Consider the following 57671-nt stretch of genomic DNA (forward strand, 5'->3'; position numbering starts at 1 on the left):
ACCACTGCTTCGTCGGATCCATTGCTTCGGCCGTTCACCCTCAAGCACCTCGTGCTCAGGAACCGCGTGATGAGCACGAGCCACGCAAGCCGCCTGACGCGCGATGAATTCCCGCAAGAGGTGTATCAGCGGTATCACGAGGAGAAGGCGAAAGGGGGGATCGCGCTGACGATGTTCGGCGGCTCGTCGAACGTCAGCCTCGACAGTCCCAACACGTTCCAGCAAATCAACGTATCGACGGATGCGGTCGTGCCGCATCTGCGCCGTTTTTCCGACCGTATTCACGCGCACGGCGCGGCGCTGATGTGCCAGATCACGCACCTCGGGCGGCGCGGCGATGCCTATACGGAGCCGTGGCTGCCGATGATCGCGCCGTCTGCCGTGCGCGAAACATTGCATCGGGCGATTCCACAGGCTATCCACGATGCCGACATCGAGCGCGTGATCCGCGATTTCGGCCTTGCGGCGAAGCGTTGCCGTGATGGTGGACTCGACGGCATCGAAACGCATGCGGGCGGGCATCTCATCGGTCAGTTCATGGACCCGACCGTGAACCTGCGCACCGACAAATACGGCGGCTCGACGGCCAATCGCGTGCGCTTCGCGATCGAGATTCACGAAGAGATACGCAAGCAGGCCGGCGACGAGTTCATCGTGGGCTTTCGCTTCTCGCTCGAAGATGGATGCAGCTTCGAGGAAGGCCTGGCGATGTCGCGCATTCTGCAGGACACCGGCCTCTTCGATTTCTTCAATGTCACGTTCGGCCGCATGGACACGAAGATGGCGCTTGCGGTCAATTCGATGCCCGCCATGTTCATGCCGTCCGCGCCGTGGCTGCCGAAAGCCGCTGCATTCAAGCGCGCGGTCGATCTGCCCGTGTTTCATGCGGCGAAGATCGCCGATCTCGCCACCGCGCGTTACGCAATCCGCGAAGGCCTGCTCGACATGGTCGGCATGACGCGCGCGCATATCGCCGAGCCGCATCTCGTGAAGCTCGTCGAAGCGGGCAAGGAAGACGAGGCGCGGCCGTGCGTCGGCGCATCGTTCTGCCGCAATTTCCGCGCGACGTGCATCCATAACCCGGCGACATCGCGCGAAACGTACCTCACGCACGACATACCGGAAGCCGCGCAGAAGAAGCGCGTGCTGATCGTCGGCGCGGGACCGGCGGGCCTCGAAGCGGCACGCGTTTGCGCGACGCGCGGCCATGACGTCACCGTGCTCGAGGCGAACTCGACGGCGGGCGGGCAGATGCTGCTCGCGGCGACCGGAAGCTGGCGGCGCGATCTCATCGGCATCGTCGATTGGCGCGTGTCCGCGCTCGAACGGCTGAATGTCGATGTGCGTTACAACCACTACGCCGAAGTGAGCGACGTGCTCGATCATGGCGCGGACGTCGTCATCATCGCGACGGGCGGCTTGCCGGATCTCGATGCGCTGCCGGGCGCGCGGTACTGCAAGACCGTGTTCGATGCGCTCACGGAAACGCCGCCGCGCCAAGGCAGCGCGATCGTCTACGACGGCACCGGCCGCCACAACGCCTATCTGTGCGCGGAACGTTATGTGGATGCGGGCCTCGACGTATCGCTTGCGCTCATCGACAGCACGCCCGCGCAGGAAACCGGCGGACGCGGCGACGATCAGGTCTGGATGCGCAACATCGCGCGCTGGGACGTGCCCGTGCGGACGAACATCGAACTGATCGAAGTGAACGCGCTCGCGAACGGCAAGCGCCGCGCCGTGTTCCGTCATCTTCTGACGGATGATCTCGTCGAAGTGGAAGCGGATCATGTAGTCGTCGAGCGCGGCATGCTCGCGGTGGACGATCTTTACGAAGCGGCGCGCATGTATTCGGCCAACGACGGCTATACCGATCTCGAAGCGTTCGCAACGGGTAAGCCGCAACCCGCGACGCCCGCGGAAGAAGGGCGATTCCGGCTATACCGCATCGGCGACGCGAGCGCGTCGCGCGACATCCACACGGCCATATACGACGCATACAGGCTTTGCCTTGCGCTCTAGAAGGCAAGTCAGAAAGCAGAGGCCCTGAATGAACATACCGACCGTTGCTATCAGGCGACTGCGAGCAGATGAATGGCGACTGCTTAGAGATCTGCGCCTGCAAGCACTCAGAAGCGACCCGGCTTCATTCTGGGAAACGGAAACCGAGGCGCGAGCCTACGACGATTCGTATTGGAGCGCATTCGCCGAGCGGCTCGCGACCCCTGATGGTTCTCGTTTTTTTATGCTCGAGGTGGATGGCACCATCATCGGCACGGTCTTCGGCACCAGGAAAGGCGAGCACGAGTACCGCGTCGGCGGGCTTTGGATCGCACCGCCTTCGAGACGCAAAGGATATGGCTCGCTTCTGGTTCAGCGCGTCGTGAATTGGGCGAACGATGACCCTTCGGCAGCTATTCGACTCTGGTGCCATGTCGGGCCGCAGACCGCGTTCTATAGCAAGAACGGCTTCCACTCATTAGGCACGTTAAGACAGCATGAGTCGGATGGACGACAGATTGTCGAGATGCAGTGGTCTTGCGCGCAGGCAGGTTAGTGCGTTTCAGATGACGCGCCCGCTTGCTGGATGGAATGGACACCGCACTGCCTTCCGGCAAGACGCCGTTCACCAACCCGAAAAGCGAGGCCAAGTCGAGATTTCCCCGTCGGGGCCGAGTGCCACATACTCGGGATATTGCGCGCCGGTTGCACACGCATGATTGGGAAGGATGCGCAGCCTCGTGCCGATGGGAAATTTCTTCGCGATGTCCGCGTCCGGCGAATCGTCGCGCGCAATCACGCCGTGTTCCTGATTTGCGGTGACCATCCGGTAGTCACCGAGTTCGTTGCCGTCCTCTGCACAAACGAGCCCATAACCGAAGTCGCGTTTTTGCCGTTGTGTGCCCCGATCCCGGCTCATTGCCATCCAGCCGGCATCGACGATCGCCCATCCTTTATCCGGTTGATGGCCGATAACGGTAGTAAGGACGCTCAAAGCGATCTCGTTCGTCGCGTTCACACCGACGTTATGCATCACCAGGTCGAAGAAAACGTAGACGCCTGCGCGAACCTCCGTGACACCTTCGAGGTGTTCCGCAGCAAGAGCGGTGGGCGTGGACCCGATGCTCACGACGTCACAGGCGATGCCCGCGGCACGCAGACGTTCCGCGGCGCGAACAGTGCCCGCACGCTCCTGTTCGGCGATGCGCATCAGTGCGTCCGGTGTGTCGTATTCGTAGCTGGACCCCGCGTGCGCAATGACGCCGCCGAGTCGCATACCGCCGTCGACCAGAGCCCTGGCGACCGGTAGCAAAGCGGGGTCTTCCGGAGCAATACCGGAGCGGTGACCGTCGACATCGATCTCGATCCAGATTTCGAAGGCCTCGCCATGCGCGCGTCCGAAGGCAACGATTTCTTCGACGCCCGCGAGGCTGTCGGCAAGGAGCTTCAGATCGCATCCAGCGCGTCGAAGAGCGAGCGCCTGCGACAACTTGCCCGGTGCGATACCAACCGCGTAGACGATGTCGCGCACGCCCGCGGCAAAGAACTGCTCTGCCTCCTTCAGGGTCGAGACGGTAATGCCGCGTGCTCCCGCGGCGATCTGCGCTTGCACGACGGGCTTGCACTTACTGGTCTTCACGTGCGGCCGGAACGCAACGCCAAGCGCATTGAGGCGTTCTTGCATTCGCGTGATGTTGCGGTTCATGCGCGCGACGTCGATCAGAGCGGCCGGTGTGTTCAACGACTGCAGGTTCAAAGCGGGACCCCTCACTAAGTTACCGGCGCGAATCGTCGAGTGTCGAACGCAACGCAGCCCGGATTGAACCCGCACTATAGAAGTCGAACCTGTGCCCGTGTTTAACGGAAGATAAACGGACAGTTAAACGGGACTGAATCTCTGCGGGTGCCTCCACGGTGCCGGATCGAATGCGCGCTTCGCAGCTTCAAGGAAGATTCGTTGACGGTTCGTGATGGCATGCCGGGATGGCAAGAGCGCCATGATCGGCGCGGGCTCCAGTCGCCACTCGGGGAGAAGCCGCACCAGCTTGCCTGCCGCAATGAGTCCCGCGGCGCTCCACTCAGAACGCTCGATGATGCCCAAGCCGTCCGCGGCCCAGTCGCTTATAACGGTGCCGTCGTTCGAGGATAGCGACCCGGACAGCCTCACAGTGATGCCTTTGACGCCGGGTCTGCGGGCTTTTCCGTCCGGCATGAACCGTAGGCGGGTGACATCTTCGTCGTTCTCGCGCAGCGTCAGGCACTCGTAGCGCTGAAGATCGGTCGGATGATCGAGTCGGTCCATCCGTCGCGCGAATTCAGGGCTTGCGCATAGAAAGCGCTCGTTTGGCGCCAGGAAATGGCCGACCCAGGACGACGATTTGGCTGTACCGATCGACAACACGACGTCAGCGCCCGACGCGGCTGAGAGAGGGCTCTCGGCCAGAACGAGCGACACCCCAAGGTTCGGATGCTGGAGATGCAGTTCTCGAACCAAGGGCGCTATGTGTGCCCGGCCAAAGCCGAACGGCGCGACGATACGCAAGTGGCCGCTTACGCTGCCTGACTGCTCCGCGACTCGAGTCGCAATTGATTCGATCCTCTCGAGTATCTCGATCGATTCTTGCAGGAGCTTCACGCCCTCGTCGGTAAGTGTCACGCCACGCGCTTCACGAACGGCAAGTTGCAGCCCGAGTCGCTCTTCCAGTCGCTGCAGACGAACCGAGACGGCTGGAGGCGTCAGGTTCAGCACGCGTGCTGCGGCGGCGAGCGAGCGCGACCCGCCCAGCGCGCGAAACAACCGCATGTCCTCGAGTTCGATCATTAAAGGGCCCTTAAGCACATGTTCAGTCGTTATTAAACACGCCAGAATTCCTGGCCCTTATCGTATTGCGATCCAGACAAGGTTGCCGTTACGCGGTCTCAGACGAGGCACGTCGATGATGCGGGCAAACGACGACTCACTCGTTAAATTCGATTTAACGAACAATTAGTCTAGCGTTAATTGTCGTTTATTTTGTTCGAAAGATAATGAATACACGCGACACCGCCTTCGAGGTCCGCACTCCGGGCCGCCTCGCGGTGCATGCGACAACACAAGGAAAAGGTAGGACCATGGACTCGAAAGCACATACCGATTTCGGCGTTTCCAAGGCAGTCTATAGGCCGATGACCTCGGCAGACATTGCGACCGCGCACGAAATGTCGCTTGCGGTTTCATGGCCGCACCGTCCGGAGGACTGGGAACTCGCGCTGATCACGGGCACCGGATTCGTAGCGGAATTGAATGGCAGCGTCATCGGAACGGCGATCTGCTGGAAGCACGGACCGGAGCGAGCGTCGCTGGGCCTCGTGATTGTGTCGGACGCGTATCAAGGGCGCGGAATTGGCCGCAAGCTCATGCAGATGATGCTCGAGGAACTCGGTTCGCGCGTCACGTTTCTACACGCGACGCCGGCCGGCCAGCCTCTGTACGAGACGCTCGGCTTCGACGTCTGCGGGATGCTCAACCAGCACCAGGGACGAGTGACGACGACTATCGCCGTCAAGCTGCCTGTTGGCCTTGAATTGCGCGAAGCGCAAACGGAAGACTTTGACCGGCTGAATGCCATGGCGACGCGTGCTACGGGTCTCGAGCGTGAAGGCATGCTTCGAGAACTGTTTCGGGTAGCACACGCCGTTGTGCTCGAACGTGACGGCGCCATCATGGGCTTCTCCGTGTTCCGTCGCTTCGGTCGTGGTTACGTGGTCGGCCCGGTCATCGCGTCGGAATCGGTGGACGATATCTACGCCAAGGCTTTGATCGGATTCTGGCTCGAGGGTCGCGAGAACGAATATATCCGTGTCGATGTGCCCGATGGCTCGAGCCTCGACGACTGGCTCAACGCGCAGGGGCTGCCTTGCGTGGACTCGACCGTCAAGATGGTGCGCAACGCTTCGGCCAACACGCATCGTGATTCTCCCGATCCCGACCTGAGATGGTACGGCCTGATCAGCCAGGCCATGTTCTGATCGAGTGCCGGCATTTCTCAAACAATCGGCGTCGAAGCAAGGGCGGTCGCTAGGCGACGTGCAGGCCACGTCTCTCCGAGTACTGAGGGTCTGGTGCTTCTCAAGACTGTGGGCGGCCGGAAGCTGTCGAGATCGGTGGTGAGTGAACGATTGCCTTGTTCACTTCTGGGCTTTTACGAACGCGCTTACAGATGTCTCACTCGCGGACCATTTTGAGTCGCTCGGTATTCGAGGGTCTCGCGGCTGTCATCGTGCACTTCGGGTCGGTCAGCGTTAAGCTCATCTTAATGCCGCCTTAATTGACCATTCAACAACGCTGGCGGCCCCTGTCCAATAATCTGCATGTCGGTTTCACCTTCTTGCTTCTCGGGAGTTCATCGTTCATGCGTGTACCGTTGACCAGCCTACTCGGCACCGACCCGTTGCCTGCCAGCGCCGATGTGGTTGTCATTGGTGCAGGCATTGTCGGAACGTTTACGGCTTGGTTCCTGGCGAAGCGTGGGGTGAAGGTCGCCGTTGTCGAGAAAGGACTTGTCGGATGTGAGCAGTCGAGCCGCAATTGGGGCTGGGTGCGCCAGCAAAATCGCGACGCGCGTGAGTTGCCAATCGCAACAGAAAGTCTTCGACTGTGGGAGCAGTTCGAGGCGGAATCGGGAGAGACCACCGGATTCAGGCGCAGCGGGCTACTGTACTTCAGCAACGATGAAGCCGAGATCGCTCGTTGGGCACGCTGGTGCGACTTTGCCCGTACTGCTGGCGTGAAGACCGAAGTATTCGGTAGCAGTGAAGCCAAGAAGCGCGGCGGGGCGACCGGGCGGCAGTGGAAGGGCGGCGTTTTCGCTCCTACGGACGGTACCGCTGATCCCGGCCTTGCCGCCACCGCCGTCGCACGCGCGGTTCGCAAGCTGGGCGGCACCGTCCACCAGAACTGCGCGGCACGCGGCATCGAAACAATGGGCGGCCGAGTAAGCGGCGTGGTGACGGAGCGAGGCACTATCCGCACGCCGGTTGCAGTTCTGTCGGGTGGCGCCTGGGCATCGACATTCTGTCGGCAACTCGGGATTCGCTTCCCGCAGGCGACAATCCGTGCATCTGTCGCAGCGGTCTCTCTTCCTAGCGGGACCTTGCCCGACGCCCTGCATACGAAGGACGTCACGATCACGCGCCGCGGCGAAAATCTCTACACACTCGCAATCAGCGGACTCGGACGGTTCGATCCTACCTGGCAAAAGGCGCGGTTCGCCCGCGACTTTCTACCTATGTTTTCGAGCCGTTGGCGCAGCCTGAGCCTTGGAACCTTGGAGGGGATGCGCTCAGGCCATGAAAGCATGGCACGTTGGGCGCTGGACCAGCCCACTCCGATGGAACGCATGCGGGTGCTCGACCCGACTCCAGACGAACAAACGATAGCGGAAACCCGTCGGCGGGCAGCCGCGCTATGCCCGGCGATCGCGACCGCCCAGTCGGCCGGCTCCTGGGCGGGTTATATCGACATGACGCCCGACGGCGTGCCCGTGATCGGCGAATCCGCGAAGCTTCCTGGCTTTTTGATGGCGGCGGGGTTGAGCGGTCATGGCTTCGGCATCGGCCCTGGCGTCGGTCATCTCGCGGCAGATCTCGTTACAGGCGCGACGCCGATTGTCGATCCACTGCCGTATACGCATGGGCGCTTCGAGCAATCCGTTTGGGGAAAGGTGGCCGACTTCTGAGAGCGATGGCACGTGGCGGCTTGGCTTGTCTTGCTCGAACAACCGCATTCGCTGCATCCCGCCTGGATGCTGCCATTGACACGAGGATTTCGTATGAATTCAATTCGCCCGAAATACATCACGTTCGACTGCCACGGCACACTCATTCACTTCGAGATGAACGAAGCGGCGCGCGCCTTGTATAGCTCCATGCTGACGACTGAGCAAATGACACGGTTCTGCCAGCTTTTCGCTGCGTATCGGCTAGACGAAGCAATGGGAGACTGGAAGCCTTTCGCACAGGTTGTCCATAATGCGCTCGAGCGCGCCACCAAGGTATTCAAGCTGCCATTCCGTGCGGAAGACGCGCTGGCGATCTACGAGAGCATTCCGACGTGGGCTCCGCATCCTGATGTGCCGGGCGGCCTTGCAAAGGTAGCAAAGGAGATTCCACTGGTCATCCTGACCAATTCCATGAACGCGCAGATTCAGCATAACGTTGCGAAGCTCGGAGCGCCGTTTCACGCCGTACTGACTGCAGAGCAAGCGGGTGCGTACAAGCCACGCCTGCGAGCGTTCGAATACATGTTCGACACGCTCGGCTGCGGACCGGATGATATTTTGCATGTCTCATCGTCGTTCCGATACGACCTCATGTCCGCACACGATATGGGCGTCAAGAACAAGGTCTTCGTGAATCGGGGACATGAGCCGGCCAATCCGTTCTATGAGAATACCGAGATTCGCGATATTAGCGGTCTGGCTAGCGTAGTCGGTCTGTAGAGCGCGTGCTTGCTACGGGAAATCGCAGTGGCATCGCCCATTAGGGAAAAGGAAGTCCCGATGCAATTGACATCTTACTGGCTGGATACCTCGGAGCCCTTCGTTAGCCGCTCGACCGGACTGCCGTTGGATTCATGCGACGTGGTGGTGGTCGGCGGTGGCATCACGGGTACGACGGCAGCACTCGAACTTGCGAAGAGGGGAGCGAGTGTCGTTGTCTGCGAGGCCGGGACGGTAGGACAGGCCGCATCGGGTCGCAACGGCGGTATGTGCAACAACGGATTCGCACAGGATTACGGAACAATGGCGAGTCTGATCGGCGTCGAGCGCGCGAACGAGATTTACCGTGCCTTCGATGCGGGCGTCGACACCGTTGAGCGGCTGGTGCGCGAGGAGTCGATCGACTGTGATTTCGCACGGAGCGGTAAGCTGAAGCTCGCGGCCAAGCCCGCACATTTCGACAAGCTCGCGCGCAGTCACGCGCTACTGGCCTCGAACGTCGATCCCGATACACGGCTTCTCACGCGTGCGCAATTGCGCGACGAGATCGGTTCCGACCGGTATCACGGCGGCCTGATATTCGGTAAAAGCGCCGGCATGCACGTCGGCCGTTACGTGCGCGGTTTGGCGCGGGCGGCGGAAGCGCGCGGCGCCCATATTCTCGAACACAATCCCGTTTTAGAACTCAGACGCCAGCCGCGTGGGGGCTATCGAATCAGGACGCCGCGTGGCGAGATTCGTGCGAAGCAGGTGCTTCTTGCGAGCGGTGTGACGCAGGTCGGGCCGTTTGGATGGGTCCGCCGTCGCATCGTGCCGGTCGGCGCTTTCCTGATCGTCACTGAGAAATTGCCCGTCGATTTGCTCGATCGGTTACTGCCGCGAAGACGAATGGCAACGGACACGAAGAACTTCGTCAACTTCTTCCGCACGACGCCGGATGATCGCTTGCTCTTTGGTGGACGGGCTCAGTTTGCGGTATCGACTCCGCGTGCCGACGAGCAAAGCGGCAAGATCTTGCAACAGCAACTCACTAGCGTCTTTCCGGAACTCGCCAATACGCGAATCGACTACTGTTGGGGAGGCATGGTCGACATGACGAAGAATCGTCTGCCCCGCGCAGGAGAGCGTGACGGCGTTTATTACTCGATGGGATACAGCGGCCACGGCACGCAGATGTCGACCTTGATGGGTACGCGCATGGCGGACATCATGGACGGCCGCGGAGACCTCAACCCGTGGAAAGACCTTAGTTGGCCGGCAATTCCCGGCCACTTCGGCAAACCATGGTTCCTGCCGATTGTCGGCGCCTGGTATCGGTATAAGGACGCAACGCAATGACAACTCCGCTCGAGCATCTTTCTCACTCCGGACATCTCAGGCAGATTTTCGTTGACGGCGCATGGACCGATCCCCACGGCACGACGAGCGTGCCACTGATTTGCCCGTCCACCGGCGAGACGCTCGCGGAGTTGCCGCTCGGCGATGCAAACGACGTCGAGCGTGCTGTGCAAGCGGCGCGCGGAGCTTTCGCGCATTGGTCCATCACGACGCCGCAACAGCGGGCGCACTATCTGGACCGGATCCACACACTGATGCTGGAGCGCGCCGAGATGTTCGCGCAGTCCTTGACGACCGAAATGGGCGCGCCGATCTCCTATGCGCGCGGTTCGCATGTGCCTCTTGCGGCAGAGCATCTGCGCGTCGCCCGCGATAATCTGGCGGATTATCCCTTCCGCGTTCGGCGCGGCTCGACGGCGATCGTTCGCGAACCCATCGGAGTCTGTGCGCTAATCACCCCGTGGAACTGGCCCATCTACCAGATCACGGCGAAAGTGGGCCCTGCGCTCGCAGCAGGATGCACCATCGTTTTGAAGCCAAGCGAGTTGTCGCCTTTGAGCGCGCTGCTGTTCGCCGAAGTGATCGAAGAGGCAGGGCTGCCCGCGGGCGTATTCAATCTCGTCAACGGCACTGGCCCGGAAGTTGGCGAGCGGATGGCCGCGCATCCGCAGGTGGACATGGTGTCCATTACGGGGTCCACGCGTGCGGGAATTCTGGTCGCGCAGGCGGCCGCGCCGACTGTCAAGCGCGTCGCCCAGGAACTTGGCGGAAAATCGCCCAACATCCTGTTGCCGGACGCGGACTTGTCGCGAGCAGTGACGTTGGGAGTGAGTGCCGCGTTCCGCAACATGGGTCAATCGTGCAGCGCGCCGACGCGAATGATCGTGCCGCGTGACCTTCTTCCGGACGTCGAAACGCTTGCGGTCGCGGTAGTCGATGCGATGGTGGTCGGCGACCCTTTCGATGAAGCGACGACGCACGGGCCGCTTGCGAACGGCGTGCAGTTCGAACGAGTGCAGACAATGATCGAGGCTGGCGTCGACGAACGCGCCAAGTTGCTCGTCGGTGGTCCCGGTAGGCCGGTCGAGGATAGTCGAGGCTGGTTCACGCGGCCGACTGTATTCTCGGACGTGCATTCCGATATGACGATTGCGCGTGAGGAGATTTTCGGACCCGTGTTGGCAATTCTTCCTTACCGCGATGTCGACGAGGCCGTTGAGATAGCCAATGACACCGTGTACGGACTGGGCGCGCACGTACAAGGCAGAGACCTCGATAGGGCGCGTGCCGTAGCCGCGCGGATTCGATCGGGCCAGGTGCATCTGAATTACCCGGCCTGGGACCCGCAGGCGCCTTTCGGCGGCTACAAACAATCCGGCAACGGACGCGAGTACGGCGTAGAGGGGATGGAGGAGTATCTGGAGGTCAAATCCATCCTCGGTTATTACGCGTAGCGATACGTGCTCGGCTCATCGAGGGCGGGCGCCATACCGATATCGACTCACCACAGGCTGTTCGCAGGATCGAAAAAATGAATACCGCTGCCGAACTTGATACCTCGCTTCCTTTCTATCATGCGCAACGCGAGCAATGGACCGGGCTGCGGCGTGATCTACATGCCAACCCCGAGTTGCGGTTCGAGGAAACGCGTACGGCCGATGTGGTCGCACGCGAACTGGAATCGCTCGGCTATGCACCTGTACGCGGACTTGGAGGGACCGGCGTGGTTGCGAGCCTGCCCGGATCGGACCCGTCACGGGGCATCGTCCTGCGGGCGGACCTGGACGCGCTTCCGATTCACGAAGCGAACTCGTTTGCGCATGCGTCATGCAGGGCCGGTGTGATGCACGCCTGCGGCCACGACGGGCATACGGTGATGCTGCTCGGTGCCGCCGAGATACTCAAGGCGTTGCCGACACTGCCAGGCTCGGTGCATTTCGTGTTTCAACCTGGCGAGGAAGGCGGCGCGGGAGCGCGCAAGATGATCGACGACGGATTGTTCGAGCGTTTCCCGACCGAGGCGGTGTTCGGCATGCACAATTGGCCGGGGCTTCCCGCAGGCGAATTCGGGCTGCGCACTGGGCCGATCATGGCGTCGGGCTCGCGCTTCCGGATCGTCGTGACGGGCCGAGGCGCGCATGCGGCGCAGCCCCAGCTCGGACTCGATCCGATCCCGCTTGCATGTTCGATCGTCCTTCAATGCCAGACCATTGCCGCGCGCCATAAAGATCCGGTGGATCCCGGCGTGATCTCGGTATGCATGGTGCATGCCGGCGATACGGACAATGTGATTCCCGAATCGGCCGAACTGCGTGGCACGATCCGCACGCTGTCGTCGGCATTGCAGCAGCAGTTGCAACGCGACATCCGGACAATGTGCGAGGGCCTCGCCGCGGCTTACGGCGCGCGCGTCCAGGTGGAGTACTTTCAGTACTATCCGGCGACTGTCAACACGCCGGCAGAAACCGCACTTTGCGAGACGGTGATGCGCGAAACGTTCGGCGACGAGCGGGTTCACGCCAACGTGCCGCCGAACATGACGTCGGAGGACTTCGGCTTCATGCTCGAAGAGCGGCCGGGCGCATACGTGCTCATCGGCAACGCGAAGCCTGGCGGCACCTCGACCAGTTTGCATCAGCCAACATACGATTTCAACGACGATATCTTGCCGGTCGGGGTACGTTACTGGGTCGAGCTTGCGCAGAGCTATTTCAAGCGCTGACTGTCTCTCGCTATCGGCGCGTTACCGCGAATCGCTGGCGAATCAATGCCGGAGCAACGCTCATCGGTCAGATCCTTTTGGGAACGCCGGGATTCGCGTACCGGTGACATTGAAACGGGCTTAGCCGAAGGTTAAATGGCTCATAAACACGCCCGTTCTGCGTTTCTATAGTGGCGCCTAGCTCGATCGATTCGCCGCACAGCGGGCAGATCTTTCGGTTCCGCAACGAGTGGAACATGTACAGGGAACGTCCGTGAAAGTCACCCGTATTCGCAACGGTGCCCATTTTTCCGGACTCGAGCATCGGGGCACCATTGCTTTGCTCACCGGCGCAAGGAGCCGGGCGAGCGAGTCGTTACGAGAACCTCCGGTTCGCTGGCCTCGCTGAACTGCGGTCTGAACGTCGATCAAGCGCTCTCGCGGTCGACTATCCTGAAGCCCGTATCGACTCTCAGCGCAGGCAAGGGCGCCGCTTTCGCGTCCAGCCTCGCCACAAGCGCTTGCGCGGCAAGCCTGCCAATCGAAGCACCGTCGATTCGCACGGTCGACAGCGAGGGGTGGACGTGAGCCGCCGTGCTGAGATCGCCGAAACCCATGACGGCTACATCGCGGGGAATCGCGATGCCACGCTTTGCAGCCTCGGCGAGGATTCCCTGTGCGAGCGTATCCGTGCTGCACACGATGACTTCGGGTAAGGCGTTCTCGAGCAGGCGCACGAACCCTTCGCGTCCGGTTTGCAGGGTGGCGGGGGCGGGCAGCACCACCATCGGGACGTCGCCGACGCCGTGGCGCTTCAGTTCGTCGATGATGCTCGCGCTCCGCCGCAAGCCTCTGGGATCATCGGCCGACAGAATCGCGAACCGCCGAAAGTCCTTCAGCAGAAGATGACGCGCGACGGCAATGCCGACCGCTTCGTGCGAAAAGCCGATCAGCATGTCGATCGGATCATCAGTGAGATCCCATATCTCGACGATCGGCACCCTGGTTCTGCGCAGTCGCTCGCGGGTGCGCGGCGAATGGTCGGTGCCGGTCAGGACGATCGCGTCTGGCCGCCGTCCGAGCAGTGTTTCGACAAGCTGCTCTTCGCGCTCCGGCAGGTAGTCGGTCAGCCCGAGCAAGGTCTGATAGCCCGCTGCGGCAAGCGTCGACATCATGGTCTGCACCATGTCCGTGAAGATCGAGGTTGCAATTGTCGGCAGCAGAAGGGCAATCAAATGACTCCGGCTCGTTGCCAAGGCCCCGGCAAGCAAGTTCGGCACGTAGCCGGTGGCGCGTACGGCGTCCATGACGCGCTGCCGCGTCTCTTCGCGCACGAGTTCCGGGCGTTTGAGGGTGCGCGACACCGTCATTGCCGTCACGCCCGCCAGACGGGCGACGTCTTCCAACGTCACGCTGTCATTCGTTCGAGGTATCTGGCCGGCGGCCGCTGTGACGCTGTCTTCCATAGCAACTCCGTGATTACGGTGATTGTATAGACGCTGACGACACCGCCGAATCTAAACGCAAGAGGTACGACGTCTGATCGGATGACGACGGGGAAAACCCGCATTTCCTCGATGTTGGCGCTAACATATCCTAATAGCCAGTGAGACATCACACAACCTTCCGGAGACGATGATGGACCGACGAGCGCAACGGGCAGCTCCTGCAATCGCCCGAGAGGAGATCGAAGACAGGGCGACGGACTCCGGTGCCGCAGGCAGCTACGCCGGGCGCAGCAAAGCGCGGTTCCTGATCGTGCTCATGTTGTTCGTCGTCACGACGCTCAATTACGCGGACCGCGCGACCATATCGATTACCGGCTCGGCCATCCAGAAGGCGTTGCATATCTCACCGGTCGAGATGGGGTATATCTTTTCGTCTTTCGCGTGGGCGTATGTCATCGCTCAGCTTCCCAGCGGCTGGCTGCTCGATCGCTTCGGATCGAAGCGCGTCTACGCATTCAGCATCTTCTTCTGGTCGTTGCTCACCGCAGTCCAGGGATTCGTGGCGGCGTTGCCCGTCGGCGTGGCGTTCGCGACGCTCTTTCTGATGCGCTTTCTCGTCGGCGCAGCCGAGGCGCCCGCATTTCCCGGCAACGCGCGTCTGACCGCCACCTGGTTCCCGACTGCGGAGCGCGGCACCGCATCCGCGATCTTCAATTCGGCCCAGTACTTCGCGACGGTCCTGTTCTCGCCGATCATGGGCTGGATCACGCACACATATGGCTGGCCGTATGTCTTTTACGCGATGGGCGCGCTCGGGTTGCTGATCGCCGGGCTGTGGTTGAGGACCATCTATGCGCCGCGCCAGCATCCGCTCGCGAACGAAGCGGAGGTCCGCTACATCGCCGATAACGGAGCGATGGTCGATCTCGAAGACCGGCAACTCGCGCAAGAACGCCGTGCCGCGCAAACGCACACGGCTAATCCACGCACGCACGGTCGCCACGCACTCGCGCAATTGCTCAAAAGCCGCATGATGCTCGGCGTGTTCATCGCCCAGTACTGCATCACGACGCTCACCTATTTCTTCCTGACGTGGTTCCCCATTTATCTCGTGCAGGAACGGCACATGTCGATCCTGAAGGCGGGCTTCGTTGCTTCGATTCCGGCCATCGCGGGCTTTCTCGGCGGCGTGCTCGGCGGCGTGGTGTCGGACCGCCTGATGAAGCGCGGCTTCTCGACGAGCACCGCGCGCAAGGTGCCGATCGTCGTCGGCTTGCTGCTCTCGACGTGCATGATCGCGTGCAATTACGTCGATAACCAGTGGCTCATCATCGGCATCATGGCGGCGGCGTTTTTCGGCAAGGGCATCGGCGCGCTCGGCTGGGCCGTCGTCTCCGACACCGCGCCGAAGCAGGCAAGCGGCCTGTGCGCGGCGCTCTTCAACACCTTCGGCAACACGGCGGGCATCACGACGCCCATCGTCATCGGCTATCTCGTTCAGGGAACCGGCTCGTTCGCGGCGGCGCTCGTCTTCGTGAGCGCGAATGCGGTGATCGCGATCGTCTGCTACCTGTTCGTCGTCGGGAAGATCGAGCGCTTTCAGCTGGCCGAATGAACGGTCGCCGCACCGCAGGCAGGAATCGATTCACAACGACACGGAGATGGCTTTGAGCACACTCGACGGATTGCAGAAACGGCGCGGCTTCATCAAGGCGGCGGCAGCAGGCGGACTCGCGACCGCGGCCGGTCTGGCGGGCGCGCAGACGCTGGGCGGCTCGCGCAGTGCGAACATGGTGGAGTTCAAGCCGTCGACGCGTTATCCCGACGTATCGGTCGAAATCCTCGATCCGGGTTTCGCCAAATACCGTCTCTACAGCAGTTCCGTCGAACAGCTCGGTTCCGGCATGCGCTGGGCGGAAGGTCCGGTGTACTTTCCGGCGGCGCGTTACCTGGTGGTCAGTGACATTCCGAACAACCGCATGATGCGTTACGACGAAGTCACCGGTGCTTGGGGCGTTTTTCGAGAGCCGTCGAATCAATCGAACGGCAATACGCGCGACCTGCAAGGACGGCTCGTCACCTGCGAACACCTGACGCGACGCGTGACCCGCACCGAGCACAACGGCAAGATCACGGTTCTCGCGGACAGCTACCAGGGCAAGCGCCTGAATTCGCCGAACGACATCGTGTGCAAGTCGGACGGTTCGCTCTGGTTCACGGATCCGCCGTTCGGAATCGGGGGAAACTGGGAAGGCGACAAGGCGACGTCCGAGCTGCCGCAAGCGGTCTATCGCATTTCGCCGGATGGTCGCTTGCAGGCGATCATCACGGATCTCGCCGGACCGAACGGGCTCGCTTTCTCGCCCGACGAATCGAAACTCTACGTGATCGAGAGCCGCGCGACGCCGAGCCGCATCATGTGGAGTTACGACGTCGGCCCGGACGGCGTGACGCTCGGCAACAAGACGAAGGTCTTCGATGCCAACGGCGCGGGCGCGCTCGATGGCTTCAAGATCGACAAGGACGGCAACTTCTGGTGCGGCTGGGGCTCGGACGGACGGGCCGGCGTGAATTCCGCGGACCTCGACGGCGTGAAGGTGTTCAACGCCAAAGGCAAGCCGATCGGCTTCATCCATTTGCCCGAACGCTGCCCGAACCTGACCTTCGGCGGACCGAAGAACAACCGGCTGTACATGGCCAGTTCCCATTCGTTGTACGCCTTGTACGTGGAAGCAGAAGGCGCCGTCTGATTCGCGACGCGCGCATTGTCAAATCAACCGATGGTATTTCGCTCATGTCCATGACTTCGACTCGCGTCAACGCGACGCCCACCGTTACCGAATTACGCGTGATTCCCGTTGCGGGGCGCGACAGCATGCTGATGAATCTCTCGGGTGCTCACGCGCCGTTCTTCACGCGCAACATCGTCATCCTGAAAGACAGCGCGGGCAACACGGGCGTCGGCGAAGTGCCGGGCGGCGAAAAGATCCGCAAGACGATCGACGATGCCCGCGCGCTGGTCGTGGGGCAATCCATCGGCAACATGCAGGCGGTGCTCAATCGCGTGCGCACCGAGTTCGCCGATCGCGATGCAGGCGGTCGCGGCCTGCAGACTTTCGACCTGCGCACGACGATCCATGCCGTGACCGCGCTCGAAGCTGCGCTGCTCGATCTGCTCGGGCAGCATCTCGGCGTGCCGGTTGCCGCGCTCCTGGGCGAAGGGCAGCAGCGCGACGAAGTGGAAATGCTGGGATACCTCTTCTACGTCGGCGATCGCAACAAGACCGATTTGCCCTACGCGTCGGGCGAAAACGGCAAGGACGACTGGGAGCGCGTGCGCACCGAAGTCGCGCTGTCGCCCGAGGCAGTCGTGCGCCTGGCGGAAGCCGCGCAAGCGCGCTACGGCTTCAACGACTTCAAGCTGAAGGGCGGCGTGCTGGCGGGCGATGCCGAGATCGAAGCGGTCACGGCGCTCGCGGAGCGTTTCCCGGACGCGCGCGTGACGCTCGATCCGAACGGCGCGTGGTCGCTCGCGGAAGCCATCCGGCTCTGCCGCGACAAGCACGACGTGCTCGCCTACGCGGAAGATCCGTGCGGCGCGGAGAACGGCTATTCCGGCCGCGAGGTGATGGCCGAATTCCGCCGCGCGACGGGCCTGCCCACGGCCACCAACATGATCGCAACCGACTGGCGTCAGATGGGCCACGCGATCCAGTTGCAATCGGTCGATATTCCGCTCGCCGACCCGCATTTCTGGACGATGCAAGGCTCCGTGCGCGTCGCGCAAATGTGCAACGACTGGGGCCTCACCTGGGGCTCGCATTCGAACAATCACTTCGACGTGTCGCTCGCGATGTTCACGCATGTCGCCGCCGCCGCGCCGGGCAAGATCACCGCGATCGACACGCACTGGATCTGGCAGGACGGCCAGCGCCTGACGCGCGATCCGCTGCAGATCGCCGGCGGCAAGGTGAAGGTGCCGGAAGTGCCGGGCCTCGGCGTCGAGCTGGACATGGACGAAATCGAGAAGGCGCACGCGCTCTATCAGGAGCACGGCCTCGGCGCCCGCGACGACGGCATCGCGATGCAATATCTCATCCCGAACTGGAAGTTCGACAACAAGCGGCCTTGCCTCGTGCGCTGACGCTCGGCACATGCCGAAACGGACAGTGCAACGCCGCATGCTGCCGATACGGTTCTGTCGTTCCGGGCGACAGCATGGGTGAGCTATCAGGAACCGGGGACGAGACGGCTGGGTCGGTACAAAGCGCGATGCACCTGACGCGCCGACGCAATAGCCCGGGCTCGCCCCGTTGCCGTCATCGGCAATCTGTCACTGGCCGGTTCCCCCAATGCGCGAGCGCTACAGGCTGCGCACAATGCGGGCGGCTGCTATGGCTACGCTGCGGACCTGATCCGCGACGCCTCACGGCGATCAGCGCGACATAACCACAGCGAATCGCCCCATGAGCTAAATTCAATAGACGGCTATCGCTGACTTCTCCAGACTTCGTGCGTGAAGTGCGCCATAGACGTGGCGCGCTCACCCCCGAAAAAAAGCGCAACAGCGCAACAAGCTCCGGAGGAGACACAAGCGATGCTGCATCGTCCCCGCGTCACCCGTTCCGTTCTCGCGCTCATGTGCGCGATGTCCTTCATCATGTATCTCGATCGCGTGAACCTGTCCGCCGCCGCGGGCGTGATTCGCGACGACCTGCATCTGTCCAACACTCACGTCGGCCTCGTGTTCGGCGCATTCGCCTACACGTACGCGATCTGCCAGGTGATCGGCGGATGGGTCAGCGACCGCTTCGGCGCAAAACGCACCCTCGTCCTCTGTGCGTCGATCTGGATCGTCGCGACGGTGGCGACCGGTCTCGCCGGCGGCGTCGTGTCCCTCTTTTGCGCGCGCATGCTGCTGGGCGTCGGCGAAGGTGCCGCGTTGCCCGCACAAGCGCGTGCGCTCGTCAACTGGTATCCCGCGAGCCAGCGCGGCTTCGTGCAAGGGCTCACGCACTCGTTTTCGCGGCTGGGCAATGCGCTTACGCCGCCGTTGATCGCGCTATTGATCGCTTTCGCGTCGTGGCGCGCGTCGTTTCTACTGGTCGGTGCGCTCACTGCTGTGTGGGTCGTCGTGTATGCGTGGTACTTCAAGGACGATCCGCGCAAGCATCGGCACATGACGGCTGACGAAGAAGCGCAGCTTCCGCCGCCGCACAAGGTTGCCGTGGAGAAGACGCGCGAGCCGACGCCGTGGGGCCGTCTCATTCGCCGCATCGGGCCGACGATGATCGTCTATTTTTGCTATGGCTGGACCGGCTGGCTCTTCTTCACGTGGCTGCCGAGCTTCTTCATGCACGGACGCGGCCTCGACCTGAAAAGCTCCGCGCTGTTTTCCGCAGGCGTATTTCTGTCGGGCGTCGTGGGCAATACGGTCGGCGGCGTCGTGTCGGATCGCATCCTGAAGCGCACAGGCAACGTCGTGGCCGCGCGGCGCAACATGATCGTCATCGCGTTCCTCGGCGCGCTCCTGTTTCTTGCGCCGGTCATGTTCGTGAAGTCGTTGCCGGTGATGGCGGCATCGATGAGCCTCTCGTTCTTCTTCCTCGAAATGACGATCGGTCCGATCTGGGCCGTGCCCATGGACATCACGCCGAAGCACGTCGGCATCGCGAGCGGTCTCGTGAATGCGGGATCGGCGATCGCGGGCATCTTCTCGCCGATCGTCTTCGGCTTCGTCGTCGATCGAACGGGGAACTGGACGCTGCCGTTCATCGGCTCGCTTTGCCTGCTCGCGGTGGGCATCGTGATGACGTTCTTCATGCGGCCGGATATCACGCTGGACGAGACGCACGTGGACGGCGAAGAAGTGGGCAACACCCTCGCGCTCGCCGAACATCACTGAGCGTCACGCCGCGCGGATCGCCTCGATGACCAATTGCGTCGCCGGACTGATCCGCCGGCTCTTGCGCAGTATGAGGCCGTAGGGCGCGAGCCGGCCGCGCAAAGGCGTCGGCAACAGCGCGATGGTATCGAGCGTCGCGTAGTAATGCGCGACCGAACTCGGTAATACGGCGAGCATGTTCGAATCGCGCAGGAGTGAAAGCGTCGTCAAAATCGAGGACGTCTCGACCGTGCTCGAAGGCGGCGCAACGCGCGATTCGCGGAAGGTCTGATCGATGATCTCGCGCATCGGGCTCGGGCGCGGCTGCACGATCCACGGATACCGCGCAAGGTCGGCGAGCTTCGGCCGGCTCGCGGCGTTCACCGCCGGATGATCCGGCCGCGCGACGATCGACAGCGCTTCTTCCGCCAAGGTCTCGAAGCTCAGATCTTCCGACGAGAAGCCATACGGTATGCGTCCCACGACGATATCCAGTTGATCCTGCTGCAACGCATGGACGAGAACGTCGCTCGTATCGATCTGCACGCCGATTTGCAAGCGCGGATGCGCTTCCTTCAATTGCACGATGACGCGCGTGAGCAGGTCGGGCGCGGGCGCCATGACCGCGCCGATGCGCACCTTTCCGACATTCCCCGCTTCGATCGCCGCCAGTTCCTCGCGCAGTTCGTCGAGATCTTCGAACACGACGCGGGCATAGCGCATCACCGCTTCGCCGTAGATGGTCGGTTCCATGCCGCGTGCATGCCGCACGAAAAGGGCCACGCCAATGGTGTCCTCGAGTTCCTTCAACGCCTTGGTGGCGGCAGGCTGGGTCATCGCGAGTTCGTCGGCTGCGCTGCGCAGCGACTCCGTTCGCGAGAGCGCCGTCATCAACTGGAGGTGACGCAAACGCAGTCGCTTTCTGATGGTGCTCGCTGGCGCGATCATATTGATGAGAACCTTGGAGGATGGCGAGGAATAACCGCAGGCAATAGGCCGATGCAAATAATTCAATAGTCAGTTATCGCGCAGTTTCGCACACTAGGGCCTCGCATATCGGCCAAGCCGCGCTTATATCGGCAACTCAAGGAGACAACGAAGATGAAGATCAAGCACGTTCGCGCACGCGTATTCGAATGGAAAGGCAAGGTCGTGCCGCCGCAGGCGCACTTCTGCACGAACGCGGTGGACATCCTTCACGAACGCGGCGATGCGATGGGTTCGTTCCGCTTTCATGGCTGGCTCGTCGTGGAGATCGAGTGCGACGACGGCACAGTGGGCATCGGCAATTGCGCGCTTGCACCGCGCGTCGCCAAGCAGATCGTCGATGAATATCTCGCGCCCATCGCCATCGGCGAGGACCCGTTCGATGTCGAATACATCTGGCAGAAGATGTATCGCCGCACGCTCGCATGGGGCCGCAAGGGTATCGGCATGGCGGCGATTTCCGCCGTGGACATCGCGCTGTGGGACATCATGGGCAAGGCCGTGAAGAAGCCCGTGTTCAAGCTGCTCGGCGGCCGCACGAAAGAAAAGATCTGGTGCTATGCGTCGAAGCTCTATAACAACGACGATCGCGATGCGTTTCTCGCCGAGGCGCAAGGCTATCTCGAACAAGGCTTCACCGCGATGAAGATGCGCTTCGGCTACGGCCCGAAGGACGGTCCGAAGGGCATGGCGAAGAACGTCGAGCAAGTGCGACTGTTGCGCGAACTCGTCGGGGATGAAGTGGACCTGATGGTCGAATGCTATATGGGCTGGACGCTCGACTATGCGCGCCGCATGCTGCCGCGCCTCGCTGAATTCAATCCGCGCTGGCTGGAAGAACCGGTCATCGGCGACGATATCGAGGGCTATCAGGAACTGAAGAAGATGAACATCGTGCCGATCTCCGGCGGGGAGCACGAGTTCACGAGCTACGGCTTCAAGGACTTGCTGGAGCGCCGCGCCGTCGATGTGATCCAGTACGACACGAATCGCGTGGGCGGCATCACGGCCGCGCGCAAGATCAACGCGATGGCCGAGGCGTGGTCCGTGCCGGTCATTCCGCATGCAGGTCAGATGCACAACTATCATTTGACGATGGCGAGCACCGCGAGCCCCATGTCCGAATTCTTTCCGGTGCACGACGTCGAAGTGGGCAACGAACTGTTCTACTACATCTTCGATGGCGAACCGCAACCGCAGAACGGGTATCTGCAGTTGTCGGACGAGACGCCGGGTCTCGGCATCACGCTATCCGACAAGCATCTCGGTGACTTCGACATCATCGAATGAGGTCTGGGCCGCGCTCGCGCGGGACGCATAGTCACACGAACGAGGAGACGAACAACCATGAAACCACGCATTGCAGTGCTGCTCGGCGATCCGGCCGGCATCGGTCCGGAACTGATCGCGCGCCTCGTTGCGCGCCCCGAGAACCGCGCGCGCGCCGATCTTTTGATCATCGGCGACAAACGCGAACTCGACCGCGGCATGGAGATCGCGCAGCAGCGCTTCGACCACACGCTCGTTCGCGATGAGGCCGACGCCGCGCGCGATACCGATATACCTTCGCTCATCGACTTCCGTCTGCCCGACGACGCGCCGTATGAACGCGGGGTTTCGACGGAACGCGGCGGACGTTACAGCCTCGAAGCGTTCAGGAAAGCACTTGCGTTGACGCAAGCGAACCGCACGCAGGCGATGCTCTTCGCGCCCGTCAACAAGACCTCGCTGCATCTCGCGGGCATGGAAACCGGCGACGAGATGGAATGGTTCGCGCGTCAACTCGACTACGCCGGCGCGTTCTGCGAGTTCAACGTGCTCGATGAACTGTGGACGTCGCGCGTGACGTCGCACATGGCGTTGAAGGACGTGAGCGCGCGGCTGACGCCCGAGCGCATCGTCGGCGCGGTTCGGCTCATACACGATGGACTCAAGCGCGCGGGGCTCGCCGCGCCGCGCATCGCGGTATGCGGCTTCAATCCGCATAACGGCGACAACGGCGCGTTCGGGCGAGAGGAGATCGACGTGATCGCGCCAGCGGTGCAGCGGGCACGTTCGCTCGGTTTCGACGCGCAAGGGCCGTTTCCCGCCGATACCATCTTCGTGCGCGCACGCGATCAGAAAGCATTCGACGGCGTCGTTACGATGTACCACGACCAAGGCCAGATCGCGATGAAGCTGATGGGCTTCTGGCGCGGCGTGACGGTGCATGGCGGGCTGCCGGTGCCGATCGCGACACCCGCGCATGGCACAGCGTTCGATATCCACGGCCAGGGCAGGGCGGACGTCGGCGCGACGCAGAAAGCGTTCGACATCGCGGTGCGCATGGCTGCCGACCGTTTGCGATGACGCTATCGGCGATGGGCATGTGCCGACATCTACCGGGCACCCACGGCTTTCGCTAGCGACCGGATCGTTCGGCGCGGATCGGATGGGGGTCCGCGACCGGTTTGGCGCCGGTCATCATCTCGGCGAGCAAACGCCCGCTGACAGGGCCGAGCGTCAGCCCGTCATGCGCGTGTCCAAAGGGGAACCACGGATCCTCGTGCCGGTTCGCGGGTCCGATGACCAGCACATGTCCGGCGTGCAGGGGCGACGGCCGAGCCACGGTCGTTCATCGAGCCGCTTGCCGAGCGCAAACGTCTTTGCGCGGCCCCATGCACGCTGCGCACTTCGGCAGCGGCGACGAAAGGCGGAGCAGTGCGAGCGCGCCGAAGCCTGGCGGGTGGGGCGGGCAATCGAAAGAAACCCGCGCCTTCCCCCGCGCCCGCACTGAACTCAATCCAGCGTCTGCCCGCCCGTTTCCCGGAACATCGAAACGGCGATCAACGAAATGAGCACGCAGCCGATCATGTACCACGCCGGCGCCATTTTGTTGCCCGTCCAGCGGATGAGCGAGCCGGCAACGAGCTGCGCCGTTCCGCCGAATGCCGATACCGCGATCGCATACGCGCTCGACATATAACCGGCGCGCAGATGCTTCGGAAAGTTCTCCGGCATGAGCGCGTAGGCGGGCGCGGAGCCCATCGTGTAGCAGAGCATCAGCACGATGAGCGCGGCCAGCACGACCGGTAGCGACGGAAAATGCGTCATCACCCAGAACGCCGGATACAGCAGCACGATCAGCGCGATCCGGCCGATCACCGTGAGTGGCTTGCGCCGCGCCATGCGATCCGACCACGCCCCGTAGATCGGGCACATCACGAGCGAGATCACGCTGGACGCGACGCCCGCGAGCATCGACATTTTCGGCGGCAGGCCGAGATACTGGATGCAGTAGGTCGGCATGTAATACATCATCACGTAGGTCGAGACCGACATCCCCATGATCGAGAAGATCGTGAGGAACCAGTTGCGCACGTAGAGGCCGCGCTTTGGATCGTCGCGGCGCGCAACCGCTTTCGCGGCGCGCGCATCTTCCCGAATGTGGCGGCGCAGATAGATGCCGACCGGCGCGATCAGCGTGCCCATCAGGAACGGAATGCGCCAGCCCCAGCTATGCATCGTGTCGTCGGAAAGCAGAAAGCCGAGGCTCGCCGCGAGGCCCGAGCCGAGCAGCGCCTGCCGCCCATCTCCAGCAGCGTCGCGGTCGCCGCGCCGAATTCGCCGCCCTGCGCGAAGCCCTGCACCAGACGGGCGACGACGATCAGCACCGGCGCCGCCAGCCCGATCTGCGCATAAGTCGGCGCGAGGCCGATCGCAGCCGAGCCGAGTGCCATCAGCAGAATGGTGAGCGTGAGCGCGGGCTTGCGGCCGGCGCGATCCGCGTATCGGCCGAGCACGATGCCCCCGAGCGGGCGCATCACGAAGCCCACGGCGAACACGGCGAACGCCAGCAGCGACGACGTGATCGAATCGTTCGACGGAAAAAACTGCTTGCCGATGGTAAGTGCGAAATAGCTGTAGACGGTGAAATCGAAGAATTCGAGCAGATTGCCGATGACCGCCGCCAGCACGATCTTGCGCTGCTGCGCGGGCGACATCAGCGGCGCGTCGGTAACGCCCGCGCGGGGAAGCGATTGCGTCGTTGCGTTCATGCGCGGTCCTTGCTGAGGAAGCGTTCGACGAGGCGCGTCCAGAACGCCGCGCCGATCGCCAGGTTGTCGTCGTTGAAGTCGTAGCGGCTGTTGTGCAGCATCGGGCGGCCTTCGCCGTTGCCGAGACGCACGAAGCAGCCCGGCACCTTCTGCAGGTAGTACGCGAAGTCCTCGCTGCCCGCGATCGGCGGAAACGGCGAAATCACGTGCTCCGCGCCGACCAGTTCCTCGGCGACCTGACGCGCGAATTCCGTTTCCGCGGCGCTGTTGACGAGCACCGGATAACCGCGAATGAAGTCGATCTCGACAGTCGCGCCATACGCCTCGGCCTGCGACGCGATCAGCGCGCGAATGCGCTTCTCGAGCGTCTCGCGCACCGTCGCGGAGAACGAGCGCACGCTCATTTCCAGCACAGCGTCTTCCGGGATGACGTTCGCCGCCTGTCCCGAGCGGAACGAGCCGACCGTCACGACCGCCGCCTCGTTCGGATCGATGTTGCGCGCCACGATCGACTGCAAGCCCATCACGATGCTGCTGCCGACCATCACCGGATCGACAGCGAGATGCGGACGCGCCGCATGCCCGCCACGGCCGACGATGCGCAACTTGACCGTATCGCACGCGGCCATGAGCGGGCCGGCGCGGAAACCGAACGTGCCCGTCGCCACGCCCGGATGATTGTGCAGGCCGAAGATCGCATCGCAGGGAAAGCGCTCGAAAAGGCCGTCCGCGATCATGCGTTCCGCGCCGCTGTCCGCGCCGGCTTCTTCCGCCGGCTGGAAAATCAGATGCACCGTGCCATCGAAATTGCGCGTCTTCGCGAGATGTTGCGCCGCGCCGAGCAGCACCGTCGTATGCCCGTCGTGGCCGCACGCGTGCATCTTGCCGTCGTGGACGCTCGCATAGGCGAGACCGGTCTGCTCGTGGATCGGCAGCGCGTCCATGTCGGCGCGCACGCCCACTGTCCGCGCGCTCGTGCCGGCTTTCAGCGACGCGACGACGCCATGCCCGCCGACATTGCGCGTCACTTCATAGCCCCACGCGTGCAGCTTCTCCGCGACGAAGCTCGATGTCGCCGCTTCCTCGTAGGACAGCTCCGGATGCTGATGGATGTGATGACGCATTTCGTCGAGCTGCGGTTTGACGTCGGCCAGATCGGCGACTTCGCAATAGCGGCTTTCGCTCATGTTGGGCTCCTCCTGTGGTGCGAACCTGTGTGATGGTCGACGCGAGTATTGCACCGACGAAAAACTCGACCCATGACCGAGACGCGTTCAAAATGTTGCTTTGAAGTCAACGATGGTTTTGCGGACATGAACGATCTGATGGACGACATCGGCGAGCGGTCGCTGCGCTATCTCGCCGAAATCGCGGCAGCGGGCGGCGTGCGGATGGCGGCGGAGACGCTCGGCGTCAACGCGTCGGTGATCAGCCGGCAGGTCGCGGCGCTGGAGCGGCGGCTGCGCTTTTCGCTGATCGAGCGGCGCGGCCGGCAGGTGGTCGTGACGGAGATCGGCCAGGTGCTGATCGAGCACTATCGCGACGGGCAGCGCCGCGCCCGCGACCTGGCCGCGCGGCTGGAGGAATACCGGCACTTGCGGCGCGGGCGCGTGGCGCTGGGCGTCGGCGAGGGATTCATCGGCAATCTGATTGCGCGGGCGTTGCAGCGCTTTTCGATGACGTATCCCGACATCCTCGTCGAAATCCGCTCGGGTCCGACGCCTGTGGTGCTTTCGCTCGTGCGCGACGACGTCGTCGATATCGGCCTGTGCGCGCGCTCCGCCGACGATCCGGCAATGCGCATCCATCGCTTCGCCGAGCGGCCGCTGTGCGCGGTGGTCGCGCCGACGCATCGCCTAGCGTCGATGTCGACGGTGCCGGCCGCCGCGCTTGCGCACGAGCGGCTCATCTTCATGACCGAATCGTTCGGCGTGCAGCAGTTCGTGCAATCGCTCTTCGACGACGTTCGGCTCAACGTGATGCCGGCGTATCGCGTCGATCTGTTCAACACGGCGCAGACCCTGGCGGCGGCAGGGCTGGGCGTCGCGTTCATGTCGTCGATCACGGCGCGGCGCGGCATCGATCTCGGCGAGCTCGTCGCGGTGCCGATCGATCATCCGATCGCGGCGGGCTTCGCGAGTCAGATGATGACGCGAGTCGGCAGACGGCTTTCACCGGCGGCGGACCATTTGTGGAAGCAGCTCGCGCAGAGTTTCCTGATAAGCGGCGAGCAGTAGGCGTTGCCGGACGAACTGGAGCGCGAGCCGGGGTATCTGGACCGGCGTCGAGCCATCCCCGCCAAGTGTTCGCTACCTGGCTACTGAGTCTTGCGGCGACTGCTGATTTTGGGCCTGTTGGTTTTGCTGCCGAGCCGCCTCGTCCTTCGCCTTCTTGTTTGCCATGTGGCGACCGACGAGGCATCCGCCAGCGGCGCCGAGAACCGCGTGACCTTTGCCGACGAAGTGTCCTCCCACGCCACCGACGGCGGCGCCTTTAAGGCATCCTGCGGCGTTTGCATTTCCGGTCATCGCGAATGATGCAAGGCATAGCGCAAGCGCAACGTTCTTCAAAGTCATCTTCCGGTCGCTCCATAGATGGGTTGATAACGCCCTAGCACGCTCCGTACCTTCTGGTGGTAGAGGCGGCACGCTTGGGGCATTCCAGGCATCCGGGTGGTCCGACATTGGAAAGCAACGGCGCGCGGTCACGGCGACTTTAGAACGCTTGCAAAGTTTCAAGCTCAGGCTACGCGGTCGTCTTCTATCACTGTCCCGCCGCGCTCGGCGGTTTCGTCTGGCCTTTTAGCACCGTAGGCTTCGACGACGTCGATGCACGAGCCGAGCCCTTTGCTTTTAGACGTCGCGCACGTCCGGCGTCAGCCGCTGATACGTTTCCTGTCGGATTGCCGTCGAGGTCGACGCGGGCAGCGCCCTCGACCAGACAACTCCAGTAGCGAGCGCCACGACACCACACCTTGATGGCGTCACGAATTTCGGTTTCGGTCAAGCCGATGTCGGATGCCTTTGCAAGCAAGTCGTCGATGACACCGACTTTCAACGGAAGCTTAGGCGCTGGATTCTTCGAGAATGCTAGCGGAAAGCGCTGCTGAAGCCTTCCGATGGCGTGCACGACCGGATCGACCGGTTGCTTCTGTGCGCCAGTGGCAGGGCGCGGAGGGCGCGCCGGCTTTTTCGCCTGTTCGCGCGTCGATTGCTTCGACAGTTGCTCTTTCAGTTGCGCGAGCTGTTCAAAACCCATAACGGCTTACCCTTGGAAATGGTTCATGGATTTTAGCAGCCTCAAACTGTCTGCTTCTTTCCGCCCTCTTTCGCCCGGCGTGCGCTCGACGCCGCAAAGCCGTGAAATACCGACGGCACGCGGCGAACTGCTAGCAACTCGCACGCGACAGCGCCACGGATCGGATCGCCGCGACGCATTCTTATGGCCATTGCGATGGTGCGAGCCGTCGCCGCTTCCATGCACGATGAGGACGTGGCTGGGCTCGCGCAAGACGCCGTGCGCCTCATTCGCGCGGGCGACACTATCGCCACCGGAGGATTCGTCGGGATTGGATTCGCTGAAGAGGTGGCTATTGCGCTAGAGCAGCGCTTTCTCGCGCAGCGCTGGCTCGAGCAAGCCGATTAGACGTGGCTTGAAGAATCAACACTTATCTACCCTGCCGGCCAGGGCGGCGGGAAAATTAAGTGCTCAACCATCTGGCTTATCCGGGACTGATTAGTCGCGTGACCGGGGACATTGGGGTTTCGTTCCCGGACGTCATAAGCTGGCCATCGACGGCGATAACATAAGGCGAATATGTTCGATGTACTAATCATGTGAATCACGAACGCCGATCGATATGACGCGGCGCCGTGAACGCCGTTCTTCAGATTCGTTTCCCGTATAAGCCATACGACACGCGTTGCGGGGAGTTACGCCTCACAGGGAGGGCGCCTTGCAGCGCTCCGTGGCGAACTCATTGGCGAAGCCGTTCGATAGTTGAGCGTCATTTTCGGGCGCCTCGTGAACCATATGGAAAGCCTTAAGAAGCATAAAGAGGTGAGTTTGTGAAACCCTACTGCGGCGCTGATTCAGTCATTCCTTCGCTTGCGTCGTCGATTAAATTCAATACGACGGCCGGGTCGTCGATCTTGTCGATCGCGAGCATGGCGAACCGTGCGAGGAAAAGCGAAGTGTTCGGCTGACCCAGTTGAGTCATGGTCTTGCACAGGCGGGTGTATACGATGTCGAGGTCGCTGGCGGTCATGGTGTTCTCCTTTACCGGTCTCGTGATCACATTTTAAGGGCGTGGTGGACGGCGGCTGCAACGTCTTCAGCCGTTGCCATATGCCAGCGTCCCAGTACATGGCCGTCCGGACGAACCAGATATACGGTGCCGGGCCTCGCGTCGTACATGGCGAAAAGCCGACCTGTATGGTCCCAGTTATGATTGTTTCTCGTCTGGGGGTGAAGGTGCGACGTCACGGAGATCAGCTTGAAAGGCAGGTTTTTGGCTTGAAGCGTTGCTTCGAGTTCGGCGAACCCCACCGGTACGCGTCCGTCTTCACTGAAGTGCAGAGCGGTAAAACTGGGAGTGATCAAGTCCGTCAGATGAGCCTCTTTCGCGCTGCCGTCCTCGACGATGGTCAACGGGCATTCGGGCAGCACGTTTCCCGGCGCAGGGCCCGCCTCAAACGCGCCCGACTGTGCGTCCGGCGTGTTGAGCGGCGACTCCGTATAACTGATGGCCGAAGTCTGCCGCGGGTTAATCAGAGAGCGCACGCGTTCATGCTTGATCGCCAGGCTTAATACGGCCTTGCGCATCAACTCGAAAGCGAATGACGGCGGCGCCATGAATTCGGTGCTCTTGGTACCGTAGCTAAGGTTTTCGTGGGCGGCAAAGACGCGCTCGTCTGAATAGCTGTCGAGCAATCCTTCGGATGCAAGGCCACGGACGACGAACGCCAGTTTCCACGCGAGGTTGTCTGCGTCGTCGATTCCTGAGTTCGCGCCGCGCACGCCGAAAATGGGCACAAGATGGGCGGCGTCGCCGCCAAACAGCACGCGATCGTGACGATAGCTTTCCAGCGTCAAGGCGTTCGCCTTGTAGATCGTGATCCAGATGGGCGCCCAGGCGCCACGTTCGCCCATCATGTCCAGCAGGCTTTGCACCCGTGGCATGACGTTTTCGGGCTTGACTGCCTGTTCGGCGTCTTCGCCGTCACGCAGTTGGTAATCGATTCGCCAGACATTGTCAGGCTGCTTGTGGACCAGCACAGTCGAGCCCGGGTTCGACGATGGATCGAAATAGGCAAGACGCTCGGTCGGCCGCTCGCTTTCGAGCTCGATATCCACGATGACGTAGCGACCCTCGTAGCTCGTTCCTTTGAGTTGCAGGCCCAATGCCTCACGGATCGTGCTGCGCCCGCCATCGCAGGCGACAACCCAGTCCGTGCAGAGCGAATAGTCGCCTTCGGACGTAGTAAGGCGAAGCGTGGCGCCATCGACGCGCGATTCGATCGCAGTGACCTTGGTCTGCCAGCGGATGTCGATCAGATCGGACTTACGTTGTGCGGCGTCGAGGAGAAACTGTTCGATGTGATATTGCGCGAGGTTCACCATCGGAGGCAGCTTCTGGTTGTCGTCCTGCGGCATTTCGAAGTGCAGGACTTCGGTGTCGCGATAAAAGCTTCGCCCACCGGCCCACGGCAGTCCGGTCTTCAGAAAGTCGTCGACTGCACCGAGACGCTCAATGATTTCCAGGCTGCGACGCGAGATGCAGATGGCCCGGCTACCATGGCACACGGAATCATCGGCTTCGATCAATACGGAGGGAACGCCGTGATTGGCGAGGCCAAGTGCCACGGCGAGTCCGACAGGGCCGCCGCCGACGATCGTCACTGCATGCCGCTTTGTCTCGATGCCGTTGTCAAGACTGGGCACCTGGCCAGCGTATTTCTTTGCAGTGAAAGGATAAGCTTTGAATTCCATCGTTCGCTCCTTAACGAATCCTGTAAGCGGTGGGCAGGGGTTTGCATGAGCTGCGCCTCGATGCTGCCATCACGCCATCGGAGTTTTCACCCAGGCCCGCAATCGGCACTACCGTGCGTTGCCAGATAAATCCGCGTCGCGGGAGCGCCTGGCCTGAACGGGCAGCACTGCCACCACGAGGGCGCCGATTACGAGCAATGCCGCTGCATAGAGCAATCCGGCCGAGAAGCTACGCGTGAGATCCTTGAGCCATCCCACGACCAGCGGGTTCAGCGCCGAGCCGATGTTGCCGGTCGCGTTGATCACTGCGATACCGACGGCACGAGCCCGGAAGCTCAATGCGTGATCAGGAGTGGTCCAGAAGATCGACATGGCGGTGTACGATCCCGCCGACGCCAGGCAGATGCCCGACATCTGAATCACCGGGTTGATGAAATTGGCGGTGCAAACCCAGCCCGCAGCGGAGAGCAGCATCGGCAACATCAGGTGCCATTTGCGCTCCTGTTTGCGATCGGAGCGTCTTCCCCACCAGATCATTGCAACGATCGTGCAGATTTGGGGGATCGCGGCCAGCAGCCCGATGGTCCGGTTGCTCGCGTCAGCGGTGAAGCTTTTGACGATAAGCGGCGTCCAGACGGCGATCATTGCAAGCGTATTGACCAGACAGAAATAAGCGAGGGCAAATTTGAGGACCGTAGGCGAGAGGAGCTCGCTGAGAAGGCTTCTTTCTTCGATGGCGGGCGCATGCTGCACGGCGTCGGCGTTGTGATCGGCCGCGAGGGTCTTCGAAAGCGTGCGCTTCTCATCGGCGGTGAGCCAGTTCGCCTTCTCGGGGACATCGCGCAGATAGCCGAATACGATCAAACCCAAGATCGCCGAAGGCAGACCTTCGAGACAAAAAAGCCACTGCCATCCTTTGAGGCCAAGGGTTCCATCCAGCGCCAGAATGTATCCCGAGAGTGCGGAGCCGACCGCGGCCGTGACGGGCATCGCGATCATGAACAAAGCGTTGGCCCTCGCGCGATATGCGTTCGGAAACCAGTACGTCATGTAAAGCAGGATGCCTGGCAGAAATCCCGCCTCGGTCAGGCCGACGAGGATTCGCAACAGGTAAAGCGTTCCTGGACTCGATGCGAACATCGTCGCGGTAGAGGCCAGACCCCAGGCGATCATGATGGTCCCAATCCATTTCCGCGCGCCGATGCGCGCCAGGACAATATTGCTGGGGATGCCGAACGCGATGTAGGCGATATAAAACAGCGTGGTCGCCAGACCGAACTGTACACCGGAGAGGCCGAGATCCCTCATCATGGTAAGGGCGGCAAAACCGATGTTTATCCGGTCCAGAAACGAGAAAAAGAAGAGGACGAAGAGAAACCAAAGAAGGTGCCGGGAGACCTTGGCGATCACATGCCTCTCTCGCAGCGAATCGCCAGATCCTGCACCGTCTGCCGGAACGCCGGGAAGCGGATCGCGGCCAGCCAATGGCGTCGTTTTCATACAGGTCGCCTCCAGACTCAGCTCTATGTCGAGCGCCACAGCACTCAATGCAATCGCGTCAGGCTCGTCAGGACGGCGAGGCATGGCGATGAGTGGAGTATGGAGATTCGCCCGTGCGCGCTGTCCCCAAAATGGGTACTCTCGACGGGTAAAGATGGGTTAGGAAAAACCCTTGGTGTCAGGCAAGCAGAAGACCGGCACGGTCAGAGCGATGACGCCGCGCGTGATCATTCTCGGCTGGTAGCCAGACACAAGGCAAACAACTGACGTTGACTCGAAATACCCAGGCGGCGAAAGGCCCGCTTTTGATAGGTCACGACGCTAGATGCTTTGACGCCCATGAGTTCGCCGATGTCTTTCGCGGTACGGCCCTCCAGAACGCCGCATAGGACATCGAGTTCGCGCTTCGACAACTCGGGGCAGCTTCCTCGAATACGCGCCAACATCAATTGCGGAATGCCGGACTGAATCTGGCCGGACAGCGCGTAATGATGCTTGCTGGTCTGGGCGATGAGCGGCGCGAACGCCTCGATCAGCGCAATCTCGTTCGCGTGGAAATGGCCGCGCCTGCGGTCGCGATAGAGATTGACGGAGAGCCAGATATCGTGCGAGGGCTGTAGCAAAACGGAGAGTCGGCCCGAAACATCCGGCTGGTGATAGCAAGCCGCTCGATACCCTTCGTGCAAGATGTCTTCGACGGCCTGCTGATGAAGCAGCACGGCCGAGTCGAGCTTTTGGGGACGGGCAGACGAGATAATCGTCTGATTTCCGTCCAATGCATAAAAAGTCTTGGCATAGGTATCTGCGACGTTGCTCAGATATCGACCGCCACGGTGGTCTGCAACCGAAACCGTCCGAGGACGATTGTTGAACTCGTAAGCAAAGACAGTGCACTGAGATATGCCTGCGGCGTCTCCCAGGAGTTTCAGGACTTCCGCAGCGAACGCATTCGCATCGTTCGATCCCACGGCCGATACCAGGCTCGTCGCCCGTGACAGATCCAGATGGCCGGAGAGGTTGGGACGATCGAGCCGCCATGAGCGCATGATTGGCCTCGGGGAGTGCGGAAAAGATAATTCTAAGCGACCCTGCGACGGAAGATCGTCGGCTGTGATCCCCACCAGAACTCGCGGCAAAGATGGGAATGGCCGACTCGGCTTTGATGGAATGAGGCGCGCACTTGTACTGAGGGCAGCACATACAAGCCCTGTAGCGCATATGACGGAGCTGAGTTCGTCTTTATCCTGGTCTCGCCGGCATGAGCGCTCCCATTCTCGACGTGCAAGAGAAGCTATCCCGTGTATCACATCAATCGGTGCAAGCGTAAAAGTGTCGTTGACCAAGAATATGACTATCGAGCGGTTAGTCGAAGTGAGTTTGCGCGTATCGCGTGCGTGCGGAACCTGGTTCTCGCTTGAAGGCAGTGGTGCCGCGAAAGTCAGTAATTGGGCCGGTCGATGCCGTAGTTTCGCTCGACGCCAGCACTGGCGCTCACCGCGCGTGGACCTGATCGGGCGATCTGCCCAACGATCAGCGCGGACTGATTAAACAGACTCCGGAGCGGAAGAAACGTACGATGCGGCAAAGTAGTCCCGGCCGCGCCGAGAGTACGCGCTTTTAAGGCTCCTTTCAGCCTTGGAATCTGCGGCAGATTTCGCTTTACTTCCAGCAGATCGATCAGATGGCGCGGCAAGGTCTTCATCCGGAGCCATCGCATCATGCGCGGCGAAACGCTGATATGCAAAGACCGGGCGACACGCGCGCTAATCGTCGAGGATGCCGACGGGCGCGTGAAAGTTGTTCCCGTGCCCGAGTTCATACGCGTGGCCTGCCACTGAAGCGAACGCATCTCGATATCAGGGTAAACATTAGCGATGTGTATAAGTTGTTGGAAATAGTTGGTGTACGGAGTATATTCGTTGGCAACACAGTTGGGGCTAAACAGGAGACGACACCATGCAATTTCATCTCAACGGTTTTCGCACGGACGACCCGATGATCGAACCGGCCGCCGAAGGCGCACCCCGGCTCGACATGCCCGATGCGGTCGATGTGCTCATCGTCGGCAGCGGTCCTGCGGGGCTCGTGCTCGCGGCTCAGTTGTCGCAGTTCCCGTCGGTTACGACGTGCATCGTCGAACGTCGGTCGGGGCCGTTGCTGATGGGACAGGCAGATGGCGTCGCCTGCCGCACGGTCGAGATGTTCAATGCGTTTGGACTCGCCGAGCGCATGCTGCGCGAAGCGTACTGGGTCAATGAAACTGTCTTTTGGAGACCGGACGCCGATGACCGTGGCGCGATCCGGCGTACCGGACGTGTTCAGGATACCGAATCAGGTCTGTCGGAATTTCCGCACGTCATCGTGAATCAGGCGCGCGTGCAAGAGTACCTGCTCGATCTGATGCGCCGATCCTCGCATCGGCTCGAACCGGACTATGACCTCGAATTCGTCGCTATGACGCGCGAGGACATCGGCGATTATCCGGTGCGCGTGACATTGCGTCGAACGGATGCGGCGCGGCTTGGCGAAGAGATCACCGTGCGTGCGCGTTATGTAGTGGGCTGCGACGGCGCCCGAAGCCGCGTGCGTACGGCAATCGGGCAGACGCTGAATGGCGACGCCGCCAATCACGCGTGGGGCGTGATGGATGCACTTGCCGTGACCGATTTCCCGGACATCCGCCTGAAGGCCGCGATCCAGTCGGCGAGCAAGGGCAACCTGCTCATCATTCCGCGCGAAGGCGGCTATCTCGTGCGCTTTTACGTCGATCTAGGCGAAGTCACGGCGGAGAATCGCGACACCATCAAGCAGACCACCGTCGAGCGCATCGTCCAGACTGCGCAAGGCATCCTCCATCCGTACTCGCTGGACGTCAAAGAAGTCGCGTGGTTCTCGGTCTATGAAGTGGGTCAACGCCTGACCGGGCGTTTCGACGATGCAGTCGCGGCCGACGGCAGCTCGCGCGAGCCCCGCGTGTTCATCGCGGGAGACGCGTGTCATACGCACAGCGCGAAGGCGGGACAGGGCATGAACGTCTCGATGCAGGACGGCTTCAATCTCGGCTGGAAGCTCGGAGCAGTCCTTCAGGGACGCAGCGACGCGAGCCTGCTGCGCACGTATTCGGATGAACGGCAGCCTGTCGCGCAGGAACTGATCGAGTTCGACAAAGAATGGTCCGCGATGATGGCCGCTCCGCCGAAAGACCCCGCTCGTCCTGAGGCCGGCGGTGTGGATCCGGCCGAACTTCAGGCGTATTTCGTACGCGCGGGCCGGTACACGGCGGGCGTGGCCACGCGCTATCGTCCGGGAGCACTGACCGGCGAACCGACGCATCAATCGCTCGCGAGCGGCTTCACGATCGGCACGCGCTTTCATTCGTCGCCCGTCGTTCGCATCGCCGATGCAAAGCAGATGCACCTCGGTCACGCGGCGCGCGCCGATGGCCGCTGGCGTCTATACGCTTTCTCGGACGTGAGCGGAAAAGCGCTCGATGCGCTTTGCGATCATCTCACCATGTCGCATGAATCGATCGTGCGCCTCGGCACGCCGGACGGTGCCGATGCGGACAGCGTCTTCGATCTGCGCGCCGTGCTGCAAAAGCCGCATCGCGAAGTGCGGCTGCAGGATCTGCATGCGTCGTTGTTGCCGCGCAAGGGTCGATATGGGCTCATTGACTATGAGAAGGCATTCACGAGCGACGCATCGGCTGATATCTTCGATGAGCGCGGTATCGACCGCGAACGGGGTGCGCTCGTCGTCGTTCGTCCGGATCAATACGTCGCGCATGTGCTTCCGCTCGACGCTTTTGACGAACTCAATGCGTTCCTGCGGCCCATCTTTCGGACGAATTCCATTTCGCAGAGCCGCTGAACAATGCCGCCCAAACTCAATCACCCCGACGCGCCTTCCAGATTCACCGGCAGTCTGGTTCGCCGCGCGCAACAGCGGCATTTGGCTGTATGGCAGCGGGAGGTGTCCACCGAAATCACGAGCGTCCAATACGCGGCGCTCGAGATCTTGCAGAGGACACCGGGTGTCAATCAGCGCCAGCTCGGCGCCGAACTCGACGTGGACCGCTCGACCATCGCTGATCTCGTCGCACGCATGGTTCGGAATGAATTGATCGAACGATCCGACGATCCCGTCGACAAGCGCAGCTACGTGCTGTTCCTGACGCCGGCGGGCAAGAAGACGTTGTCCACGTTGCTGCCGCGTGTCGAACAAGTCGAGCGTACCCTGACCGCGAAGCTGACACTAGCCGAAGGCCGCGAGTTGCGGCGCCTGCTGCTGGCGCTCTTGCCGCTCGACGAGTAGCGCGCATTCGCGAGTCGCAAGAATCTCTCGTCGCCCGACTTCCGTCGCCATGTGTCATGCAGATCGGCCTGAATAGCACAGTCCTTTGCCCGAGCTCGAAGCGCTCTATCTCAGTTCTATCCCTTGGCCGATCTGCAAAACTCCTCGGCCAGCTTGTCAATAATACTGTTCAACTGCCGGCGCTGGTCCGCGGTCAGGATCGACAGCATCTCTGCTTCCATCGACTGCCCGAGTTCATCGCTAGACACGCGCATTCGTTAGTCGGCTGCGGTTAGCCATAGCTGGAACGAGAATATCGTTCGCTTCCTTGAGCGCGGCGTTGTCCCTTTCCAGTTCATCGATGCGCTTGCGCCATGTGTCCATATCAGCGATGCGAAAGCGCCTGCGCCGAATAAAGCAGATCGTCGAGCATCGACTGACGGCGTTCGGGGTCCGTATCGCGGCCCGTCATGAAGCACAGCGCGGCGATCGGCACACCCGCGCGGTCGCGAACGGGCGCGGCCATGCAGAGCCGGAACGCGTTGGACAAGCCTTCCGTGCAGCAAAAGCCAAGCTCTTTCGCGGTCTGCACGTCGCGCATGAATTCATCGAAATCGATACGCACGCCGTTGTCGAGCACGAAATCATCCGCGGGAATGAGTGTGCGGATCGCGTCGGCGTTCATGTGGCCGAGCAGCAGGCGTCCTGTCGCGGTCCACGGAATCGGCACGCGCACGCCGATATCGGAACTGATGTTGAACGGCCGCGCACTGTTCTCCGATAACACCACCGTGTACTTGTTCCCTTCGAGCATGCACAGCTGCGTGGTCTCGTCGTACTTGCGCACGAGCGCGAGAATCGACTGATGCGCGCGGCTAATAAGATCGTTGTGCGTCGCGTAATCCGAGCCGTAATAATGCATCTCGCGTCCGAAGAACACGCTGCCATCCACCGATGTTTCGAGCCAGCCCACTTCGGCAAGAATGGCGACGAGTTCGTAGATGCTCGAACGCGGCGCGCCGGTCGCTTCGATCAGCTCGCGCATCGTCATGGGCCGCTGCGCGTGATGGAGCTTCCTGAAGATATCGATGACACGGTCAACGCCCCGCGCGCGCGACGATTCCGTCACTGCCATTTGCTCACCCTTCAATGGTCGAGCACACGGCTGAGAAACTGCCGCGTGCGCTCATTCGACGGGTTGACGAAGATCTGCTCCGGATCGCCGTGCTCTGCAATCACGCCCTTGTCCATGAACACGACGCGGTCCGCCGTCTTGCGCGCAAAGCCCATTTCATGCGTGACGACGACCATCGTCATGCCGTCGCGCGCCAGGCCGCGCATCACTTCCGTCACTTCGCCGACGAGTTCGGGATCGAGCGCGGACGTGGCTTCATCGAAGAACATGATCCCGGGCTCGACCGCGAGCGCTCGCGCAATGGCGACGCGTTGTTGCTGTCCGCCCGACAACTGGCTCGGATAATGCGATGCGCGGTCCGCGAGACCCACGCGGTCGAGCGTTTCCATTGCGCGCTTGCGGGCATCGGCGGCCGACATGCCGCGCGCCTTGATGAGCGCGAGGGTGACATTGCCGAGCGCGGTCTTATGAGGGAACAGGTTGAACTGCTGAAACACCATGCCGACGTGGCCGCGAATTTCGCGAGCGCGTTTCGGGTCGTGCAACGGCACTTTGTTCACCCACACCTCACCGGAATCCGTCGTCTCAAGCCCGGCCATGATGCGCAGCACTGTGCTCTTGCCCGAACCCGATGCACCGATCAGCACGAGCACTTCACCCGGGCGCACATCGAGAGTGATCTCGTTGAGCACGCGCGTCGCGCCGAATGCCTTGCTCACGCCGGACAGCGAAATGACGGGGTCGTTTGGAATGCGTTCGCTCATGTGAGTCTCCGGCGGTCATGGTGGCGCACCCATTGCGAAAGCGGGAAGCACACGACGAAATAAATTAGCGCGACGAGTCCGTAGATCTGCACCGGCTCGCCAATGCGATCCACGATCGCCTGGCCGCCGTGCATCAGCTCGGACATGCCGATCATGCTGACGATCGACGTATCCTTGATGAGCGACAGATACTGTCCGACGAGCGGCGGCAACACGATGCGTCCCGTCTGCGGCAACACGACGGAGACGAAGGCCTGCGTGCGCGATAGACCGAGAATCTGCGAGACCTCCCACTGACCCTTCGGCACTGATTCGATGCCCGAGCGAAATACTTCCGCGATATACGCGCCCTGATAAACGCTCAGGCCGATTACGCCCGCTGCAAAGACATCGATCGCATAGCCGAAGTACGACACGCCAAAATAAATAAACATCAGCGTGATGAGTACGGGCGTGCCGCGAAACAGCTCCGTATAGAGCTTGGCGATGCGGTCCGTGCCCCACGGCCCGAACGACCGCAACACGGCGGCGAAGAGGCCGATGAGTGTGCTGCCGACGATTGCCGCGACAGACAACAGCAGCGTCGTCACGAGACCTTGCAGCAAAATCGACAGACTGGTTTTCAGCAGTTCGAGTGACATGATTTAATCCCTCATGCACGGTTCGCCCGACGCAGCGTGAATCCGCCCCGGCGCGCACCCGGCCTCACGATCAGCGGCGGATGAAACATGCGTGCGCCGAGCTGGCTGGCAATCCACGAGAGGACGTTGCTCAGCACCAGATACGCCACGAGCACGACCGCGAACGTCTGGACATACAAGAGCGTGCGGGAATTAATGACGGTCGCGGTGCCGGTAAGTTCGGGCAACGCAATTGCAGACAACAGCGAGGTGCCGAGCAACAACTGAATCAGATAATTGACGATGGCCGGATACACCGCACGCGCCGCTTGGGGCAACACGATCTCTTTGAAAATCTGCCCGCGTTGCAGCCCGAGAATGCCCGCTGCTTCGATCTGTCCGCGCGGCACTGATTGCATGCCCGCGCGAAACACTTCCGACAGATACGCGCCCACGTTCACGCCCAGCGCGATGACACCGGCCCAATAGGCATCGAGCGCAATGCCCATCGACGGCAAGCCGAAGAACACGATGAAAATCTGCAGGAGCACAGGCGTATTGCGGATGGCTTCGACGTAAGCGCGCGCGATGAACCGTACGATGGCCGACGGCGACATGCTGGCAAGCGCCGCGATCAGGCCGAGCGCGAGCGCCAGCACGAACGACAGCAGCGTGATCTGCAAGGTCAGCCAGCCGGCCTTCAGAAACTCGGGGACGTAGCCCCATAGAGTCAGCCATTGATAGCTCATCTGCGCCTCCGCTTCAGAACTGCGGGTTGAGCGGGTATCTCGGATCGGCGCCGAACCACTTCTTGTACAACTGCGCGTTCAGCTTCGATGCATTGATGTTGAACAGGAAAAGATTCAGATAGTTGAGCCACGCTTGATCGCCCGCTTTCACGCCGAACGCGTTGTACTCGAGCGGCACGAGCGCTTCGTTCGTCACGGCCAGTTCCGGATCGAGCTTCGCCTGATAGGCAAGGAAGTTGTTGTCTTCGATCATGGCATCGGCCTGGCCCTGCTTGACGGCGAGAATGGCCGCCTGCGAGCTGTCATATTCCTGAATCTTGATGGGGATGCCCATCGAGCGGACTTCGTCGCCATTGGTCGAGCCTTTCACCGTGGCGATCGTGCGCCCGCTCATGTCCTTCGCCGACTGAATGCCGCTGCTCTTCTTCACGAGCATCGCTTCGCTGGCGACCACGTACGGAGCCGTGAATTCGACGACTTTCGCGCGTTCGAGGTTGCGCGTGAAGTTGCAGAACACGACATCGACCTTGGCGGTTTGCAGGTTCGGGATGCGGTTCGCGCTCGTCGTGTTCACCACTTCGAGCTTCACGTTCATTTGCTTGGCGAGTTCCTTGGCGAGGTCGACGTCGTAGCCGTCCGGATTTCCGTCCTTGTCGTAGAAGCCGAACGGCGCGAACGTGAGGCAGTCGCCGACGCGCAGCGTGCCGCGCTGAAGCACGGCCTGAAGTGTCGATGCAGGCGCCGCTGCCGCTGGATTTTGCTCGGGCGTCGCCACTTTCGTGCAGGCGGAGAGCGCGAGCAGTCCACTCACGGCGGTTGCGGCAAACAGCAAGGTGGCCTTGGCGCCCTTCGTGGCGAGCTTCATGTTCGGATCCTGTTCGGGGTTGCATTGGGAAACCGCTTTCAGCATGGCTTTGCGTTCGCGACCACTTCCTTCGAAGGGCTGAAGCGGTCCGGTATATCGGACGCTTATCTGGCGAGCTGGATTGATTCGTGAAGTGTTGGACGCTAAAAAGGGCCGCGCAAGCAGCCAGAACCCTTATTGCTTCTGGAATTTTGTTGGGCTAACGAACGGGGGCGTTCGCGTGTTCGTCCACGAAGCGGTGAAAGACTACTTCTATCAGGATTGCGCGATTCAAGCCCGGGTCGCGGAGGGGCGAGTTATCAGTTCGGGCGGCAGCCTATGACGGATTGCTTCGGGCTCGCAATGCTTTTCGCCATACGCCTGCCCATTGATGTCCCATCGCGTGAGTGTGGGATTGCTGGCGCCGTTCGCATATCCCAGACACGTTGTTCGGCTCGAGCCATCGCCGTCACTGGTGCCGCTGTAGACAGGAACTCGGCGCTATCAGCGCGTACTGGTTCAATGGTGGTGCCAGACAGAGACGCAACGTGAAACGCTCATTCACAGCGCCTTTCTCGACGCATTCGACGCACACTAAGCATCAGATCACCCGCTCGCTGATCGAGGCGCTTCAACCCGATAGCGCGGTTATCGTCGCTCGCGTCGGCTCAGGCTTACGCTTTGTTCCCGCATCGACGACACTCCTTGTCACGCGACGTGCGCACCGCGCCATATCCGGCACTGCTGCCGCACGACTTCGTGCAGCGAATGATGCGCGCTGTAGACGCGGCGCAGCCACGTTGCATCGCTCGAACCGTCGGTGACGATGCGCCTGACCTCATCGAGGCCTTCCTCCGCGCCGAGCGCACGCGCATGAGACGCGATGACGTCGAGCGTGGCAAGAATCGCGTCCCGTACCGGCCCGCGATGCCCCGTTTCCGGATTCACACACGCTCCATCCAGCCCGAAGCGACAGGCCATGAACCGGTTGGTTCGATATACCTCGTAGTCGCGCTCGCTCAACCGGGCGGGCCGCTCGATCAGCAAATACCGCGATAGCGCCTGAATATAGGCGGCGATCGCGGCGGCCCATTCGACGCGCAGCGGCGTATCCATCACGCGCACCTCGATCGTCCCGTAACCCGGACTCGGACGAATGTCCCAGTAGAAATCCTTCAGGGTTTTGACGAGACCCGTGCGCGTCATGCGCTCAAAATACTCTCCGAACTCGGCCCACCGCGTGACGAACGGCGCTTGCCCGGATAACGGAAACGGCGCCACAGAGTTGAGTCGGGCGCACTGAAACTGCGTGTCGCTGCCCTGCACGAACGGAGAAGAAGCCGCCAGCGCGATGAAGTGCGGGACATAGCGCGAAAGCGAATGCAACAGCACGAGCGCCGAGTCCGGATCAGGGCAGCCCACGTGCACGTGCTGGCCGAAGATCGTGAACTGCTGATACAACGCGCCGTAAAGCCCCATCAAATATTCCGATCGTTCTCTTCCGTCAGAACGCTGGTCGTACCAGTTCTGGAAGAAGTTGGTGCCTCCGCCGCAGACGCCCACGTTCAGGAAATCCGCCGCGCGGACAAGCGTGTCCCGAAGTCCCTGCAACTCCCTTCGCACCTGATCGAAGCTAGTGCACACGCCGGTCGACAGCTCGATCATGCCTTCCGTCGTCTCCGGATTGATCGCGCCCACGAAGCGCTCGGCGCGCACTCGGTTGAGCAACTCTGTCGTCGCTTTCGTGAGGTTGTAATCGTGCGTGTTCACGAGCTGGACTTCGAGTTCGACGCCGATCGTGAACGGCTCCGAGGACGCGAATGGCTGCAGCATGAGATGCCCTCTTGCACGAGCGGTGAGGGAGACGGTCCATTGATTCTAGGCGTCGCCTTTCGTTTTCGTAAGACCGACGTTGCGAACGCACGTCTATTCATCTGATCGAAGAATTCGCGCCCGGACACCGCCGCGCCCGCCACACGCGCAGGGCTGTACGATGATCCGGCCCTCCACATCCGCGAACGCACCGTGATGCTTCAGCGCCTCGCTCCGCTCAACGCCTTGCGCCTCTGTGAGAGTTCGTCCTCGGCCCGCTCGTTTCGACGCTTCCGGTAGGCGCGTATTTCCATTCTTCGCAAACCTACGCCTATTTCTCATGGCTCACGATGCGGTCGTCGTTTGATCTGCCGGGTGTTTTCGAAGCATTGCCATTCCCGCGCGCAGTCAACGGTTCGTTGTGGAGCGTGCCGCTCGAAGTCCACTGGTATCTCATCCTTCTGGCGATGGCAGTCGTGGGACTGATGCGTTATCGGTGGCTGGTTGCAGCGGCAGCGCTCGGTTCATCCATCTACCATTTCGGCGTCTATCACGTAGAGACAAACAAGCCGCAAAAGATCAACGAATCCGGACTCATTTTGCGCACCGGCGTTTGCCTCTATCTTTTGCGCACTCTTTGAATGGACCGGCGATTCGCCGTTGGCGTCGTCGTCTCGATTGCTGCGGCGGCTCTTGCGCTGGCGGGTCATCAATTGCTCGCCGCGTGGGTTGCCTGGCCGTTTCTCGTCATTGCGTTCAGAACGGCATCGACGCTTGTCGTGCGCAGTGTTGGGCGCTTCGGCGACTCCCTACGGCGCGTATGTCTTCGCTTTCCCACGTGCAGCAAACGCTCGTTTTGGCGACCTCGGCGAAGTGATTCGTGTGGCACTGCCTGCCGGTTGCCGCAGCCGTTAAGTCGACGCTCGCTTATCTTTCATGGCACTGGGTCGAGAAGCCCGCGCTGCGCCTCAAGGCTCGCTAGCTGGTCGAGAAGCCGCGAATCGCGTTGATGACGGCTTTAGCGCCGCTAACATGGCTGCTTGGCACGTCGCGAACGCGCCGGCCGGCGACGCAGCCGTTACGACGAGACCGTTAGCGCACGCTATGCGATGTTCGGCATGAGAGAAGCATTGAACTGTCCGGTGCTGGCGACGTTATCGCGGGAAAGAGCGGCTCGCTTTGTCGCAATAAACTGGCAATTCGAATGAAGCTAAGAAGACTCAAAGGAAAGCAGGCAGCAGGACGGCATGCCCTTCTTATGCCTTTGCTTGACGCCTCGATCAATGCAAGCACCCGCCCAGGTCAAAGACCGCTGGGCGGGCGCTCGATTGCATGGCATCGCTTCGCAATTGCGCCGCACGATGAAACCCGGCCGCACGCGAGGAGCGAAGCCCGCGTGCATTGGCCAGGAGTGGCTCATCGTTCAGTAAGCGCCGCCTGTTTGCGGCGCTGACGGCGAAATAATGAACGGCGCTTCGGTGGTCAACTCGACGCGCAATTCGCCGACCGTCATCACGTCGCCTTTGGGCGCAGCGCCGCCGTCCACGCGAACTAGCGAAATCGCATATTCGCGCCCGTTTCCGGCGCCGGTTTTCAGCATCGCGGCCGTAGCGGGAAAGTCGATCATCATCATCCCGTGATGCGCGGCTGCGGCGACTTCGAACGGCCCGAGCGTACCGATGAAATGCTTTGCACGCACCTCGTCGATATCGACGCCGTCCGGCAAGTTGAGATAGATGTTATAGAAGTAACCGCCCGCCGCGCCCGCGCTCGTGAGCGAAATATCGTCGAGCACGATCTTGATGGACTTGTACTGACTGCTCTTGCCATTGCCTTTTGAAGCCGCGTTCGGCAGGTTTCTTGCCGCTGCGTCGTAGATGTCGGCGGTCGCGGAGAGCATGTCTTGCAGCGGCTTCACCGAACTCGCTTCGGCCACCACGCGCGCGCTCACCGAGTGCTCTCGCAGCACGACGGCCTTTACGCCGCCAATGGACCGTCGGCCGTTTGCAATCGACCGCGCCGGCGACGCAGCGAAAGAGGCAACGGGCGGACGCGTCTTGATCGGCGGGATCTGCGCCTGTACGCGAATGATGCGGCCTCGCTGCGCCTGAGGCGGCAACGCGACGGGCCGCGCCGTGTTCGCATAGTCGTAACCGAGCCGCGAACGGTTCGAATACGTCTGTTCCTTGTTGATGGTGAGGCCCGGGGCATACGTAAAGGTGCCGGCCCAGTACGACGAAGTCGGCGCGGGCATTGTCCGCCCGTCCGGAAGCGCCCAGGCATGCCAGAGCCGGTCGACGTTCGCGTGATGCAGATAGAAGATCGGATCGCGCGGCGACTGCATGGTCGCCATTGAATTCCCGATGATGTCGTGCACCGGATTATGCGGCGCATTTTCGAACGCTTCTTCGAACGAGTTGGCCGTTCCCCGCTGGAAATTCACGACAGACGACGAGAACGGCGAAAGATCGAGTGCGCCGTAGACGTTCGTATTGACGCGCGGACAGTAGAGCGGATTGCCGGTGGCCTTGTCCGTGAACTCGCTCGGAATATGGGGGTTCGTGTACCAGTCCCAGTAGGGAAGCGTCAGCGAGGGATCACCCGAGACGCGCCGCATCTGCTGTTCGAGGTAGTAGAGATAACCGCGATGCCACGCGAGAAAATAAGGCGTCCGGTGCGGGCAGTAGTTCGCGTGGACATTGGTCCAGTACTGCCATGAATTCGGGTCGGCAGCATTCGTGTTCGCCATCATTGAGCGAACGGCGTTGAGGAACGACGCATACTGCGGGGTCAGCTTGTACTGCTGCCACTCGATCCGAACCGAAGATGCCGTCGCGGCCTTGGCCATATACGGAAACGCAGCCCAGGAAAGGGTCGATGCAGCGCCCCCGAGGAAGGCGCGTCGAGAAATAGTTTGGCGGCTCATGTGTCGTGTGCTATGTACAACTAAGAAAGAAAGCGATAACCGAGCGCAAGTCAGAGCTTGACCGCTTCAGGTCTCGCGAGTAATCAGGGCGGATGCACTCATCGGCGATCGCAGCTGTTTGACGTTTGCGCTCGCGTCCAGCATCGCACGAGAAACGGACCCGTCTTTCAAGATGGATCGTGTCCGTTGGGTGATGGAAAGAATATAAGCCGCGTTTCGTATGCTCATTTGTGCGTTGCCGCACGTAAGTGCAAACTTGCCACGGTTGCATTTTTGGTTGGCGCGTGCGTGGTTCGTGCCCGTGCCACCATGAATCAGTGCACGTAAGAGGTGAAGGCCTGAATGTCGCGTTGGACTGATGAGCAAGCTCGTGCAAGACTCAGTTCAACTTACGTAATGATCTGGAAAGGAGGCCTTGCATTCGTTATGATGCTGCGCTCATGGTTCAAAAGCTGCTTTGAAAGGGCATATCACACTGGAGAGTGATGATGGCAATCGGCAAGACTCTTGTTAAGCGGGCATTGGACTACCTGCCGGACAGCGCGTACCTGCTGATCGCGCACCGGCGGAAGGTGGGCAGGTTTCCGAATCTGAGGCGTCCGACCACGTTCAACGAGAAAATTCTGCAGCGTTGTCTCCACCCGGACGCCCGTTTTGTAGAACTTACTGACAAGATTGCCGTGCGCGACTACGTGCGCCGCACAATCGGTGAGGAGTTCCTGATACCGCTCATCGCAAGTCCGCCTACGTTCACACGCGAAGTGTTCGACGCCTTGCCCTCCGCGTTCGTGATGAAGGCGAATCACGGCAGCGGTTTCGTCGAGGTAGTCCGCGACAAGTCGAGGTCATCGTTCGAGGAGCTTCAGCGGCTCGCGCAGCGCTGGCTTGCAACCGATTTCTACCGCGTTGCGCGCGAACGCCATTACCGCACCATCAAACCGCGCATTTTCTTCGAGGAGTTGCTCGTCGAGCCGAGTGGAATCATCCCTGCGGATATCAAGCTCCACTGCTTTTTCGGTCGAGGACGAGCGAAGCCTACCGTGTACATTGCGGTGATCTCCGACCGCTTCGGAGAGCATCCGCGCGGCGACATGTACGACGCGAACTGGAACCGCCTCGACGTCGACATCGGTCACTACGCGCGCAGCCCGCAACCGGCACCACGCCCAGAAAGTCTCGAGAGAATGCTTTCGGTGGCCACGTCGCTTGCCAGGGACTTCGAATACGTGCGCGTCGATCTGTATACGATCGGCGAGCGGATTTATTTCGGCGAATTGACTTTCACGCCGGGGGCAGGCGTCTTCCCGATGACTCCTGACAGCATGGATTACGAGTGGGGGCGTCTGATGAATCAGCCTCTTCTGCACGGCGACAGGCGCTAAGAATTCGACGGGGGCGCCGTGCATCATCCTTCGCGTGCGTAGCCGGATTGTTCTCTCAGAACTCCGAGGATAGGTCCCCTAGATTGAAGATTCCTTACCTGCCGACCTAGTGGTCGACACGCCGTTCGCGCTGGTGATGATCGAGCCGGCGCCTTAAGATCATCTTCGCGACGCCCTTCACTTGATGTAACGATCGATCGACTCGAACGGCGAAGTCGAACGCCTCCAATTCGACGACCTCTCGATCTGAGCGCGGAGCGAGACTGCGCACCGCAGCCTGATAATCCCCGGCCATTGCTCGCAAGATATCGGACGCGCGCCTGAACGATGCGCGGTCGACCCTCGCGCATACATGACGAGCGCGCCAGAATATCTTTCCGAAAACAGTTAGCCAGAATTTGTCCGATGCACTACCGTCACAGCGCGCAAGTGCTTCGAGGCCGATGTCGCGCAGATCGACCATATCGCTTACAGCGGAACGCTGGGTAATGCTGCCAAAGCGGCGACGGTACCCGTAAAGAGACTTCCCTACGCGATAGACGTTTTGCGCCGCAAGGTGGATCGCGGGCACGATCGCCATGTCTTCGTAATGCCGGCCTACGGGAAACTGCCTGTCCCTAAAGAGATCGATTCGAAACACACGCGCCCAGACGAACGTATGGAATCGATTGGCGAAGCGTAGATGTGCGTCGGGGTCTAACGTACATTCGCCACCCTCTGAGGCGCTCACCAGTTCAATCTCTTCGAGCTTGCGGCTGTCGTCATCGATAATCTCGACGTTGTACTCCACCATATCCCAGCGAGCGTCTGCGAGTAGCGGCACGACTTCGCGCGCGAAGCTCTCGCGATAGATGTCATCGCCATCGAGAAAGCCGACATACGGCGTTCGGACCGCATCGATACCGGCATTCCGCGCTGCGCTAACGCCTTGATTGCTCTGGCGGATGATCTGGACGTGGCGTCCGCCATCACGTTCGACGATCGCCTGTACAGCGGCGAACGTGGAATCGGTAGAGCCGTCGTCTACGACTATGATTCTTAGCGCATCGATATAGGGTTGGGTGAGCACGGATTCGAGCGCTTCCTCGATATAGCCATCGACGTTGTACGCGGTAACAACGATGGAAAGCAATGGTTTCGTGTAATCAACCGGCGGTTGCTCGAAGGCCATTTGTCACTCCAAGGTATGTCGAGGCGACCGACGCAGCGTCAGTGACCTGAACGATTGACCCCGTACTTTGACTTGGTATTTAGATAGTGATGTGGCAAGCAGTCCACTGCGAGAGCAATCCCTGTGCGCCAAGTCAGCTTGTCCTCATGCTTCGAAGTGCGTTCTCTCGGAACGCGAGTTCGCGAGCAGGGCGGTCCACGATGTCCGCTGAGCAGCGCGCGCCGAGCCGATAGACGAGAACCTACGCCACGCTCCATTCGCGAACGCTGGCTTGTGTTCCTTGCTGACGCGGTCGCGGGATCGGATCGAATATCACGCCAGCGACTGATACGCCGATCCTGTCGAGCCACTTCACTGCCTCGTCGAGTTCATCCTGGCTACCAAGGTCGCGTTCTGCCACCAGTACCGTGGACCCGCCAAGCGGCGCGACTTGAGAGGCATCGTCGACCGAGCGCATCGCCGGTGTATCGATGATGATCAGGTCATAGTTCGATGCCACTTTCCGCAGCATTCGGGTCAGCCGCCCATTTCCAAGCAGATCGGTCGGACTGGCTATCGTTCCTCCTGCGCAGATGACGTCGACGCCACATGTATCGACCGTGCGGATAACGCGCTCCACGTCGATTCGCCCGTCCAGCACTTGCGCAAGTCCGCAACGGCCAGAGATCCCGAACAGATGCGCAATTCGGCCGCGGTGCAAGTCGCCATCGATGAGCAGAACGCGTCTGCCAGCCGCGGCATTAACGGCGGCCAGATTGACGGCGACATACGTCTTTCCCGAGCGCGGCGACGGACCTGCCACCACGAGCACTTTGCGCTTCCAGGGCGCGCATGCGAGGCTGAGGCGTTTCGTCCGTCGAGAATCGGGGACGTCGCAAGGCGTCAGCGTGAAGTGGCTTTGCACGAGCCATGAGCGCTTTGCGCGATAAGCCGCGAATTTCGGCCAGTAAAGGACGAAGTAGGCGATCGCCACGAACGAGGTGACCGTAGTGATGCTGACCGTCGATGTGATCAACAGCAGCAGCAGCATGACGAACCCGTCGCTCGCCGTGAATGCGATGACGCCAAACAGCAGCAGCGCACTGAAGAGTCCCATCTCCGCGATGGTTGCAGGCAGTCCGGCGAATGGAACGCCGGAGGAAATCTCATATTCGACTAGACGGAAGTTCGGCATGTACATGTAGCGCGAGCGAACATCATCCGAAGTGACGCCACCCAGCAGGTCCTCCAGGTTCGCGTCGAGCATGAAAGGATACCCGCCGAGACGGTGCGAGAAAGTCGTTGAGCCATAGAACGTGTGACTTCCCAAATAGACACCGACCAGGCCCACTACGCCGAAGAAAGCGATGAAGACGAATAGGGGATGGATCGGGCGCAGCCTGTTACGAAGCGGGAAGAGGGCGAGGAAGATGAAAAGAATAAATGACGACTTCGAGAAGCAGAGGAACAGCCCAATGCAATACATCGCAATGATCTTTTTATTGATCTTCTGAGTAAGCAGGTGAGTGATCAGCGATGCGACAAGCAAGGACGAGAAGAAGCCCGCCTCTCTGGAGAATCCGGAGGCGCGTGCAAAGTAGAAAAGTTCATAGAAATTGGAGTACGTCCGCGTTGCATATTCCCCCCAGATCATCTTCGACAAGGCTGTCGGCCCGAGCTGTTCTGCCAGCCCTCTGTCGACGTAGTAAGCCGCGAATTGCACGATCGCGAACGCCACGTTGATCATCATCCAGTGGTGCAGATAGCAGATGCGGCGGCCAACCGTGTACATCAGGTATCCAATGCAGATTGCGATGGATACGACTCGCGCTGCGACACTTGGCGAACCAATGAGGCTGACCGCCACGGCGACGAGCAGAGGGCCGCTCCAACTGCGCGCGGTAGCAGACAGGAAGCGCAGATATTTCGGGTCGAAGAAGGGAATGAACAGATAGAAGTAGATTGTGAATCCGTTGACGCGCGGATTCAGTATCACGCAGGTGAAGAACATGTAGAAGATCACAGAAACCAGTTTCGGATACATGAATTCCTCTGTGTCAGCACCTGCGACGCCTCCTTTCCTGGATGCGTCGGCGACTCCCCTCAACAACGCAAGCACAAATTTGCAGAGCAGGGGCGGGGTCATACAGCGCGCGGATGGGCACTTTGCCCATCCGCATCTACTGAAGGGATGCAGCGATGTGAGCGCTGCAGTACGCGTCCTCGAAAAATATGAGGAATACGAAACGCGCGGGACACTCACGACGCTCGGTACGTGACCGAAATAGTACTGCGTTGTGACGCTTAAGCCAGCGCAGCGCAAGCCACTGCGCAGTGCCCAACTTGGAAAAGCGCACTGACATCCACGTCATCCGCGCTTCACATCCGTCCAGATCGGTAAGAAATCCGCTACCAGGTCATGCCCCTTCCGATGCATCGACGTGCGCGAGCGAACGAACTTTTTACTGCTTTCTCCTGGCTTCCGCTCTGTTGGAAGCCGATCCTTACTCAATTACGCCGTCCCTAATTTCTCTGTTGCGCGGCTGCGGTGTGCAGTGCGAAGAAACGTCTCATTTCTAATCGCGGTTGTGATCTTGTATTCTGCTTACGATATGAATTTAGCGGATATTTACCTTTTTCATAGTATGTTACATTTTGAAACGTCTTGAGGGAAATGTGGAATTTATACTCCGTCGCTCTTATTCCACGCACACCTTTTTACCGTGTCTACCAAATCCAACGTCGGCAAGCAGAACGAACTTTCCATCGAGCGCGTAACGACCGCACGTGTGTCCCGTAGAAATTTCTTGTCGCTTTTGGCGGCCAGCGCTGGCAGTGCTGCGCTGGCGGCTTGCGGCGGTGGCGGTGACACGGGTGGCACGGCGGGCGACGTCGCAAACGTTGCAACGGGTGTGTCGAAATCCGCTTCTGCGAGCGGGACGGCCATGCCCCCGGCAGCATCTATTACCGACAGCTCGGGCGCTGTCTGGACCCTCGCCAATGGCCACGTGGCAAAGAACGGTAGCAGCGTGTCGACCGGCTCTTCCGCAGCATTGATTCTCGTTGTGTATTACAACGGCACGATCTACGCAAAGAATTCGTCGGGCACCTGGTACAAGAACGGTAGCTCGTGGACGAACATCGGTACGACGGATCCGCGCGGGACTGCTGCCAGCAGCACCAGCAGCGGATCGTTGTTCTACGGCATCAACGGTCACATGGCCTGGGGCACCGGCAGCATCTACAACACCATGTCGGCGGCCGCGCAACTCGCGATCCTCAAGGATCTGGGCGTGACGAACTACCGCGCCGACGTGTGTACCGCAGGCATGGCGGGCATTCTCGCGAGCGCGTTGAACGGCGCGTTCAAGAACAGCGGCGTTTCCATCCTGCCCGTGCTGAATCCTCCGTCGATCGGCTGGACCGTTTCGATGAGCGAGTCGGCGTCCTACACGCTGGGCTACGACCTTGCCACCAGCGTCACGAAGGTACTGAAGGGCCTCGTCAAGTACATCGAGTGCGGTAACGAGCTGGATGTGAACGTGCGTTCGGGCGGCAATGGCAGCCTCACGACCGACTGGAATCCCTCGGCTTGGCCGGCCTTCCGGGGCGTGCTCCGAGGCATGATCGATGGTGTTCGCGCCATCGACCCAACGATCAAGGTCGGTGTGGGCGTCGGCATTCCGCTGGCGCACCGCGCCTTGCAGATGCTGTGGAACGGTACCAGTCCGAATGGCACGACGAACGGCGTAGGCGGCGCGGCAACGGTCCGCTGGGATTTCACCTGCTATCACTGGTACGAAAGCTCCGGCGACGTCACTTGCGGCTGGATCAACAATCAGTGCTTCGACGTGCTCCAGTGCCTGAAGGATTCCTTCGGCGTGCCCATCTGGTTGACCGAATTCGGTTGGGCTGGCTCCAAGGACACCTCGGCTCAGCAATCCGCGTATGTCACGAAGGCGCTGACCCAGTACAAGGCGGCCAAGGACAAGTACAACCTCCAGTCCATCATGATGTACGCGGTGATCGACGACAGCTTCGGACTTGTCAAGAACGATGGCGTCACGAAGACGGCCGCCTATACGACGTTCAAAAACTTCGTCAAGGCCAATCCGGTTTAAGCGGACATTGGACCAAAGGGCCTCGGCATGCTGTACGCCGGGGCTTTTTTTCGCCTGTGCGTTCATCTTGCCTCAGTGTTTTTGCGGGACGAGATATTTCGGCAGTGCGCCGAGCTTCCATTGAAAGCCTTCTTTCACATCGACGGTCGATGTCGAACCCTGCCAGTCGATCTGCGTATATCTGCCCGGCGGAATCGATGCAGGTGTGAGCGCGGGCGCTGCGTCGTCATCGCTCTTCCAGCCCACGATCACGCCGTCGTCGCCGCCGTATTGGTAGATCTTGGTGGTCTCGTCGTCGACGAATGAGCGAGTCCACATTCTGGAACCGATGGTCTTGAATACCGTAGCGGCAGCCGCATAAGCAGGTTTCGGCGACAGATCCAGACGCACGAGGCCGAAGTTGGCTTCCTTGTCGGAAGGGTTCACGCCGTCGTCGACGAAGTCATACCAGAACGTAGCCTGCATCGTATTGAAACGCCGCGACAACAGGAAAGTGCGCGCCGCCGCGGCCGCCTGCTTGCGTTCCGACAAACCCGCGTTCTGCGGACTGGACGGCCATCCGATCTCCGTGACAAAGACCTTGAGCGGCCCCACGCCAGGCCTCGGATGAGACTGCGTCATACGGTGCAGATGCGGCCATACGGTCGTTACGTTCACACGAGGCAGCGGCGAGCCCTTCGCGGCATAGCCGCGGTCGGGATCGTATGGCGACATGTAAGGATGAATGCTGAAGCCGTCCTGATACGCCAGCGCATTGGCCTTCACGATCTGCACGATGCAGTCGCCGCCGGGACCGCCGCCCGCTCCGCCGCCGCCGCACGCGAGCACGGTGGATTCTGGAGACAGCTTTTTGACCGCGCTGTAAACCGCCTTTAGCAACGCAATGTAAGTGTCGTAACCAATCTTGTCGAACGCCGGTTCGTTCCAGACCTCCCAGGCCTTGACGTAGTTGCGATACGCGCCGACGACTTGCTCGGTGTATCGCACGAAAAGTTGGCGCTCTTCATCGTTCTGAGGAAAGCCTTGCGGTCCTTTGAAGAGATTGGGATAGGCCCGTCCGTTTCCGAAGTCGAGTTCGATGAGCGGCTTGAGACCCATGCGAGCCGCCTGACGAATATAGCCGCCATACTCATTGTCATTGCGCGCTAGCTGAAACTGACCCGGCGTCTTCTCTATCTCGCTCCAGAAGACTTCGTCTCGAATCCACGAGAAGCCTGCACGCTTGACTAGCGACAGCACCGTCGCCGGCACGCCTTTTCGGTGTCCGAAATGAGTTTGCACGCCCGCGTCGCTGAAAGTGCCGCTTCCGTCCGCAAGGGCAGCCATGCTCACCCTGAGCGATTCCTTGTCGTCGCCGTCAGCGGATACGACTTTCGTATCGAGCACGTAGAGCCCTTTGCCCGGCAGCACCACATTGACCGATACCTGTGCGCCGCCATTGCTCTTTGCGGGCGACACGCGATAAGTATCGAGCGGCGTTCCGGATAACTCGGCGTTGTCGTCGTATCGGTAAAGCGTCGCAACGACCCGGTCGTTCGCGGAATCGCTCGAGGAATCGAGCCTGAAATCGATCTTTCTGCTCCCCGCCGAATCGCCGATGAGAGCACCCGGCGCGGTCGTCAATGTCAATTGACCCTGAGCGACAGCCGAGCCAGAAGCGGTAACCAATGTGAGTGAAGCACAAAGCGTCGATAACAGGCGTACTGCCGGAACAAAGCGACGCGCACGGTAAGGCGCGCCGCGTTCGATGCATGTGACGGACATGGAAATTCCTGTTGGCGGTGGACGGGCGGCAAGAGTTCGCCTGCCGCGCGGAACCAGCGTCGACCGCGTTTTCGCACTTAGCTCGAACGAGGCGTGTGTTCCTCTTCGACGTCCACCGGATTCGACATGTACGCGCTCGCATAGGCATACGTGCGTCTCTCGCTGCGGCGCTTGGGAACCGCATTGAAGATCACGCCCGCGATGCGCGCGCCCGTCAGGTCCAGCCGCTTGATGGCTTCCTCGAGTTCGTCCTCGCTTTGCGCGCTCGGGCGCACCACAATCACCGACGAACCGGCGTTGGCGGCGATGAGACTCGCGTCGCTCACGGCAAGGACTGCGGGCGTGTCAATAATGACGAGGTCGAACTTGCTTTGCAGATAGTCGAGGATCACGGGCAGACGTGGCGTCGACAGCAACTTCGAGGGATTGGCCGGATAGCGACCGGCCGTCATCAGCGATAGGCCTGGCACGTCCGACTCGCGAATGGCGCGATCGACATGGACCTTGCTCGCGAGCACTTCCGAGAAGCCATTTCCGCCGTTTTCGCCGAAAATTGCACCCATGCGTCCATGCCTCATGTCGCCATCGATGAGCAGCACGCTCTTGCCCGATTGTGCATGCAGCACGGCAAGGTTCGACGCAACGAACGTCTTGCCGGTGCCCGGCGCGGCTCCTACGACTGCAAGCACGGTATTCGGTGCAGCAGCGATATCGAGCATGAGCGACGCATGCACCGCACGCAACGCTTCAACGGCAAGGTCCTGCGTGCCGCGAGCCGATAGCGGATGGCTGCCCTCAACGCGCGACTCGGCATCGGTATCGTCGCTTATTACCCGGCGTGCAGATCCGTTGGTGAGGGACGGCCGGCGACTCATGCCGGGCAAAAGCGATACTTTCGATGGCCGGTCCAGGCGCGCCTGCATTGCGCTAAAAGCCACCGCGCCGAAGACAGGCAAGCTCAAGCGGCGCTCGATCGAGTGCGGCGTTCTCACGCTGCGCGAAAGCTGGTCACGGAAGTACACGAACAGAATGCCGATGATGATGCCGCCCGCTGCGCCGCCAGCGATGATGAGCAGGCGCTTCGGCTTCGACATTTCGGTGGGATAGATAGCCGAATCGATCAGATGCACGTTACCGATCGTGCCGGCGCGCGTGACGGCAAGCTCGCTCGCCTTTTCACGCATGGCGACATAAATGTCTTCGGCGACCTTCGCATCGCGCGTGAGGTCCATCAGCTTGCGCTCCGAAGCAGGGAGCCGCCCAAAGCGCTGATCGAAGGTTCGTTTCTGCGCATTCAGCGTGGCGAGCTGTGCATCGATGGTGCGCACCTCGGGCGTATTCGCCGCGAAGCGGCTTGCCGCCTGAGTGCGTTGCATCGTGAGCGTGGCGATCTGCCGTTCGATATCGATACTGCCTTGCAGATACGACGACGCTTCGGTGCCCGGCTGCATCGAGTTCGCGGACGTGCGGTATGTCGTGAGTTCGCTTTCGGCACGCTGCAACTCGTGTTCGAGTCGGGGAAGTTCGCCGAGAATGAAGTCGCGCGTCACGCTCGCTTCTTCGCGATGCTGGTCCACGTGAGCCGCGATGTACGTCTGCGCGATCGCGTTGGTGATCTCTTGCGCGATCTTCGGATCCCGGTCTTCATAGATGATCTGCACGACACCGGAGTCCTTCATCGACTCCATGACTTTCAGGTGCTTCAGAAAGCGCGTGACCGCCTGATACTCGCTAAAGCGCACGACCTTGAAATCAGTCCCGGGCCGCGCGACGAGACTGTCGACGAGGATGGATATTCCGTCCGACTTCGTGAGCTTGCCGACCGCGCCATGAAGAATAGGATTGCCGTTGTCGTCGCTAAGCTCATACGCACCTCGCGGAAGCACGCGCAGAATGAGTGTGGCGTTCTCGAGTCGAGGGGGAACCTCCAGCGTCTGAATGTTCGCCTCTTCACCACCCCATGCGAATGAGTCGAGGCCAAGAAGCGGCGTAACAGGCTGACCCGGCGTTGCGAAGAGGGCGCTGATACGTCCGAACAACGGGAACTGACGCGGCTCGACGGACACATCCTGATGGTATTTCTTGATGACCGGCAGAAGGACTGCGCGGCTTTGGATGATCTGCATTTCCGCATCGGTCGGCAATGTCGACGGGACGGGCTGCTGCTGTGACTGAGCATTCACGCCTAACGCATTGGGATTCGGATAGTCGACCTTCACCAGCGCGTCCGCCGAGAAGTACGGAGTAGCGACGAACGCGTAAAGCGTGGCTACGCCCGTTGCGAGAAGGATGAAACCAACGACAACCCACACGTTATCGACTAGCAACTTCCAGAAGTCGCTGGCGGTGAACGCGTCGTCTTTCGAGCGCGCCGGCATAGGATCGAGTCCAAGTACTGGTGTGTTCATCAGTGCTTTTCCTTGTGAATGCCTTACACGAATTTCAAGGGCGAACCCAATCCGGCGCGCGAGCGCAAAGAACACCACGCATGCCGCTTACCCGCACATCGCACACATTCAGCGAACCAAACGTCTAACCATACGACCGTGCGACGCAGTCCTCATTGCAAGTTTCTCGATGCTCAAGCCAGAAATCTGGTCCTGCACGCGTCCCTGCTTATACATACGAAAGACAAGCCTTCTGCAATTCGAAGGAAAGATAGATGAGCACGCAAGGCGGTGCTCGGGCTACCCGGCTATTAGTCTACGAAGTTCGGAGAACTTAGGCAGAGGTTTCGCAGGTCTACGCACGAATCATACGCTGCGAACCGCAGGAAAAAATTCAAACATGAACGCGCCATCCATCGGTGCGGCTTGCGCCCAAGCGAGCGTGATTCAGACAGAACGTTGGCGATGCCAACTAGTGTATACATCTACGTACCTAGTGGGCAACCGTTTCAGTCATCAGTTCTTTATGGGCCGTTAGAACGAGCGTTCTCTATTAAATGTACTCAGTCTGCATCATTGCGCTGACTTAAGAAACGAACTCATCGTTATAGCGTTCTTCAAGTACTCCCGAAATGAACGTACTGCGATGTGCTGACGTCTTGATCGGCACAGATGAGCGTTGTGGATGATACGGGCTTGAACGCGGACCGGGCAATGGCTACTGCCTTTCGGAAGCCGCTGCCGACTTCTCGCTCTCGTCCATTAGCCGACTGCTGAATGCCCGGAAGACCGGGCGCCGATCCGTAGAAGCACATGAAAGGGCTTCCACGCGTGAGTGCGCCGCTATATCTCCACGCCTTGTCGGTCACGTGGGCGAGTAATTTTTGATCGATCTGTATCGCGCGCCGCCGGAGGCAATTGAGAACCGAATTTGCAGCCGAAAGCGACTGCGCAAGTACGGGCAGCCCTGCGTGGATTCCCACATTCAAGAGGCGCAGCACTTGCGAATAGTCCGGCTCATCTTCGAGAATCGCCCGGCTGGCGAACACGATCGCAGCATCCGGCGACCCCCGTGCCATGTCGAAGAGATTTCTCGCATCGGACAACGTGAATCGATCGAGCGCCCGGAGTCTGAGGGCGGCGTAGCCCAGCGCGCAGCCGCTGAGCGCGTCCTCGCCAACACCTGCCCAATCGAAGCCCTTCCCGAGTTCTTCTTCAACGTCGGATAGATGTTCCGATTCGTCTAGTGAAAGAAGGGATAGGAGTATGTTGCGCGGTCCCGCAGGCAATCGCGATACCGCAACATTCAGGGCGTCACCGAACGCCCTTGTCGCGGCATTCGCCGTCAGCAGTATCCT

General features: G+C 60.9%; 45 protein-coding genes and 4 pseudogenes (2 of these 49 running past the window's edge). 22 read left to right on the forward strand and 27 right to left on the reverse strand.

Features of this window, described 5'->3' with window-relative positions:
* Both LDZ27_RS24590 and LDZ27_RS24595 read left to right on the forward strand, forming a co-directional pair.
* Window positions 1-2022, forward strand: partial view of an FAD-dependent oxidoreductase gene (locus LDZ27_RS24590; protein WP_255751469.1) — the 3' portion only. The gene continues 3 nt to the left of window position 1, outside the view; 2022 of the gene's 2025 nt are visible here — the last part of the coding sequence; its start codon lies off the left edge, out of view; the stop codon is at window positions 2020-2022.
* Between the two features lie 28 nt (window positions 2023-2050).
* Window positions 2051-2557 carry a GNAT family N-acetyltransferase gene (locus LDZ27_RS24595; RefSeq protein ID WP_244818300.1) on the forward strand — a complete coding sequence of 169 codons (507 nt, stop codon included), beginning with the start codon at window positions 2051-2053 and terminating at the stop codon, window positions 2555-2557.
* Between the two features lie 69 nt (window positions 2558-2626).
* Here LDZ27_RS24595 and LDZ27_RS24600 read toward each other — a convergent pair whose 3' ends face one another.
* Window positions 2627-3757: a DSD1 family PLP-dependent enzyme gene (locus LDZ27_RS24600; protein ID WP_244818301.1), complete on the reverse strand. Its 1131-nt coding sequence runs from the start codon at window positions 3755-3757 to the stop codon at window positions 2627-2629.
* A gap of 123 nt (window positions 3758-3880) precedes the next feature.
* Window positions 3881-4822 carry a LysR family transcriptional regulator gene (locus LDZ27_RS24605; RefSeq protein ID WP_244818302.1) on the reverse strand — a complete coding sequence of 314 codons (942 nt, stop codon included), beginning with the start codon at window positions 4820-4822 and terminating at the stop codon, window positions 3881-3883.
* Window positions 4823-5112: 290 nt separating this feature from the next.
* Between LDZ27_RS24605 and LDZ27_RS24610 the strand changes: the two genes are divergently transcribed.
* The 6 genes from LDZ27_RS24610 (at window position 5113) to LDZ27_RS24635 (ending at window position 12540) form a co-directional block, all read left to right on the forward strand.
* Window positions 5113-6009 (forward strand): GNAT family N-acetyltransferase, encoded by an 897-nt coding sequence (locus LDZ27_RS24610; RefSeq protein WP_244818303.1) that lies wholly within the window; start codon window positions 5113-5115, stop codon window positions 6007-6009.
* Window positions 6010-6392: 383 nt separating this feature from the next.
* Complete coding sequence (locus LDZ27_RS24615) at window positions 6393-7718, forward strand: FAD-binding oxidoreductase (protein WP_244818459.1); 1326 nt, start codon at window positions 6393-6395, stop codon at window positions 7716-7718.
* A 93-nt stretch (window positions 7719-7811) separates the two neighbouring features.
* A complete protein-coding gene (locus LDZ27_RS24620) occupies window positions 7812-8480 on the forward strand; it encodes a haloacid dehalogenase type II (RefSeq protein WP_244818304.1) in 669 nt (222 codons plus the stop codon).
* A gap of 60 nt (window positions 8481-8540) precedes the next feature.
* Window positions 8541-9818: an FAD-binding oxidoreductase gene (locus LDZ27_RS24625; protein WP_244818305.1), complete on the forward strand. Its 1278-nt coding sequence runs from the start codon at window positions 8541-8543 to the stop codon at window positions 9816-9818.
* Window positions 9815-11272 carry an aldehyde dehydrogenase family protein gene (locus tag LDZ27_RS24630; RefSeq protein ID WP_244818306.1) on the forward strand — a complete coding sequence of 486 codons (1458 nt, stop codon included), beginning with the start codon at window positions 9815-9817 and terminating at the stop codon, window positions 11270-11272. Before LDZ27_RS24625 ends, LDZ27_RS24630 begins: the two co-directional genes overlap by 4 nt.
* A 77-nt stretch (window positions 11273-11349) precedes the next feature.
* A complete protein-coding gene (locus LDZ27_RS24635; RefSeq protein WP_244818307.1) occupies window positions 11350-12540 on the forward strand; it encodes a M20 aminoacylase family protein in 1191 nt (396 codons plus the stop codon).
* A gap of 407 nt (window positions 12541-12947) precedes the next feature.
* Here LDZ27_RS24635 and LDZ27_RS24640 read toward each other — a convergent pair whose 3' ends face one another.
* Window positions 12948-13985, reverse strand: coding sequence for a LacI family DNA-binding transcriptional regulator (locus LDZ27_RS24640; protein ID WP_244818308.1), 1038 nt, complete (start codon window positions 13983-13985; stop codon window positions 12948-12950).
* A gap of 298 nt (window positions 13986-14283) precedes the next feature.
* Between LDZ27_RS24640 and LDZ27_RS24645 the strand changes: the two genes are divergently transcribed.
* From LDZ27_RS24645 to LDZ27_RS24660, 4 genes are all read left to right on the forward strand, one after another.
* Window positions 14284-15582, forward strand: a complete 1299-nt coding sequence (locus LDZ27_RS24645) for an MFS transporter (RefSeq protein WP_244818309.1) — start codon at window positions 14284-14286, stop codon at window positions 15580-15582.
* Between the two features lie 52 nt (window positions 15583-15634).
* Window positions 15635-16717: an SMP-30/gluconolactonase/LRE family protein gene (locus LDZ27_RS24650; protein ID WP_370653492.1), complete on the forward strand. Its 1083-nt coding sequence runs from the start codon at window positions 15635-15637 to the stop codon at window positions 16715-16717.
* A 44-nt stretch (window positions 16718-16761) separates the two neighbouring features.
* Window positions 16762-18111 (forward strand): glucarate dehydratase, encoded by a 1350-nt coding sequence (gene gudD / locus LDZ27_RS24655; protein WP_244818311.1) that lies wholly within the window; start codon window positions 16762-16764, stop codon window positions 18109-18111.
* A gap of 453 nt (window positions 18112-18564) precedes the next feature.
* The gene (locus LDZ27_RS24660) at window positions 18565-19872 is read left to right on the forward strand and encodes an MFS transporter (protein WP_244818312.1); all 1308 of its coding nucleotides are present in this window, start codon (window positions 18565-18567) and stop codon (window positions 19870-19872) included.
* Between the two features lie 3 nt (window positions 19873-19875).
* Here the strand turns inward: LDZ27_RS24660 and LDZ27_RS24665 are convergent, their stop codons facing one another.
* Window positions 19876-20799 carry a LysR family transcriptional regulator gene (locus LDZ27_RS24665; protein WP_244818313.1) on the reverse strand — a complete coding sequence of 308 codons (924 nt, stop codon included), beginning with the start codon at window positions 20797-20799 and terminating at the stop codon, window positions 19876-19878.
* A 153-nt stretch (window positions 20800-20952) separates the two neighbouring features.
* On the opposite strand from LDZ27_RS24665, the gene LDZ27_RS24670 reads away from it, so the two are divergent.
* The gene (locus LDZ27_RS24670; protein ID WP_244818314.1) at window positions 20953-22128 is read left to right on the forward strand and encodes an L-rhamnonate dehydratase; all 1176 of its coding nucleotides are present in this window, start codon (window positions 20953-20955) and stop codon (window positions 22126-22128) included.
* Window positions 22129-22185: 57 nt separating this feature from the next.
* A complete protein-coding gene (locus LDZ27_RS24675; RefSeq protein ID WP_244818315.1) occupies window positions 22186-23187 on the forward strand; it encodes a 4-hydroxythreonine-4-phosphate dehydrogenase PdxA in 1002 nt (333 codons plus the stop codon).
* Between the two features lie 52 nt (window positions 23188-23239).
* Here the strand turns inward: LDZ27_RS24675 and LDZ27_RS24680 are convergent.
* The 3 genes and pseudogenes from LDZ27_RS24680 to LDZ27_RS24690 all read right to left on the reverse strand — a co-directional run.
* Window positions 23240-23481 (reverse strand): annotated as a pseudogene (locus LDZ27_RS24680) (FAD-dependent oxidoreductase); the annotation flags it as partial.
* A gap of 135 nt (window positions 23482-23616) precedes the next feature.
* Window positions 23617-24875, reverse strand: a pseudogene (locus tag LDZ27_RS24685) (MFS transporter).
* Window positions 24872-26062, reverse strand: a complete 1191-nt coding sequence (locus tag LDZ27_RS24690) for a M20 aminoacylase family protein (RefSeq protein WP_244818316.1) — start codon at window positions 26060-26062, stop codon at window positions 24872-24874. The pseudogene LDZ27_RS24685 and the gene LDZ27_RS24690 overlap by 4 nt, the downstream one beginning before the upstream one ends.
* Before the next feature lie 126 nt (window positions 26063-26188).
* On the opposite strand from LDZ27_RS24690, the gene LDZ27_RS24695 reads away from it, so the two are divergent.
* Both LDZ27_RS24695 and LDZ27_RS29140 read left to right on the forward strand, forming a co-directional pair.
* Complete coding sequence (locus LDZ27_RS24695) at window positions 26189-27112, forward strand: LysR family transcriptional regulator (protein WP_244818317.1); 924 nt, start codon at window positions 26189-26191, stop codon at window positions 27110-27112.
* Window positions 27113-27202: 90 nt separating this feature from the next.
* Window positions 27203-27412: a hypothetical protein gene (locus LDZ27_RS29140; protein ID WP_370653501.1), complete on the forward strand. Its 210-nt coding sequence runs from the start codon at window positions 27203-27205 to the stop codon at window positions 27410-27412.
* 226 nt (window positions 27413-27638) lie between these two features.
* Here LDZ27_RS29140 and LDZ27_RS24705 read toward each other — a convergent pair whose 3' ends face one another.
* Window positions 27639-28133 carry a ProQ/FinO family protein gene (locus LDZ27_RS24705; RefSeq protein WP_244818319.1) on the reverse strand — a complete coding sequence of 165 codons (495 nt, stop codon included), beginning with the start codon at window positions 28131-28133 and terminating at the stop codon, window positions 27639-27641.
* A gap of 246 nt (window positions 28134-28379) precedes the next feature.
* Here LDZ27_RS24705 and LDZ27_RS24710 point away from each other — a divergent pair.
* Window positions 28380-28671, forward strand: a pseudogene (locus LDZ27_RS24710) (acyl CoA:acetate/3-ketoacid CoA transferase); the annotation flags it as partial.
* Between the two features lie 93 nt (window positions 28672-28764).
* On the opposite strand, the pseudogene LDZ27_RS24715 reads toward LDZ27_RS24710, so the two are convergent.
* From LDZ27_RS24715 to LDZ27_RS24740, 6 genes and pseudogenes are all read right to left on the reverse strand, one after another.
* Window positions 28765-28907: pseudogene (locus LDZ27_RS24715) on the reverse strand (homogentisate 1,2-dioxygenase); the annotation flags it as partial.
* A 43-nt stretch (window positions 28908-28950) separates the two neighbouring features.
* Window positions 28951-29142, reverse strand: a complete 192-nt coding sequence (locus tag LDZ27_RS24720) for a hypothetical protein (RefSeq protein WP_244818320.1) — start codon at window positions 29140-29142, stop codon at window positions 28951-28953.
* 26 nt (window positions 29143-29168) lie between these two features.
* A complete protein-coding gene (locus tag LDZ27_RS24725; RefSeq protein ID WP_244818321.1) occupies window positions 29169-30866 on the reverse strand; it encodes an FAD-dependent oxidoreductase in 1698 nt (565 codons plus the stop codon).
* 108 nt (window positions 30867-30974) lie between these two features.
* Window positions 30975-32366: an MFS transporter gene (locus LDZ27_RS24730; protein ID WP_244818322.1), complete on the reverse strand. Its 1392-nt coding sequence runs from the start codon at window positions 32364-32366 to the stop codon at window positions 30975-30977.
* A gap of 227 nt (window positions 32367-32593) precedes the next feature.
* On the reverse strand, window positions 32594-33412 hold the full coding sequence (locus LDZ27_RS24735; protein WP_244818323.1) for a helix-turn-helix transcriptional regulator: 819 nt from the start codon (window positions 33410-33412) through the stop codon (window positions 32594-32596).
* A gap of 392 nt (window positions 33413-33804) precedes the next feature.
* Window positions 33805-34185 carry a hypothetical protein gene (locus tag LDZ27_RS24740; RefSeq protein ID WP_244818324.1) on the reverse strand — a complete coding sequence of 127 codons (381 nt, stop codon included), beginning with the start codon at window positions 34183-34185 and terminating at the stop codon, window positions 33805-33807.
* Window positions 34186-34322: 137 nt separating this feature from the next.
* Between LDZ27_RS24740 and LDZ27_RS24745 the strand changes: the two genes are divergently transcribed.
* Both LDZ27_RS24745 and LDZ27_RS24750 read left to right on the forward strand, forming a co-directional pair.
* A complete protein-coding gene (locus LDZ27_RS24745; RefSeq protein ID WP_244818325.1) occupies window positions 34323-36236 on the forward strand; it encodes an FAD-binding monooxygenase in 1914 nt (637 codons plus the stop codon).
* A gap of 3 nt (window positions 36237-36239) precedes the next feature.
* Window positions 36240-36680, forward strand: coding sequence for a MarR family winged helix-turn-helix transcriptional regulator (locus tag LDZ27_RS24750; protein WP_244818326.1), 441 nt, complete (start codon window positions 36240-36242; stop codon window positions 36678-36680).
* 116 nt (window positions 36681-36796) lie between these two features.
* On the opposite strand, the gene LDZ27_RS28895 is transcribed toward LDZ27_RS24750, so the two are convergent.
* The 7 genes from LDZ27_RS28895 to LDZ27_RS24780 form a co-directional block, all read right to left on the reverse strand.
* On the reverse strand, window positions 36797-36928 hold the full coding sequence (locus LDZ27_RS28895) for a hypothetical protein (RefSeq protein ID WP_255751470.1): 132 nt from the start codon (window positions 36926-36928) through the stop codon (window positions 36797-36799).
* Window positions 36929-37044: 116 nt separating this feature from the next.
* On the reverse strand, window positions 37045-37794 hold the full coding sequence (locus LDZ27_RS24755) for an IclR family transcriptional regulator (protein WP_244818327.1): 750 nt from the start codon (window positions 37792-37794) through the stop codon (window positions 37045-37047).
* 11 nt (window positions 37795-37805) lie between these two features.
* The gene (locus LDZ27_RS24760; RefSeq protein ID WP_244818328.1) at window positions 37806-38558 is read right to left on the reverse strand and encodes an amino acid ABC transporter ATP-binding protein; all 753 of its coding nucleotides are present in this window, start codon (window positions 38556-38558) and stop codon (window positions 37806-37808) included.
* A complete protein-coding gene (locus LDZ27_RS24765; RefSeq protein ID WP_244818329.1) occupies window positions 38555-39199 on the reverse strand; it encodes an amino acid ABC transporter permease in 645 nt (214 codons plus the stop codon). Before LDZ27_RS24765 ends, LDZ27_RS24760 begins: the two co-directional genes overlap by 4 nt.
* Before the next feature lie 11 nt (window positions 39200-39210).
* Complete coding sequence (locus tag LDZ27_RS24770; protein WP_244818330.1) at window positions 39211-39927, reverse strand: amino acid ABC transporter permease; 717 nt, start codon at window positions 39925-39927, stop codon at window positions 39211-39213.
* 13 nt (window positions 39928-39940) lie between these two features.
* A complete protein-coding gene (locus LDZ27_RS24775; protein WP_244818331.1) occupies window positions 39941-40792 on the reverse strand; it encodes a transporter substrate-binding domain-containing protein in 852 nt (283 codons plus the stop codon).
* Window positions 40793-41479: 687 nt separating this feature from the next.
* Window positions 41480-42604, reverse strand: a complete 1125-nt coding sequence (locus LDZ27_RS24780) for a YbdK family carboxylate-amine ligase (RefSeq protein ID WP_244818332.1) — start codon at window positions 42602-42604, stop codon at window positions 41480-41482.
* Window positions 42605-42933: 329 nt separating this feature from the next.
* On the opposite strand from LDZ27_RS24780, the gene LDZ27_RS24785 reads away from it, so the two are divergent.
* Window positions 42934-43224 carry a hypothetical protein gene (locus tag LDZ27_RS24785; protein ID WP_244818333.1) on the forward strand — a complete coding sequence of 97 codons (291 nt, stop codon included), beginning with the start codon at window positions 42934-42936 and terminating at the stop codon, window positions 43222-43224.
* A 782-nt stretch (window positions 43225-44006) separates the two neighbouring features.
* Here the strand turns inward: LDZ27_RS24785 and LDZ27_RS24790 are convergent.
* Window positions 44007-45335 (reverse strand): tyrosinase family protein, encoded by a 1329-nt coding sequence (locus LDZ27_RS24790; RefSeq protein WP_244818334.1) that lies wholly within the window; start codon window positions 45333-45335, stop codon window positions 44007-44009.
* A 662-nt stretch (window positions 45336-45997) separates the two neighbouring features.
* Between LDZ27_RS24790 and LDZ27_RS24795 the strand changes: the two genes are divergently transcribed.
* Complete coding sequence (locus LDZ27_RS24795; RefSeq protein ID WP_370653496.1) at window positions 45998-46891, forward strand: ATP-grasp fold amidoligase family protein; 894 nt, start codon at window positions 45998-46000, stop codon at window positions 46889-46891.
* A gap of 106 nt (window positions 46892-46997) precedes the next feature.
* Here the strand turns inward: LDZ27_RS24795 and LDZ27_RS24800 are convergent, their stop codons facing one another.
* The gene (locus tag LDZ27_RS24800) at window positions 46998-48062 is read right to left on the reverse strand and encodes a glycosyltransferase (RefSeq protein WP_244818336.1); all 1065 of its coding nucleotides are present in this window, start codon (window positions 48060-48062) and stop codon (window positions 46998-47000) included.
* A gap of 241 nt (window positions 48063-48303) precedes the next feature.
* Window positions 48304-50085: a CpsD/CapB family tyrosine-protein kinase gene (locus LDZ27_RS24805; RefSeq protein ID WP_244818337.1), complete on the reverse strand. Its 1782-nt coding sequence runs from the start codon at window positions 50083-50085 to the stop codon at window positions 48304-48306.
* Between the two features lie 679 nt (window positions 50086-50764).
* Between LDZ27_RS24805 and LDZ27_RS24810 the strand changes: the two genes are divergently transcribed.
* The gene (locus LDZ27_RS24810) at window positions 50765-52162 is read left to right on the forward strand and encodes a glycosyl hydrolase (protein ID WP_244818338.1); all 1398 of its coding nucleotides are present in this window, start codon (window positions 50765-50767) and stop codon (window positions 52160-52162) included.
* A 72-nt stretch (window positions 52163-52234) separates the two neighbouring features.
* Here LDZ27_RS24810 and LDZ27_RS24815 read toward each other — a convergent pair whose 3' ends face one another.
* The 3 genes from LDZ27_RS24815 to LDZ27_RS24825 form a co-directional block, all read right to left on the reverse strand.
* Window positions 52235-53791, reverse strand: a complete 1557-nt coding sequence (locus LDZ27_RS24815) for a beta-glucosidase (RefSeq protein WP_244818339.1) — start codon at window positions 53789-53791, stop codon at window positions 52235-52237.
* A 212-nt stretch (window positions 53792-54003) separates the two neighbouring features.
* Entirely contained in the window at window positions 54004-56334 is a 2331-nt protein-coding gene (locus LDZ27_RS24820) for a polysaccharide biosynthesis tyrosine autokinase (RefSeq protein WP_244818340.1), read from the reverse strand.
* Between the two features lie 596 nt (window positions 56335-56930).
* Window positions 56931-57671, reverse strand: the 3' portion of a protein-coding gene (locus LDZ27_RS24825) for a hypothetical protein (RefSeq protein WP_244818341.1). 555 nt of this gene lie beyond the right edge of the window; 741 of the gene's 1296 nt are visible here — the last part of the coding sequence; its start codon lies beyond the right edge, outside the window; the stop codon is at window positions 56931-56933.

Source organism: Caballeronia sp. Lep1P3, from assembly GCF_022879595.1.
Taxonomy (GTDB): domain Bacteria; phylum Pseudomonadota; class Gammaproteobacteria; order Burkholderiales; family Burkholderiaceae; genus Caballeronia.

Excerpts from the sequence above, each read along its gene's own strand:
- LDZ27_RS24595 (WP_244818300.1), top strand. The coding sequence starts at position 2,051 with ATGAACATACCGACCGTTGCTATCAGGCGACTGCGAGCAGATGAATGG.
- LDZ27_RS24605 (WP_244818302.1), bottom strand. The coding sequence starts at position 4,822 with ATGATCGAACTCGAGGACATGCGGTTGTTTCGCGCGCTGGGCGGGTCG.
- LDZ27_RS24610 (WP_244818303.1), top strand. The coding sequence starts at position 5,113 with ATGGACTCGAAAGCACATACCGATTTCGGCGTTTCCAAGGCAGTCTAT.
- LDZ27_RS24615 (WP_244818459.1), top strand. The coding sequence starts at position 6,393 with ATGCGTGTACCGTTGACCAGCCTACTCGGCACCGACCCGTTGCCTGCC.
- LDZ27_RS24620 (WP_244818304.1), top strand. The coding sequence starts at position 7,812 with ATGAATTCAATTCGCCCGAAATACATCACGTTCGACTGCCACGGCACA.
- LDZ27_RS24625 (WP_244818305.1), top strand. The coding sequence starts at position 8,541 with ATGCAATTGACATCTTACTGGCTGGATACCTCGGAGCCCTTCGTTAGC.
- LDZ27_RS24630 (WP_244818306.1), top strand. The coding sequence starts at position 9,815 with ATGACAACTCCGCTCGAGCATCTTTCTCACTCCGGACATCTCAGGCAG.
- LDZ27_RS24635 (WP_244818307.1), top strand. The coding sequence starts at position 11,350 with ATGAATACCGCTGCCGAACTTGATACCTCGCTTCCTTTCTATCATGCG.
- LDZ27_RS24640 (WP_244818308.1), bottom strand. The coding sequence starts at position 13,985 with ATGGAAGACAGCGTCACAGCGGCCGCCGGCCAGATACCTCGAACGAAT.
- LDZ27_RS24645 (WP_244818309.1), top strand. The coding sequence starts at position 14,284 with ATGTTGTTCGTCGTCACGACGCTCAATTACGCGGACCGCGCGACCATA.
- gudD (WP_244818311.1), top strand. The coding sequence starts at position 16,762 with ATGTCCATGACTTCGACTCGCGTCAACGCGACGCCCACCGTTACCGAA.
- LDZ27_RS24660 (WP_244818312.1), top strand. The coding sequence starts at position 18,565 with ATGCTGCATCGTCCCCGCGTCACCCGTTCCGTTCTCGCGCTCATGTGC.
- LDZ27_RS24665 (WP_244818313.1), bottom strand. The coding sequence starts at position 20,799 with ATGATCGCGCCAGCGAGCACCATCAGAAAGCGACTGCGTTTGCGTCAC.
- LDZ27_RS24670 (WP_244818314.1), top strand. The coding sequence starts at position 20,953 with ATGAAGATCAAGCACGTTCGCGCACGCGTATTCGAATGGAAAGGCAAG.
- LDZ27_RS24675 (WP_244818315.1), top strand. The coding sequence starts at position 22,186 with ATGAAACCACGCATTGCAGTGCTGCTCGGCGATCCGGCCGGCATCGGT.
- LDZ27_RS24690 (WP_244818316.1), bottom strand. The coding sequence starts at position 26,062 with ATGAGCGAAAGCCGCTATTGCGAAGTCGCCGATCTGGCCGACGTCAAA.
- LDZ27_RS24695 (WP_244818317.1), top strand. The coding sequence starts at position 26,189 with ATGAACGATCTGATGGACGACATCGGCGAGCGGTCGCTGCGCTATCTC.
- LDZ27_RS24705 (WP_244818319.1), bottom strand. The coding sequence starts at position 28,133 with ATGGGTTTTGAACAGCTCGCGCAACTGAAAGAGCAACTGTCGAAGCAA.
- LDZ27_RS24720 (WP_244818320.1), bottom strand. The coding sequence starts at position 29,142 with ATGACCGCCAGCGACCTCGACATCGTATACACCCGCCTGTGCAAGACC.
- LDZ27_RS24725 (WP_244818321.1), bottom strand. The coding sequence starts at position 30,866 with ATGGAATTCAAAGCTTATCCTTTCACTGCAAAGAAATACGCTGGCCAG.
- LDZ27_RS24730 (WP_244818322.1), bottom strand. The coding sequence starts at position 32,366 with ATGAAAACGACGCCATTGGCTGGCCGCGATCCGCTTCCCGGCGTTCCG.
- LDZ27_RS24735 (WP_244818323.1), bottom strand. The coding sequence starts at position 33,412 with ATGCGCTCATGGCGGCTCGATCGTCCCAACCTCTCCGGCCATCTGGAT.
- LDZ27_RS24740 (WP_244818324.1), bottom strand. The coding sequence starts at position 34,185 with ATGAACTCGGGCACGGGAACAACTTTCACGCGCCCGTCGGCATCCTCG.
- LDZ27_RS24745 (WP_244818325.1), top strand. The coding sequence starts at position 34,323 with ATGCAATTTCATCTCAACGGTTTTCGCACGGACGACCCGATGATCGAA.
- LDZ27_RS24750 (WP_244818326.1), top strand. The coding sequence starts at position 36,240 with ATGCCGCCCAAACTCAATCACCCCGACGCGCCTTCCAGATTCACCGGC.
- LDZ27_RS24755 (WP_244818327.1), bottom strand. The coding sequence starts at position 37,794 with ATGGCAGTGACGGAATCGTCGCGCGCGCGGGGCGTTGACCGTGTCATC.
- LDZ27_RS24760 (WP_244818328.1), bottom strand. The coding sequence starts at position 38,558 with ATGAGCGAACGCATTCCAAACGACCCCGTCATTTCGCTGTCCGGCGTG.
- LDZ27_RS24765 (WP_244818329.1), bottom strand. The coding sequence starts at position 39,199 with ATGTCACTCGAACTGCTGAAAACCAGTCTGTCGATTTTGCTGCAAGGT.
- LDZ27_RS24770 (WP_244818330.1), bottom strand. The coding sequence starts at position 39,927 with ATGAGCTATCAATGGCTGACTCTATGGGGCTACGTCCCCGAGTTTCTG.
- LDZ27_RS24775 (WP_244818331.1), bottom strand. The coding sequence starts at position 40,792 with ATGAAGCTCGCCACGAAGGGCGCCAAGGCCACCTTGCTGTTTGCCGCA.
- LDZ27_RS24780 (WP_244818332.1), bottom strand. The coding sequence starts at position 42,604 with ATGCTGCAGCCATTCGCGTCCTCGGAGCCGTTCACGATCGGCGTCGAA.
- LDZ27_RS24785 (WP_244818333.1), top strand. The coding sequence starts at position 42,934 with ATGCGGTCGTCGTTTGATCTGCCGGGTGTTTTCGAAGCATTGCCATTC.
- LDZ27_RS24790 (WP_244818334.1), bottom strand. The coding sequence starts at position 45,335 with ATGATGGCGAACACGAATGCTGCCGACCCGAATTCATGGCAGTACTGG.
- LDZ27_RS24795 (WP_370653496.1), top strand. The coding sequence starts at position 45,998 with ATGGCAATCGGCAAGACTCTTGTTAAGCGGGCATTGGACTACCTGCCG.
- LDZ27_RS24800 (WP_244818336.1), bottom strand. The coding sequence starts at position 48,062 with ATGGCCTTCGAGCAACCGCCGGTTGATTACACGAAACCATTGCTTTCC.
- LDZ27_RS24805 (WP_244818337.1), bottom strand. The coding sequence starts at position 50,085 with ATGTATCCGAAACTGGTTTCTGTGATCTTCTACATGTTCTTCACCTGC.
- LDZ27_RS24820 (WP_244818340.1), bottom strand. The coding sequence starts at position 56,334 with ATGAACACACCAGTACTTGGACTCGATCCTATGCCGGCGCGCTCGAAA.